Raw genomic sequence first — 57,671 nt, 5'->3', positions numbered from 1 at the left:
TGCTCATATGGTCGATGCCATCATCTCCCAGTGCCGCCTTGGACACAATAAATCTGCGATTGACAAATGCTTTGTCCGCGCTTTTCCCGGAGATTTTGTCACTTTCTGTCAGCTTATCACGCTTATAAATAAAGCCATGATCGGCAGTAACGATAAAATGATAGGTGTTGCCGCTAACGGAGATTCTATGAATCAGATCCATAATTTCCTGAACGGCTTCCTCACACGCATTAAACACCTCATCCTCGGTATTTGCCTTGTCTCCACGCGCGTCGATCTGATTATGGTATACATAGATGATCTGACGTTTTGTCAGCACATCTCGCAGCTCTGCCACTTTCAGATTTTTGATATCATCGAACTGTACACAGACACTATCCGGGTTATAGCTTTGCAGCACCTGCTGCCGACCTGCCAGATTATCGCAAAGGATACCATCTGCCAGTACCTGAAAATCATCCGTCATTTCCAGTGTCTTATGTGGCAAAAGTGCTGCCATACCGAGCCTCGTATAAGACGGAAGAACACTCAACTGTACAGAAAGTTTTGCCGTGCATTTCGGGTCATCCTGCATTCTGGCAAACAACTCCTGTCCGACCTCGTAACGCATGGCATCCGAAATGATGACCACGGTGCGTTCTTTGGTATATCGCAGATTGGCATTGTAAAAATCTCGCTGCAACGGAATTACCGAAAATGCGGCATCCTGCTGGATTCCAGCATTCCAGGCAGGGAGCAGGCAAGCCAGATATTCGTTCGTGTAGATATTTTCCACCAGTTCCCGAAGCGGCTCAAAGCTTTCCGTGCTCTCCAGCTGGTCGTAATAATAGTAGAATTTTCGATACTGCTGATCCATATTGTAATCCGCAGCAAGATATCGGTCGATGATTGGCTTTAAGCCATCTGTGGCATGGTAATCCGCTTCCTTCACCATGCTGTATGCACTGGAAAGCAGCTGATAGGTCTTCCCGGTCTTTCTGCCAAAGTGCATTTTAGCCCGCTTTTCACAGAGTTCCGGAATGGTAAATCCGTTTACGATTGCGCCGATATCTTCCGAAACAAGTCTGCCAACGAGCCACTTTACCAGCACCTGATCCACGGCAAGGAAAGTGTCGCACTCCACCAAATCGTCCACTCGCATTCCTGCAAATGCCGAAAAAACATTCAGCCCTTTGGCAACATGTGCCGACAAAGCGTCGTATTTATCCCGGTACAGGACGCTGTTCATCAGGCTATCGAGGAATGCGATGATATTGCCGGACTTGTAGGAAACAAAGCTCTTCCATGCTGCCGGAAGCTCTGCCTGCACATATCGCCCAGTATAAGTAACGAACAATGTTACCAAAAGCCGTTCCAAACTCGGTTTTGTATCGGTGTATCCGAAATGCTGCTCACAGAGCTGCCAGAATGCAGACAGCAGGTCGTATTTTTCAAACTCCTGCAAGAAAGCATTGTCCACCAGCTCGCCATCCGTCAACACGATGCGCACGACTTCCTCAAAAGAGCAGGTACGCGCCTTGCAGACTGCACTGAGCAGACCGACAAGGATATTTTCTTCATTGAAGTTTTCGATTTCCAAATCATAGAACCGCTGAGTGCGCTCTTTGTTGGCGAAAAACTTGATGTGCTTCTCAATAACCGGCTTGTACTTTTCCTCAATACCCAGGTCAACCGACAGCAAGGAGGCTCGGTCAGCAAAGAACCGTCTGGAATACAGCATTGTGTCTTCCAGATGGTTGTCCCTTACATCCGGTTTCGGAAACGGTGCATAGATCAGATAATTCGTGGTCTTATCCACACGCTCCAGAAAATACTTTGTATAGAACTGGTTATCCGGCTGGAGATAGTAGATCTTCGCATTCTGAAGCTCCACCGTCTCCATATCCTCGAAAAATTCTGCCTTGTCATCGTACCAGAAAACCAGTTTCCGGGTCTCCCCGGTAAATTCCGCATTCAGGCGGTCTATAATTTGTTTCAAGTTCAATTCTGCCATATCATTGTCCTTTTTCCTGTGATTGGTCTTTATCTCTTACAAGAGAACTCAGCAATAACTTCATCTTTTTCCGGTAGAACTTTGTTCTTTTGATGTACCGTGGAATCGTCATGTGATACGCCTGCATAAATTCCAGTATCCATGCCAGATCATAGGATTTCTCGGTTGACCAGTCACGATATTTTCTATGACAGACAAGCCAAACACCAATGATATTGTAATCCAACGCATCTTCATCGGTTTCATCTTGAATACAATGACCGCAGAGGAAGCGGTATGCCACCGGATCATGGGCATATGTGCGTTCAAAACGCTGCCATGCCACTGCGATATCGTCCTTTGTCCAGTGATTTTGCATTTTCCCACTCCCTCCGGTCATTTTTTCTTATTTCTTTTCTTTCACCATGATATTCTTGCTGTCTGCCAGCACCTCGTAGAACTTGCCGTCCTGCGCGGTCTGAAGCTTACGGTAATTGACCTTTACGCCGTCATCGAGGTCAAGCTCGATGCGAGAAAGTGCCAGATGGCTGATCTTCTCATCATACTCCCGGCATTCCTTCAGCTGCTTGGCGAGTTTATCCTTGCGTTTGGAGGCTGCTGCCACCTCACGGGCATTCTCGCTGTGATCCATCATATCCTGCATCCGGTTGATCTCGGATTCATATACGCGCTGCATCTTGTGCAGGTAGTCGATGCGCAGGTTTCCGATGGTATCCGGCGTGTAGCGGTGCAGGTAGACCAGTGCCTTAAAGCCGTTCTGCTTGCCGCTGTCAAACAGCCAGTAGATCGGACGCTTGCCGGAGCCAGTGACAGAGTAAGTCTGGCAGTGATCCTTGAAGAAATCGTTCAAGAAGTAGTTGCGGATAATCTCCCGGCTGGTGCTGCCCTTATTGCCGAGGGCTTTTGCGATATAATCAAGGTTTGCTTCCAGCGTATCAGCACCGTACACTGCTTTCAGCCATGCACACAGGCGCGATACAATATCATCGTCCAGATATTCTTCATCGGTGATGGGGATAACATTGTCAGCATCCGGAATATAGCTCTGGTATTTGCTGCTATCCCACTCGCCGCCTGCATAGGCCAATCCTTCCACATCCAGAGAGTAGCGGCCAAACATGCAGCCCACAGCGTAGCTGAGCAAACTCTTGATGTCCCGCTGCAAGTCAGCCTTACGCACCGTCACATCTTTATCTTCCACTTCCGGGGTCAGTTCATCCTGCAAACCGTAAATGTCAATAAAAATGCGGTTCAGTTCTTCCTCGTTGGCTTTCAGCTGGTTAAAACGGTCATCACATTCTGACTGCCACTGGGTAAAGGCCTCCGAAATCGTGGAAACGTTACGGAGTAAGGGATGTTTCTTAAAGTCCCAAGAAATCTCAAAAGAGTCCCACTCTGCGTTACTGCCATCAATGCAATGTTTAACACGCTCTACTATACTATCCAAAGAATCCGACTCTATCAGTGGCAACTTTCTAAGATATCCAGATTCAAATCCCATCGAAGGTGAGAGAATCTTTAACAGTGAAGCGGCTATTTTGGAGTTCATAAATCCAAGTAAATAGTATTTTGTCTTTTCATTATTGCAAAACAGTCCATATCCACTGTTAGAATACAAAAATCCTACCGGGCAAAATCTAAATGAGGTCTTCTCTGTTCCAATAACAGTCCAAGTCAATGCAGAACTGAATATATAATCCAGATTATAGTTATGTGAACGTATCCTACCTGTCTTTTCATCTTTGAAATTCTGAATTTCAAACCCATCATTTTCCCAGTTTACTACTGTATCATTATTGCCGTACCATTTTCTCTGTTCCCCTCCCTTAGCAAACGGGAACCATTTCTTTCGGCTCTCAACAGCTTCTTTTCTTGACGAGATATTAATTCCAAATTTGTTACGGTTCACCTCAAACCAAAGTCGAATGAATCTATCATTATTTGCGGTTGCCATACCAACGCGAGGTTCCGAAACATCACCAACTAAATGTGACTTTTTAAATGCCGACAAAACAACATCTGACGCCCAGTATGCAGTATAAGGTGTCCCTTGAATTTCTCTTAGTTGTTCATTTGTTTTATTAAAACGGTGTTCACCAGAAATAAACATAGCAGCTTTTGCTGCTTCATTTTTTCCGCCAACTAATTGAACAAAGGTGCTATTATAATTTGAGAAAAAGTCATTGCAGAACACAAAGCTGCTTGTCTGAACAACTTCCCCATTTATCTCATCAAATGCATGTGGTCCTAAATGTGCCAAATTTATCAGTTCTTTGTTTAATAGTTTATCGCGTAAATTCTCATAGCTTGCAAGAAACATCCATGCATGTTGTGTTATCATCGCTTGATAACCACTCACTCGCGTCATCAAACCACATCGTTCAATAAAGACAGCAAAGAGATCTACTTTACTATCAGGATAATTTGCTTTAACAAAGTCATTCACTTTAGGGCTTAAATTACTTATAGCTGCATACGGTGGATTCGTAATGGTCACCCAATATTTCCGTGCCATCGTCTCACCAATGTCAACAAGCCGATTCAGCTGCTCGGCAGTATCTTCCACGCCCACGCTATCCATGCTGATCTGACCTGCGGTATCTTCTGCTGCCACAAACCGACGCAGCAAATCCCAGTTATAGCTCTCCACATTCAGGATAGAGCCATACTCCTTGGCATCGGTCAGAGTGTCCAGCAAACCTTCCAGCTGCATCTTGGCGGCGTTCTTCTCAATATCGTCCATGCCCGCACCAAAATATTTCAGGTGCGCACGGTTGATGCTGTTGCTCTCCTGAATGGCATAGACATGGCAGGTGTTCTCACCGTTGAGGATACGACGGTTGTACTGCCGTGCTTTCATCATCACGGCAAAATACGCCAGCTGATAGGCACGGTCATCAATGTCCAAACCGTAGATGTTATGTTCCAGAATGCTCTTTGCAGCATCACGCTGGCTGTAACCAGCACTCTCGTAAATCTGCATCAGCACATCAAAGGCGTATACGAGGATATGGCCGGAACCCATGCAGGGGTCGATGAGCTTGATGTCTTCCGGGTTCAGAGCGGCGTACTCTTTACGAATTTCCGAGAGTTTTGCCTGCACCTCTGGCTCCTGCTGTGCCTCTTCCAGATAGTATTTCCAGTTTTCTTTCAGGTCGCAGTCCGGGTGTCCTTCCACCCACAGACGGCCAAGGCTGTTTTCCACCATGTAACGAACGATCCAGTCCGGGGTGAACAGCTGGGTTACGGCAGGGATTTCCTCTTTGGTAATCTTTCCGTTCTTGGCAAAGGCAGCGGCCTTCGGCTCAGTGTTGTAATACTGGTACAACCAGCCGATGATTTCCACCTGACCACCGCGCTCGATGTTGAAGTCATCCTCCGGAATATCGTGAATCAGATGATAGACCACGCCATCCTGGTCAATAACGGACAAGCTGAGCAGTAGCTCGGTGTAGTTCTTTGTCTTTTCAAACAGAGCAGGCAGAATCTCGTTCAGGGCATTGCACTGTTTCAGGAACAGGATGCGGAACGCTTCGTCCAGCTTGTTGTCCTGCTTCAGCTGGAAAATCTGAGCCTCTTCCTCCGCAGTAAAGGGCAGCTCTGCGTCAAACGGTGTCGTGACCAGATCTGGCTCCAACTTTCCGCTCTCGGAAGAAAGCACTCGAATATGGGAAGGCAGATAGTCGTTGACCTCCATGAAACGGATCGCAATCAGGCGATTGAACCATGTATAGGCAACCTCCTCGATCACATACTGATATGCGGTTTTGTAGTCGGTATCTTTTTCCTTCTGCTGGATGACCTCTATCAGCTTGTCACGCTGCCGCACGGCCTCGCCGGAAATCGAATACGGTTCTGCAGTGCCGATATCAAAGAACTGAGTGCCGCCGAAGCTCTGCGGCAACGGCTTTGCAATGCCCTCCTCCGTAATACCGATCAGGCGGGCATCATAGCTGACATCTGCAATCAGCTTATTCCGCGCCCAGATCGCAAAATTCTTTATGGCTGTCTTGTTCATGGAGCCAATCCTCCTGTCATTTATAGTTCAATGTTGACGATGGTATCTTCGTCCATCTCTTTCAGCAGGTTTTCGCGCAATGCAGCAAGGTATTTATCAACATCATCCTTACTCTCCAGCCGCCACGATGCAGTCTTGGCAACCGTCTTGATGGAAACATTCTTCGTGGTGCGCACCTTATATACCGGCTGCGGTTCTGCCACCTTTTCTGCCGGTTTCACGGTCTCGCCGCGCTTTTCCGCCTCTTCTTCCTGACGCTTACGCTCTGCCTCGGCCTTTGCCGCTGCCTCCTGCACAAGACGGATATCTTCTGCGTTCATCTCGTTGAGCAGGCGCAGCTTCAGTGCCTCCGCCTTATCTGCATAGCTGCGCAGAGTGGAAACATTGTTGCAGTGCTCCGCACCGTCCATGATCTCCTTAAACAGTTCCAGATAACGGTTAAACTTTGCATCCTTATAGGGCTTGGTGTTCAACACTTCAAAGACACGGTTCCGATCCTGATTGATGGAATCCTTGACCGGCTCTGCCTGCTCTTCCAGAATGCGCATATAGCAGTTCATAAACTTCTCGCGCAGCTCCGGCAGCTTTGGAATTTCCTTGTAGGGCTTCGCCATCCGGACGATGGTGCGCATCTTAGCCACCACGTCTTCCAGTTCTGCATCCACGATGTAGGTCTTGCTGTCCTCGTAGATATTCAGCATATCCAGCGCACGGGTGAAGATGGTCAGCTGCTCACTGCCAAAGAAATCACGGATAGGCTCATAGTCCTCGCCAAAATCCATCAGATCGTCCTGCTCGTCAAATACAGTCTTAAAGAATTCCAGCGGTGCCTGAATCTGCACCAGTGCGGAAAGCCGCTTCTTGCCCTTTTCCAGAAGTTCCTTTCCTGGATAGGCGTAATTCTCATATTTCGGTTCCAGCCGCTCAATCTCAGTGATTCGATTCTCGCAGTAATGCTGGAAGTTCTTCATGATGGTATCTTCGTCATCGGCAGGCGGTGCCACCTTGAACAGCTCTTTCATCACGGTGCGGACGGCCTTTTTCTGGTTTTCCGGCACACGGACGCGCACTTCCGTCAGCAGCTTATCCACGAACTGCTTCTTCGTGATGTAGCCGATGATTTCTTCCTCGGAACGGTTATTCAGATTGACGCTCTCACCATTGACCGTAAAGGACAGATCTCCACGCTTAAAGAGACGTGCCACCAGCCAATGGATGTCATCTTCCACAAAGCCATAGGGTGCTTTCATAAAGCGATCCTTGATGGTTTTCATAGAAGTTTTCATGTGCATCCGGGAGTTACCTGCCACAAATTGCAGCACATCATCCAGCGCGTGAACATTGGATTCTCCGGTATCTCCCAGTGCCAGCGACAACTGATTGCTGGTCTTGAACATCTTCCGGATGTCTGCTTCGCCCATCGCTGCGTCAATGTAAGACAGCTTGTGGTAAACCGTCTGCACCAATCTTCCGATAGCCTCGTTGATGCGGCTGGTCACTTCCTTGCCGGAAGTGTGCAGCACATCGCCATTGACATAAATGGTAGCCTCTTTCAGAGCTTCCGTCAGGTAAAGCTTGGCGTTACCGTTGCGTTCCCGCATCTCCACACGCTTTGCTTCCTTAATGGTCTCATACTTGGCAAGCTGCACAGAAGTATTCTTGCGCAGGAACCGCTCAATTTTCAAGTATGCCCGCATTTCCGTCAGGAACGCATCATCATTCGGCAGAACCACAAGGACTTCCTTGCCCTGGCCAGAGAGCAGGCGCAGCGTACCATCATCGGTGCCGCCCTCATACCACGGGGTCAACACACGGAGACCGATATCGTAATTCTGGTTTGCCTTATAGGGGCGGTCATCCACTGCCTGATTGAAGGAGAACGCATACCGTCCACCAAAGCTGGGGTACTGATACTTCTTGCTGGAGAAAATGTCCTCATAGATCATCTCCGCAATCTTCGTGATGACCTCCGGCATCTCCACATTTTCTTTTTCGATTTCGTTGTTGATTTCCTGTTCTTCATCGGTCAGGAATACATAAACGGAGCCATTTTTCTGGATCAGCATCTGGCGCATCAGCACTTTCAGTGCATCCTCCACCTGTGCCTTCAAAGAAATACGATCATCGTCAATGCTGGTAATCATCAGGCTGACGATGTTGTCCACGTTGGCTTCGATCTCCAGAACATATTTAATCAGGAAAAGGGTCTTCAACACATTGATCGCAAAGACATCTTTTTCCTTCTTTTCCGGGTTGATGTAGCTGTTATCATAAGCGCGGATGATCACGCTGCTGTGGCTGTGGTCGAGGAAGTTCTCCAATGCATCATAGAACCGATAGAACGGCACGATTGCCCCCATCTCATCGTCCATCAGCTGCATGGCAGACTCTTTGAACAGAGCCAGCATGGAACGTTCACCTTCGGACAGGTGCTTGCCGGATGCACCGTGGGTACGGATGCTGGTCAGCACGCTGGCAAGCAAATTAAACTGGTATGGAACAAAAGGATAAACCTCTGCAAAGTCTTCTGCGTTGGCGTACAGTTTTTTCTCCACGCCGTCGTTGAAGACAATCAGATTTTTGATGATGGTTGCTTTCTGGTCATAGAGCAGACGCAGGCTCTGTGCTGCTGTCTCGGTCTTATCCAGAATACGCTTTTTGATAACAGCGTCCACATTGGCAGAGGACAAAGAAAGACGTGTATCGAAACGTCCTTGAATCTTGGAGAAGTCGTTACCCTTCACCTTGGTAATGGAGTCGATATCCTGCTGGCTCGTTACGATTACCCAAGCCTTGCCCATGCATTCCTTGCCCAGTTCTTCCGTCACTGTCTGAAGGTTCAGCATCAGTTTGGAATCATCACCAATGTACTGGCCAATCTCATCTACAAGGAAAACCACATGGTGGTTGTTACCTTTTTTCTCAATATAGGACTTTACACGCTTGGCGAAATCCTCAATGCTGATCTGGTAGCCCTCGGTTGCTTTCTCACACCAGTTACGAGCAGCCGATTCGCTCATGAAATCCATGTCAGAAAGAACATCGACAACGGAATCCTGAATGAAATCGAAGTCCTGGCGAGAGCTTTCCCACGGATCTCCATACTCTTCTTCAAACTTTTCCTTAAACTCTTCAAAACGACCTTCCTCGGAAAGCCTGCGCTCCAGGTCAGCAAGGTGAGGCATGGAGCCGCAGAAGCCCTGCATTTCATTGAAGACCTTCAGGAATACGTTCACAATGGCATCTTTATTTTCTTTGCCATTCGAATCGCTTTTGGAATCAATGTTGAAAAGAATTACGTCCGATGGGGTGTTTGCTGCCAGCTGCATATCTGCCAGCACCATCTGATTGGTAATCTTCTGATCCTCAATGAAGTAGTCGATGGCATGTTTGTCTCCGACCTGTTTATTCTGAAGCAGATAGGACAGGATTTTCAGGAAATGAGATTTACCACTTCCAAAGAAGCCGGAAATCCAGACACCCATTTTCGGTGTGGTTCCCTGAATACCTTTTTTATATGCTGCAAAGAAATCCGCAAAATGACGCTGAAGCTCACGGGTCACAACATACTCTTCCAGCTCCTGCGCTACATTTGTTTCTTCACCCTGACCGACAATGATAACGCCCTGTATCTCACGGTCAATTTTCTTTCGGAACATGTCCTTGATCTGCATAACTGTTTCCTCCATCCATTACTTTACCAGTCGGAATGCCCGGTAATAGTTATCGTCTTTAATCTCATTGAACAGGATCAGCTCCTGTTCATTATAGGTTCCCGGAAAGAACATCACGACCGGGCAGCGCACAAACGCCTGGTGCAAGTTGTTAAGCACCTTGTGGGAGCGCAAAATCGGATAGCACTTGCCGATACCGGTCAGGAACACGACTGCATTCTCCGGCGTATGTTCTTTGATATATTGCACGATCAGGCTGTCATCGTCATTTACCTTCATGGAGTTGGTCACAGCCTTGACGATACGCTCGATCCCTCGCTTTTTTTCAAAGTCATAGCACTTTTCCATGAAGTTTTTCTTTTCCAAAAAGTCAATGATGATATCATACAGGTCAAAGACCACAAGCTCAAAATCATCATCACCCCGGTCGTTCTTATTTTTCAGATACTCTACACGCTCCCGAACTTCCAGTTCCTTTTCCGGTGGATAATCAAACACCCAATAGTTGACCTCATTTGCGCGGCCTGTTCCTTTTCGGAAAGACGGCTTATGGATTGCAAGCTCCATCTCATCCAGTCTTTGGCTTAAATCCATTTCATCTTACCCCCGTCAGTGTTTTTACCATGATGCCAAGGTCATGGTCATAAAGCCAATGCTCAAATGCAATATCAAGAATTGGCTTCAGTATTTTTCTTGTGCTGTTTGCCCGGTTGCTTTCTAAAAGCCCAGCTTCATAAAGCTGCGTTTTATAGCAGGAGCCGAGGCGGTGCAGCGTATAGTCTTGAAGAGAAGCCACTTTCTCACTCTGTTCCTGCTTATTTTTGAAGAATATCCGGATATCTGCATCCGTCAGCTCGTCGGAACCAAGAATCATTTTTTCCCGCACTACTTCATACACAAAATCAAAGAACAGCGTGTCATGCAAAAGAGCCGCAGTCAGCACAAATAATTTTTGTGTAGCAAGATCACTGCTCAGAAAGATTGGGTAAAAGCTTTCATCTAATGTCTTGATACGGGCTGTTACGGTAGAATAAATCTGCTGCGCTCGTAGTTTTGTCGGTGCGCCATAGATGTTTGTCTCTTCATTCAACTTTTTAATGTCTGCAAAGCTCTTACCCTCGCTCAAAAGCTGCACGGTTTTCCGAAATTCCATGAACCAGAACGAAAATTTTACGGCTCCAGCACTATACGGTTTTCTTTCCATCTTCGTTCTCTCCATTTCCGGATTTTGTTTTAATGTATCTGCCGCTTTTGATTCTGGCATCCTTCGGCTTTTCGGCGTTAATAGGAATGACCCACTGATGGCCTAAACGCTCGGCACCATCAATTCGCCCTTCTGTGCATAATGTCTGTACTCTCCTTGTGCAGATGCCCCATTTTTCAGAAGCCTGCTTAATCGTCATGAAATCCATACGGAACCTCTTTTTCGATGTCTAAAGTCACTCGCAGCAAGTTAAAATTTCTCATTTATATTCTACTCCAAGAAACGAACAAAATCAATCGAAAGTTCTTCCAAATTTTGAACGATTTTTTTAGAATCCACTCTTCTGCAAGCAGGGCTTTCGTGACACGAAAGCGATTTTCTGCTTGTTGGGGAAACTCCCCAATCCCCATAGAACGCTGCCTGCGGCATCGAGCTGCGCATCCGTTCCGGATGCTTCAACGCCAGTTCCTGCCAAAGAAAAAAGCCCGGTGCAGCATGAGCATTACACCCACACTGCACCGGACTTTCCATCATCGACTACTCTGTCTATTTTCTTCTTCCTGCCGCACTTCCTGCTCATGCATCTGCTCTTTTTTCTGCTCGTCCTCTTTTAGGATTTCCTGCACAATCTTCTGTGCCACAAGCCAATCCTGCATTTCAGATTTGGTCTTGCGGTACTCTGCATAGGAGCTTTTCTTTCGTTCCAAAAGCATTGCATACTCTGCGTTCAGCTCGCTGATGCGCGGGAGCTTTTTGTCAGAACCGTTCTCTTTCTTATAGGCATCAAACGCTTTTTTCGCTGCGCTGCGTAAGGCCAGCGTATCCCGATGGGCTTCATAGAATTCCCGATTGTAACCGGATGCTTTATACGCGGCAAAAACATCTTTTGTCTTAGCGTAATTGATTAGATGCTTCCGCAACACCGACACTTCCGACATCCGTGCCTCATCCGCCTTTACAGATTCCAGCAGCGCATCACATTTTTCAGAAATTCCATCTGCCTTTTCTTTCAGCTCTGCATAGTTCTTGATTCCATGCTCTTCCATGAACATCATAGCTTTTGCCATCTGCTTCAGATTAAAGACTTTCGCCCAACGCGCATATCCCGCGCCTTTGCCCGCCTGCATTTTGGCACGGACATCAATCAGGAACGACAGCTCTGCCTTCTGATGCACCTGTGCTGACCGTGCGTTTGTACGATTTTTCTCTGCAAATTTGCTTTTATGAACCGCATTTCCGGCAATCACTTCGCAGAGTTCTTCGACCGAATATCCTTTGCCAAGAGAGCGGAAACGAGCAAATCTGGCGTGGCCTTTTCCCCGCAGGGCAGGCTGTTTTCCATCTTTATACTCGTATCCGGCCTCCTGCAAAATTTCAATCAGTTCCCGAAAGTCTTTTGGATTTCTTGCCAATGCTGCATCAATGGCCTCGCATATTTCATCCCGCTGCGATTTTTTCTCCGGGTATTCCGTTCTCTTCTGCCGCTCTCCATAGGGCTTCCGGATAATGACCGACAACCGGTGTTCCAGACAGACGATATCACTGAGCCTTGCCAGTGCAAGACCGGATAAGCGAAAATCTCGGAATTTTCTGGTGCTGTCTAATGTAGTCGAATTAAAAATAATGTGGTTATGAATGTGTGCACGATCAACATGGGTAGCCACGATAAAGGCATGTTTTCCCTTAGTAAAGCGCATGGCCGTCTCATATCCAACCTTGTTCGCCTCCTCCGGCGTGATTTCTCCGGGCTTAAAAGATTGCCGAATCTGATATGCAATCACATCATGCGCCTGGGTTCTACCGGTGATATGCTCATACTGCCGTTTGGAAAGCAGAAATTCTTCATCACAGGTCTTTGCGTCACAGGCATACGCGCTGATATATTTTCCATCTTCCGTCTTTGCTGCATTCTCAGTATAATCAGTACGGTCAGCCAGACACTGCGCTACCGTCTTTCCTTTATTGATATGCAGCGCAATTAGTCTTGTAGCCGCCATTTTCATATTCCTCCATCTAAAAAGAGCTACCCGAAGGCAGCTCTTACCAATCTACTATTCTCATTTTAACATCCGTTCCCGGTCATAAGCTCCCTGCAAATAAACGGCCTGCTTGATGATTTCTTCCATATCGAAATAGACACACATAATGCTTTCGTACAGCTTCCACACATTAGATTCGCTGCCGCCCACCATTTCCATCAGCTGGTCTTCCATCTTCGATTGCTCAGACTGTTTTTCCTGATAAGCTGTCTCTTCCACAAAATGATTCTCTCCATCTGTTTCCTCGTACCGTAAATCATAATAATCTTTCATAAACTGAATATCCATCTAATCCCTCCTGAACTCAAATTGTCAAAACATCCTCTACACGCTCACACAGCTGTTCCATCAGTTCCATGATGCCGCCCGCACCAACCGCAGCTGCGAACAGCCCCATCTCAATCAGGGTCAGCAGGAAGACATCCGTCCAGCTCGCTCGAACCACAGAATAGATGCCGCAGCCAAGAACGAAAAGCATGACCGGCGAAAGCACCCACAGGGATAGCTGCATCAGCAGATTCCCGATAAAGCATAGAAATCGCAGCAGAAACGCAACCGGCAGCAACAGGATTTTCAGCATCAGCTTCAACAAAAAACATACGATCTTCATGGATTTCACCCCTTCGTTTTTCTTTTCATCTTCATTTTACTGTACACGCTTGCCAAACACCACGATGTCAACAGGGAAACTCAAAAAATATGTAATGACACAGACTGTTTCATCTGTGCCATGTGCAATAGAAATTCCGCACGTTTGCGCCGTCATCGAATACCAGAAAGCCTCTTTAAGATCAGCTTTTGTATCTCCCAGAGTTCATCCAGTCGCTTCTGCAAATCCCGGATATCCTCCGCATAGATGCTTCCAGATTCATTGGCGCGTTTTGCGTACTGGTTCAGGTTGTTGCTGCATCGGCGAAGAAGTGTGGATACCTGCGCCACATCCGACAAATCAAGATTTACGCAGTACCCGTCCATCGCCATTTTTCTCATATAGGCACCGGTATTCCGAATCCCCAATTCTTTCTGCTTTTCACGAATCCTCGCCAGCTCTTCCGGGTTTACCCGGACATTGATCCAGTGTTCCCGAACACTCATAGTGCCACCTCCTCATCATTTCGATGTGTCATCGGCGGAATGCACCCTGCACGGTCACGCAGCTCTGCCAGGACAGACGGCTTTTCCGTTGTTCTCTCACGGTCTGGATCATCATTTTCACGGTCATCCATATTCAGCAGTGCGTCCAGTTCTGCCAGTCTTGCACTCTTTTCCGCCAGTTCTGCCTCCTGGGGGAACGGCTTTCCAAGCTCGGCCTGCGCAGCTTCCTGCTGGCTCCTAAGATTGTCCAGCTGCTGTTCCGCCTTCCCCAGCCTTGCAGGAATCCCGGCAAGAGCATTATCCAGACGCTGGATATTGCCCGCAGCACTGGTGCCGATGGGCACCCGGTAGGTCATCTCGCCTTTCAGCAGCACCTGATACTCTTTCTGGAAGCTGTCATATGACAACTCCATCTTGAAACCGCGATAGCTGCCAAGCGGCACCGGCTCCAAACTCTGATTGGCTTTACAGACCACAAGAATTGCTTCACCGGCCTCGGCTTTTTCAGTAAATTGTGTGCCATTCACCTCCATACCGCAGAACTCCTCTTCCGGCAGCGGATGTGCCGCCACCGTCCGAATATCCGACTGAAAGCCCTTGATGAACCCTTGCGTTTTCTCAATCTCCGCAGGGAAATATTTCATCAATTTATCTTCCAATCGGTACTGCTGGCTCTGATGATCCGCCTTCAATACTTTCAGCCTTGCAACATCTACATCCAAGTCCATTTTCTCCTTGATTTGCGGGTCTCCGGCACAAAGTGCCTTGATCTCTGCATAGGAAAGAGCCTGCTCATCTACATCATCACAGGAACGTACCGGAGATTTGCTGGTCATGATCTGGCTGATAAATTTCTGCTTATTCTCCAGTGTCTGATAGAGGTAGGCATCAAAAGTTCCTTCCGTCACATACTGATAAACCTGCACTTCTTTGTTTCGGTTTCCCTGACGGATGATACGACCATTTCGCTGGGTCATATCCGCAGGCCGCCAGCCCACATCCAGATGATGCACGGCCACCAGCCTGTCCTGCACGTTCGTGCCTGCACCCATCTTCTGTGTCGAACCTAACAATACCCGTACCTGTCCGGTACGCACTTTGGCAAACAAATCTTTCTTCTTTGCCTCAGTATCGGCATCATGAATAAATGCGATTTCTTCTTCCGGCACACCGGACTGAATTAGTTTGGCGCGGATATCCTCATAGACATTGAAGGTTCCATCGTTCTTCGGCGTGCTGAGGTCGCAGAACAGCAACTGGGTCAGCTTATCCGACTGTCCTTCCTCATAAATCCGAAGCACATTCCGCACACAGGCGTTGAGCTTGCTATTTGGGTCATCCGGCAGGAGCGGATTCATCAATCGCTGATCCAGTCCCAGCTTTCTGCCATCCGATGTGATTTTCAGCATGTTATCGACCGACGGGTCTACCACACCGGAATGCACAGCCGCCGCCCGTTCCGAAAGCTCCGCCACCATCGCCTGCTGATGCTCCGAAGGCTGCACCACCACGGTTTCAAATTTTGCCTCCGGCACCGGCAGATGCAGCTGATCGGAAGTCTTGATATCTGCCACTTCCTTGAACATATTCATCAGCTCCGGCAGGTTGAAGAATTTTGCAAATCTTGTTCTTGCCCGGTATCCGGTTCCTTCCGGTGCCAGCTCAATGGCTGTGGTGGTCTCACCAAAGGTAGAAGCCCAGCTGTCGAAATGGGTCAGCCCTTTCTGCTGCAACGTGCCGTACTGGAGATACCGCATCATGGTGTAAAGCTCCGTCATGCTGTTGCTGACCGGGGTGCCGGTCGCAAAAATGATGCCGCGCCCGCCTGTCAGCTCGTCCATATATTGGCACTTCATAAACATATCCGAAGATTTCTGCGCTTCCGATGTGGACAATCCCGCAACATTGCGCATTTTTGTGTAGAGGAACAGGTTCTTGAACGCGTGTGCCTCGTCTACGAACAGCCGGTCTACGCCCAGCTGCTCAAAGGTAATCACATCGTCTTTTCGGTCGGTTGCCCGGAGTTTCTCCAATCTCGCCTCCAATCCTTTCCGGGTCTTTTCCATCTGTTTGATGGAGAAACGCTCGCCATCTTGGGATTTCATCTCAGCAATAGCATTTTCGATTTCATCAATCTGGGCAGTCAAAATCCGCTCCTGCCGTTCTGCGGACACCGGGATTTTCTCAAACTGAGAATGCCCGATGATAACTGCATCGTAATCGCCAGTGGCAATTCGTGCGCAGAACTTTTTTCTGCGGGCAGTCTCAAAGTCCTTTTTGCTTGCCACCAGCAGTTTTGCACTCGGATACAGGCGTAGGAACTCGTTTGCCCACTGAAGGGTCAAATGATTCGGAACGACAAACATGGATTTCTGGCACAGTCCCAGCCGCTTTGCCTCCATAGCAGAAGCTGCCATCTCGAAGGTCTTACCGGCACCTACCTCGTGGGCCAGCAGCGTATTGCCGCCGTACAGCACATGAGCAATGGCATTCTGCTGATGTTCACGCAGCCGGATCTCCGGATTCATACCGCCAAAGCGGATATGAGAACCATCGTACTCACGAGGACGGGTACTGTTGAACAGCTCGTTATACTTTTCCACAAGTTCCGCACGGCGATAAGGGTCTTTCCACACCCAGTTCTGGAACGCATCCTTAATGGCCTGCTGTTTCTGCTGGGCGAGGGTAGTCTCCTTTTTATTCAGAACCCGCTTCTGCTTGCCGTCTGCATCCTCCACGGTATCGTAGATACGGATGTCCCGCAGATTCAGCGTATCCTCCAGAATCCGGTAGGCGTTGGCTCTGCTGGTGCCGTAGGTCATATAGGCATGGACATCATTCCGGCTCGGTGTACTCTTACCGGTGATCTGCCACTCTGCCGTCATGGGCGAGAATTTCACCTCGATGTTCCGGCGCAGATAAAACGGCGGTTCAAAGGTCTCTTCCATAAACTGCTGGATATAATCCCGATTGACCCATGTGGCACCAAGGCGCACATCAATCTCTGAAGCGTCCAGGTCTTTCGGCTGCGCCTTTCTCAGATATTCCGTATTTACCGTAAAGGCAGGGTCAGAGGCCGCAGCCAGTTCTGCCACTCGGAGCTTTTCCCGGACATTGCCTGACAGATATTCATCAGCTGTTACCCAACCGTTTTCCTCACCGCCCTGCGTCATCGGGTCTTTGAAAATGACACCATGCAGTTCCTGCTGGATTTTTTCATATTCCCCCGGCGTTCCTAAAAGCTCCGACATATAGGGCAAATCCACTCCGCCGCGCTCTCCGATAGAGATTGCCAGAGCTTCAGCCGGAGTATCTACGCTGGTAACAGCCCGTTCCGGTCGAATCGTCCGTTTGGTGAACATATCCGCCTTGGATTCCAGCCTGCCGTTTTCGTCTACGTTTTCCAGAGAGCAAAGCAGATAATAAGACGAATCTTCCGAAAAAGCCTGTGCATTTGCACGGGAATTGATAAGTCCATACTGATCGGCGAATCGGTCATAGACCACATTCAGTTCCCGCTGTTTCTGGGCAATCGCGTCCTCCGGATAATCGTTCAGCTGATAGTCGATCAATTCCTGCACAATGGTACGAAGTTCCACCATACCCTTGATCCTGCCGGTGGCTGTCGCAGAAAGGTCAGCTTTCCGCATGATGCTGTTCTCACGGAAGTAAACATCCCCATCTACCACCGCATAGGAGAAGTTCTTTACATTTGGGTCTGCCGGAATGGTTTCGCCCTGCAAGGACAGCTCTTCCTCTGGTGCCAGCTCCTGCGCTTCATAATGACCACCGATGTGCTGCACAGCCTCATGCAGCTGGTCTCCCAGATCTGCATCCGGAATCGGAATGACCGTACATTCTTCCTTGCCGTACTGGGTACTCTCCGTTGTAATCTCACCCAGCACCATTTCCGGGTGGTCAACAAAGTAGCTATTGAGGGTAATACCCTCCGATGTCAGCCCCAGATGCACCCAATCCGGTTCGATATTAATGGGATGGTCTCTCTTTTGCAGGAAAATGATATCCGACACTACATCTGTACCGGCATTGGCACGGAATGCGTTGTTGGGAAGTCGAATGGCTCCCCGTAGTTCTGCCCGCTGTGCCAGATACTTTCGCGCGTCCGGATTCTTGGAATCCATCGTATAGCGGCTGGTAACAAAGGCCACGATACCACCGGGACGAACCTGATCCAATGCCTTGGCAAAGAAATAGTTGTGGATAGAAAAACCGAGCTTATCATAGGGCTTATCGCTGACACGGTAGTTGCCAAAGGGCACATTGCCCACGGCCAGATCATAGAAGTCGCGCCGGTCAGTGGTCTCAAAGCCTGCTACCTTGATTTCTGCCTGCGGATACAGCTTTTGCGCAATGCGCCCGGTGATGGAATCCAGTTCCACACCATACAGTCTGCTTCCCAGCATGGAATCCGGCAGCATACCGAAGAAGTTGCCGACACCCATCGACGGTTCCAGAATATTGCCTTTCTCAAATCCCATACCGTCCAATGCTTCATAGATTGCACGGATCACGGTAGGGCTGGTGTAATGTGCATTCAGAGTCGAAGCCCTGGCTGCGGCATATTCTTCTTCCGTAAGAGCTGCTTTCAGCTCCTTATATTCGCCTGCCCAGGCAGTTTTCTCTGCATCAAAGGCATCTGCCAGCCCGCCCCAGCCGACATAATTGGCCAGTGTTTCCTGTTCCTCCGGTGTCGCATCCCTGTTCTGGTTTTCCAAAGTTTTCAGCGTATAGATGGCATCCATGTTGGCACGGAATTTCTGTTTAGGACTGCCTTCACCGAGGTGAAAGCTGTTGATGCGGTAGTTCTCCGCATGTTTTGCTTCATGCCCTGCCCGGAACGCTTCTTCTTTTCCAGGATTCAGATCAACCACCAGATTGTGCAGGTGAACATTTTCCTCATGCCCCAAAAGTCTTGCCAGATTTTCCTTGCTTTCCGAGCGGAAGATCGGATACACGGAATCCGGGTCCCGAAGCTCCACATCGAAAAGCCCGACTTTTTCAATCGTAAATGCCTTTCCGTCCAGATACAGCGTATCGCCGACACGATAATCCGGCTGCACCGGAGCTGCCGGTTCTGGCTGCACAGTCGCAGGCTCTTTTTCAGCCTCCATGTTCCTGCCGCGAATCTCCTGCAACGCTTCTGACGCGCTCACATAATCGGCAAATGTCTGCACTTTTCCGTCCGAATATCCGTAATACTCTTCTTTGACATAATCCCAAATGGCAAACGCATCTTTAGAATCCGGGAAGTTCTCGCCGGTCATCGTGACTACAAATCGTTCATCCGGCGCATAGCCAAACTCTTTGTCAAGTTCTCTGGCGTGTTCCTGCATTTCCAGAACCAGAGGATCTGTCTCTGCATGAGCCGGTTCGTGTGCTTCTTCGGATTCCACATCCGGGAATGGAATGTCCTGCTGCAAATCCTGTTTGCTCTGCTCAACATAGAGCCAGTCTTTGGCTTCCCGTTCCTGAACTTTTTTAATCAACTGCTGCCGATAGGTCTCTGCCTCCCATTCGCTGGTAAACTCTTCGCTGACACCATCCGGTTCCACATGAATGCCATCCTGAATATCATCCCAAACCGCATAGCCATCGTCAGTTTCCATCACGGTAAAACGCTGGGGTGCCGCCAGTTCACTCCGGGCATAGACATCCGCAGCCGTATTCAGCATCTTGTCCACATGCTCATTTCCGGTATCGTAGCGTTCCGGTGGCGTTGGCGGAAATACATGGGCGGCTGTCGGCATAGGAAGCGGCGCGCCGTATTCCTGCTCCAGCTTCCGATACTCCTCCATTTCCAGCGCAGTCAGGTACTGACCATTTTCCACAAGCCGGTCTAACCGCTTATCCACTGCCGACCATGTGAGGCGCACTTCCCGGTCATGGTCATAATTGCGAAGCAGAATGCCTTTCCCGTCATAATCGGCAAAACCGCGACTGTCATCCATAAAGGTATAGCTGTGACCACCGAGACCGTATTCTGCTTTCAGGAATGCAGCTCGTTCTTTCGCTTCCCCTTGCTGCTGATACAGCGCATAAATACGGATTTTACCGCCCTCAAAATTAGAGCCTGCCCGCAGCATCCGGTCGATTTCATCCTCAGAAATGACAAAAGCGGAGGGCTTTTCGCTCTCCGCTTCTCTGGCTGCATTTTCTGCCACCGCATCAATTTTCTGAATCTGCTCTGCCTCGGACTGAAACAGGCTCATAAAGTTTAGCTGTTGATAAGTTCCGTCAGAATGACTTCCTCTGCCTGCGCTTTCAGCATGTTCATGTGCTGCACCCAGGCCATCTGGTTTAATTTCTTGTCCGGTGCCGGATTCGCTTTCAGAAGCTCCGCCATCATCTGCTCCATCCGTGCGGTCGCGGTCTCCTGGATCTCCCACAGGTGCGGGTACAGTTTCTCGGTCAGGATCAGGTGATTGTACAGCAGCGTGTTGTTCTCCTGCAGGAACGCTCTGCGCATCCTCCCGTACTTGCCCAGCGGCTTCTGTTCCTGCACCGACAACTGGATGTCCGGAATCAGGTAATCGCCGTTCTTCGTGTAATTCAGCTCCATCATAGTTTTGGCTCCTTTCTGCCTGCTTGTCTCTTTCATAGGTTCGGATCGTGCGTTCAATTTCCCGGAAGATCTGGCTGGACATTTCGCTGACCGCAGTTCCCAGCACATTGGCGGCAGCCTGCGTATTAAAATCAAAGATGTCCAGAAAATCCTCGTGTTCAAAATAGTCATCTGCATTGCCTACCGTCCGGGTAAAGACGGAATATGCGATGCTGACAGCGGCGGCTCTCTTAAAGGAAGCTCCGATGTTGAGTTCATCATACCCTTCCAGATAGGAATCTGCAACGATGTCACTAATCTGCCTGCGGTTTTCCTCCCAGTAATCCCTTGCAAGGCGTTCTGCTGCTTCCATGATGTGATTTTCCAGAGAGCCGGCACCGGCAGGAACATCAAATGCTGCATCCAGTGCCTGAATAATCGGTTGCTCATGCTCTGCATTCATTTTCCAGAGCTGTACCGGACGGGAATTCTTCCGTTCTCCGGTATCTGCCACATCAAATACATACCGAAGTCTCGGCTGCTCACCGCGCATGTCCAAAAGAGCAATGCCCTTGGAGCCGCGCTTCACATAGCGATTCATCCTGTCATTCCAGAGATCGTACTCTGCACAGGCTGTTGCTTCCGGTCTCTGCTTATAGATCATCAGCTGCTCCGCAAAGGGATACTTATAAAGCCGTGCGGATGTGGTCAAAAACGCTGTCCACTGCTCTTTGCTGCCAGTGATCTGCGCCGCTGCTTCCTGCGCCATCTGCATATAATAAGCCGTTTTCGTCATCATCTGTATTCTTCCTCCTCTCCCTTATTCGTCCGGATATAAATCCAGTGCCTCATATTCTGCATCCGTCATCTCTGCCAGTTTTGCAAGCAGCGAGGCCGTCCACCTGCGCAGGTTCCTGTCTCTGCCCGTCAGACTTTTCTGCATCGTCTGAAGCTCTGCAATCAGCCCTGTCCGTGTGCCAGGGCTGTAAAGCATCATGAGCATCCATTCGTCATCCGTAAAACGCATTTATAACTCCTTTTCTTCACAGCACCTGCGAGGCGGCGCAGGCGGCACAGCCTCCTGCTTTTCCTTCAGCTGATCCAGAACTGATGCTTTTTCCACCGGTTCTTCCTTCTTTCCGTTATTGATCACGCCGTCAATCATGCCGTAATCGTCTTCCATTGCCATTTCTGCGGCTTTCAGGTAATTCTCCGGTTTCAAAAATCCGGGCAGTTCCTGGAAGCCGATGGAATCCACATAGTGACAGCTTACAACACCATTCTGCCGTAAAGCCACGATGTCAGACACAGAAAGACTATGCCCAGTAAAATCATCAGGGCGGGAAACATTGAATTTCGCATACAGTTCCTCCAACATCGTATTCTGATCCTTGTAGGGAAGAAGCGGAGCCGTATACACCACCTCATAATGGTCAATATCCGGTTCCTGCCCCATCCGTTCCAGTTCGCGCATAGACGAAAAGCGTTCATATACCGTATCCTCGCTGCGGCGAAGCTGCAAAATCGCATACTGGTCGGTAGCGCTGTCGAGAAATGCCATCATTCTTTCGTCCGGTGCCTGCGTTCCATGCACTTCATCCCATTTTTCAATTCTTGCCATCGTTCATTTCTCCCTTCTCCATAAACGGCAGGCCGTTTTCCTTTGCTTCCTGTCGCTGCTGTTCCCGCCGCTTTTCACTATAAGGCGGTCGGATACCGACGCAGCGTTTCGGAATCGTATAAGTGACCGACCCATGCTCCCGGTGCTCCAAAATAAACTGCTCCGGATACTGTTTTCGCAGTTCCCGAAGCTTCTTAATCAGGCGGCTGTCATGGGTGTAAATACTGGCGGTATCCAGTTCATTGTCAAAATTGACGACGGTTTCCTGCTCCGCCTTCGTAAGCTTGTATTTCATCGCTCTGCCTCCTTCGCCTTGGCAGCTTTCACCGGCGTATCCGTTTTGGACGATAAATCCGAGAGTTTACCCAGCACAGATTCCCGTCTGCTGTTTTCTGCATTCTCTGCACGATCACAAAGTTCATCATAGTCAATCTCCGTCATGGTACGGCCACCGAACCCATAATCCGAGAGAATCTGGTCTCTGGCTGCATTCATGCTGATTTCCGGGTTGTCGATCTGGCCGCCGTCAATTTCCATGAAGTCCTTATGATATAAGGTATAGTCGTAACCGTCCTCACAGGTCTGAATGGCAAGAAAGCCCTTGCTTCCCAAATCCCATGCACTGCGTTCTTCCGTAATCAGCGGCTCCGGGCGGCATGTACCACCGCCGCGTTCCAGCATTTCTGCCAGCTGACAGATGTGCAAAACATCATACCCAAGGCGCAGATGATATTCGTCCATATATTCGCAGCGAGCTGAGAACTTCCGGTTCGGATACTCGATCTCCACTGCACTGCCATCCGGAATTCTGAACCGATCCTCGTAGTTGCTGGTGATAAACCGGATATTTTTTGCATTCTCCAGCTCAGGATCAGCCTTTTTCATCTGCCAGAGAACCTTTCTGCCGCCGCGTACCTGCTCCAGCATCTCCGGAGCTACCGGCGCAACGGCAAGACCGTCAAGCTGGGGAATCTTCTGGATTGCCGCCATCCTCGCGCTTTCTTCCAGCGTAGAAAACGGCTGTTTATCCAACACATCCCAGCCAATGTGTCCCTCGGCAATCTGCACCTTGCTGTCCATATCAAAGCAATGGAATTCCACGCCGTCCTGCTTTTCCTGCAAGGAAAGCAGAGCGACATTATCCACCAGATAAGCTGCATTCATCATTTTCATGCTCATTTTTTACCTCCAAACTCCAGCTTAAACACTGCTGCGCCGTCCTCGCCGGTCTCTACATGAACGGTTGTGTCATAGTAACGTCCAGACTTCCTGGAATAGCAATGGGTAAGCCGTGCTTTTCCCTGATTTACTAGTTGCTTTGCCAGTTCCTCCGTCATCTGCTTTCCCAGTGTCTGAAAGAACCTGTTTTCCTTCCAGAGCGCAAATTTACAGCCCTTATCACTGCAAAACCATCCCTTTGCCGTTTCACAGACATCACTGCCGCAGGCCGGACAGGAACCAATGACTTTCCGTTCCGGCTGCATCAGCACATCAGCACCTTTTACAGCCTCGTAGGTTTTAACAAGTCCGCTGACCATGCTGCTGATTTCACCCATAAAGGCATCGCTGTCATACTCGCCGTGTTCTATTTTCAGCAGTTTTTCCTCCCAGTCTGCCGTCATGGATGGGGACTGAATCTGTTCCGGCACCACCGTCACCAGTGCATTTCCCTTGTCCGTAGAGCAAAGGTATTTCGTTTTCTTATCGCCCCTGCGCTCGATAAAGCCTTTCTGTACCAGTTTTTCGATGATGGCAGCGCGGGTGGCTGGTGTGCCGATGCCTTTTCGCTCTACACCAGCCGGAAATTCATCCGAGCTGGCACTCTCCATCGCTGAAAGCAGAAGATCTTCAGTAAATCTCTTAGGCGGGCTGGTCTTGCCCTCTTTCAGATCGACACCGACAAGTTCCAGTGTCATGCCTTCCGAAAGCTCCGGAAGATCACCTTCCTCCGCATTCTTCTCAGCATCTTCAACCGACTTTCCTGCATATCGTCTCCAGCCCATATCCGTGACTGTTTTGCCTTTTGTACGGAACTTCTGACCGGCGCATTCTGCTTCCACTATGGTTTCTGCATAGCGGCAAGGTGTTCCGACTGCACAAATCAGCCGCACCGCCAGCATGGTAAGAATCGCCTGTTCTCCACTTGGAAGAGAGGAAATGTCATAACCCGCCGCTGTTTTTGTGGGGATTATGGCATGGTGATCGGTGACTTTCTTGGAATTGATGACCTGTGCTGCATTCACCGGTGCCGGTGCATCCGGCTGAATCTGAAAGCTCTGCTGAATCACGGAAACAAGTTCCGGCACAAGCGGTGCCATATCATCCGTCAGATACCGGCTGTCAGTACGGGGATAGGTTACAAGTTTCTTCTCGTACAGAGCCTGCGTGTAATCCAAGGTCTGCTGGGCAGTGAATCCCAGCTGCCGGTTTGCTTCTCTCTGAAGCGATGTCAGATCAAACAGAGCCGGGGTCTTCTCTGATTTTTCTTTTTGTTCTACCTTGGTAACGATGGCATTCCCCGCCTGGCAGCACTCTGCTACCAACTTCTCTGCTTCTGCTTTTTCTTTCATCCGCTCACCGCCCGCTTGAAAATCTCGGAATTTCAATTCTGCCGAGTAGAACGGCTCAGGTTTGAACGCCCGGATTGCTGCATCCCGCATGACCACCATCGCAAGGGTTGGTGTCATCACACGCCCCACATTCAGGGTCTGCCCATACAGACATGAAAAAAGCCGGGTGGCGTTGATTCCGACAATCCAGTCGGCACGCTCCCGGCATAAAGCCGCCTCATATAAGGCATCATATTCTGTTCCCGGTCTGAGCTCCTGAAAGCCTTCCCGGATAGCACTGTCCTCCATCGAGGAAATCCAAAGTCGTTCCACCGGCTTTTTGCAGCCGCACTGATGGTAAACCAATCGGAAAATCAGTTCTCCCTCACGGCCTGCATCGGTTGCACAGATCAGACTCTCTACATCCTTCCGCAGCATGAGCTTTTTCAGGATTCCAAACTGCTTTTTCGTACTGGTAGACACCTGATACTGCCAATGTTCCGGCAAAATCGGAAGGTCATCATACCTCCACTTGGCATACTTCTCATCATAGGCTTCCGGCTGGGAAAGTTCCACCAGATGCCCCACACACCAGCTGACAATGTAGCCATTGCCCTCCATATAACCATCCCCGCGCTGATTTGCTCCGATCACTTTCGAGAGGCTCATGGCTACCGAGGGCTTTTCCGCTAATACAAGCTTCATTCGATACTGCTCCTTTCGCAAAAAATTAGCAGCCAGGCACCGAAGCGCATGGCTGCTATGTAAGGAACGGTATTCTGTTTTAGGTCTACAAACTGGAATTGTTATCTATCTTTTTTTTGATACAGAACGCAATTAACAACAATACAAATTACCCACACAACAGCACTTGCAATATCAAGTACCGGGATAAGTGGACTGATTCTTTCTATTCCATAATTGAAATCAATCAAAATACGGATTATTGAAATGATTAAAGCTATTATAAACGCAATAATTGCGCACAATCTAACTTTCCTGCTCATAGGCACCTCCACAACTTACGCTTTGTATCACTGTTCTCTCTATTTTATCAGATATCACCTACAGTTTCCATAGCTTCATTGCTCAAAACACTCCATTCACAAACCATTTAGCTATGTAAAAGGGACGGCTTCTCAGCCGCCCCTCAGGTCAACACAGTCTTAATTAGACAGGTTCATCATCCGATTCCGCTTCGTAATCCTCGTTTACATCCACTTCTTCGTCCTCGTCACCGTCATCCTCCGGCAGCTGGAGCGCGTCTTCATCCTCATCGTGATAATCCGCATCAGGGTCCGGTTGATTTTTCTTAGATGCAGGCTTTACGCCCTTCATCTTGATATAGAGATAACCGCCGACACCGGCTGCACCAATCACAAACAGAAGCAGCATAATCATCGGAAGCGGAGACGCTTTCTTCTGCTCGCTCTCTGTTTTCTGCTCTTCCGGTGCAGGCTCCGTCTCCTGCGGCTTTTCGGTTTCCGCAGGTTCCGTGACTTCCGGTTCCTTCTCCTGATGCTTGGCAGCTTCCTCTTCATCCATCAGAGCAAGCAGATCGGCCTCATCCACCATATTCAGGAAATGCACATTCTGGTTGCCGTCTTTATCGCGGTCGATAATCAGATAGAAGGTGTTGCCCGCCTTTGTCACCAGCGTGATGAACTGCTGGCTGGATTTATCTTCTTCCTCACCGATATCATCCACCAGCGTCATATTACCTTCCGGAGTCAAAGCTGCACTGGATTCCTTCTCATCCTCGGATGACATTCCGCCCTGCATCAGATCCAGAAACAGCTTCAGAGCATCTTCACTGAACATGCTGCTGTCTTTTGCGGAATCCGTGACATTCAGGTACTTTCCATGTGCATACCCGGTTTTGCCGTTGAAGTTCACCTTATACCAGTCACCGCATTTTTCGACAATCTCCACCGTATCGCCGGAATGCAGATATCCGATAATCTCCTGATCCATGCCGGGACCGGAACGGAAATGCAGGCTGGTGATACCCGGCACCACCGTACCCATCTGCTTTTGGGACTTTTCGCTGCCGATGTTGTATTCCTTGCCGCCCACCGTAACGATCAGGTTCCCATTCGCATCCGTAGAGACCTCATAGCCATCCGGCAGCACCTGCATGTCCGGGTCGATTTCGATGCTGTCGGTATTGTCCGTTTTCCCTGCATTTGCGCTTTCTGCTGCATCCGCTTCCTGCGCAGCGGTACTGACAGATGTGTTCTTCTGCACATCATCGCCCGTATAGGCAAACGCAGTAGTCGTAAAGGTTCCTGCCGCCATCACGCTGGCAAGCAGCATTGCCATCATCTTTTTCATTCCATATCCTCCGTTTCTTTCTCATCCAGTTTCAGGTTCTCCGGGTTGGGAACCGCAGCCTGCGCCATCTGAATGATGACTGCCAGCTGTTCCGGGGTCAGGCTCTGGGCATGTACCATTTCACAGATTTCGCTGTTTTCCTGTTCGTGGTACTTTCTGTCCCATTCCTTTCTGCGCTCCTCCCACTCATCGCGTTTTCTGCGGGCTTTCTCCCGCTCCGCAGCAATCTTTTCCAGTTTCAAGCTCATATCGTTTCCTTTCCGGGCGAATAAACGCCCTGTTTTTATCGAATTCTTCCCATGCAGTAATAGTGCTGCCGCCAGTAGCTCGTCTCAATGGAAGCATAGGAAATTGGGTTGCCGCAGTGGATCATCATCCCGTTGCCGACATAAATGCCCACATGGGACGCTCCGCTGGTGTTGTAGGTTTTCTGGAAGAAGATCAGGTCTCCGGGCTTTGCTTCACTCTTCGGGATAATGTCACATTTCCCAATCAGACCGTTGGCCGTCTGCCTGCCTACATTCCAGCCATTTCCGCAGTGGTTGATGACCCAGCTGACAAAGCCGGAACAGTCAAAACTGGTACTCGGCGAGCTGCCGCCCCAGACATAGGGATAACCGAGATATTTCTCTGCTTCGGTAATCATCTTCCGGAATTTTTCATCCGTCAGAGCTTCGCCCGGAATGTCGTAATCCTGATATTCTCCGCTGGAACCTGCACCATCCGGCGTTGCAAAGGCAATGCCTGCAAACAGGTCATCCCGATTGCCTCGGCACTCCAATGTGACTTCGTAGCGTTGCAGCTGGTCATCTGTAAGGCCGGAATTTCTGGCAACATAGTCCACACCCCGATTGAGCAGCGTTACATTGAGGATTTTATACTCATACTGTACCGTTACCTGATAGGTGTAGGTGTGTCCGGTTCCGGTGAGCGGATTGTAGCGATAGCCCACACGGGTTTCTTTCCTCGTCCGGATTTCCACCTTTTCCTCCAGCTTCAGCTCATACTGCGCTTCAAAAATACTCTGGAGCCGCGCCTGCACCTGGCTTCTCGTGTAGTTTTCAAATTCTACGGTTAGCAGAGAAGCAAGCTCATAGGGATTGTGACCAATCTCTGCCAGATTGTAGCGATACTCGTCATAGCCCGGATGGTCGGTTTCAATGCGGTCGATTTGTTTGCGAAGTTTATCTTCCAGCTTGGTATAATCCGTCTCCACGCCTTTCAAATCTTCATCTTCCGCTGTGTAGGAAGTCCCCAGCACCACATTGCCGCCGCCATTGATCAAAACAGAGCAGGACGATACCGACCCGGCAATCACCAAAACAAGCAGTCCCACGGCCGCGATACCGATGATGATATACGAGTGGCTCTGCACAAACTGAAACGCCTTTTCCGTCATGCTGGCAGTACCCTGCGCAGCTTTGGCTGTGCCAGCTGCTGTGTTCTCCGCAGCGGCCGCACCTGCCTTCGCAGCGGCATACTCTTTTTTGATGGCCTGCTTCTGCCGCCATCTGGAAAAGAAATTGGAGGCAGCCTGCGGATCAGACTTCATACGTTCCGTAAAGATGGAATCTACGGCATCTTTATCTGCCTTTTTCTCCAACCGCTCCAGCTTTTTGTACTTCCGCAGCTTTCGACCATATTGGAACCGGGAACCAGCGCGGGCTGCTCCTTCCGCTGAACCTTCGGTAAAATGCGCTGCCTCCACGCCGGAATTATTATCCTGGTCGGCATTGCGCACACTCTGATGCGCTTTGGCTGAAAGTGCATCTGCCGCAAGATTCCCCGGCTTCTTTGGCTTTTCGCCTTTTTTCCTGGGAGCCGCTGCATTCCTCTTTGCCTTTACATCCTGCTCCGATTTCAGCTTCTTACTGCGCATCTTGACAAGATCGGCCTCGTGACGAATCTGCCTGCGGTGTTCCGCTTTTTTCTTGCTGCTGTCTCCCGTACTGCTATCGGCAGTTTTGTTTCTGGAATCGCGAAGGGTGTTCTCCGCACCCTCGCGCTCCTGCCTCAGCTTGTCTCCGAGATTCGGATTTTTCTTGCCAGCCATCGCTTACGCCTCCTTCGCTTCCTGCACTTCGGTTAATTTTGTCGTCATAATCCGGTACAGTTCCAGATCGGTCGGGAAACGATCAACGAACGGCAAAATCACATTTCCGTAGAACAGCAGTCCTTCACCTTCGCCGGAGTGGGTCACATAGGACAGCTGGTGCGGGCTGATATTCAGCTGATCCGCCAGAATCTGACGGTCACCGGCTGCCTGATTCAGCATATAAATGAAGTCGCTGTTTTCAAAAATGTTCGTCACTTCGCGGGAAGAAAGCAGGTCTTTCACATTCTGGGTGATGCCGGTGGGAATACCGCCCCATTTACGAAATCGCTTCCAGATTTCCACGCTGTAGGCCGCTGTCTGCTCTTCTTTCAAAAGTAGATGGAACTCGTCCATATAGTAGCGGGTGGCTTTACCGGCATTACGGTTGGCGGTCACTCGCCCCCAGACCTGATCCTGCACCACCAGCATCCCGATCTTTTTCAGCTGCTTGCCCAGCTCCTTGATGTCATAGCAGACCAGCCGGTTATTGATATCTACATTGGTGCGGTGGTTAAACAGGTTCAGCGAACCGGTCACATAGATTTCCAGTGCCGTTGCCACATGGTGTGCTTCCTTTTCATCCTGCCGGAGCAGTGCCTCGTACAAGTCCTGCAACACCGGCATGTTCTCCGGCACCGGATTCTCAAAATAGGTCTGGTAAATCTGATGAACGCAGCGGTCGATGACCGTCTTTTCTACCGGCTGCAAGCCTTCCTTGCCGCCCACGATCAGCTCGCACAGAGACAGGATGAAATCTGCTTTCAGGGCAATCGGATTATCCTCTTCTGAATAATTCGCATTGATGTCCATCGGATTGATATACTGCGTGCTGGAAGGGCTGATTTTAATGACCTGCCCCTCAAATTTCTGCACCAGTGCCGTATACTCGGCTTCCGGATCGCACACGATTACATCGTCATCCGTCACCAGGAACGCATTGGCGATTTCTCTCTTGGCAGAAAAGGATTTACCGGAACCGGGGGTACCCAGAATCAGCCCGTTGGGATTCTTGAGCTTTTTCCGGTCAACCATAATCAGGTTGTTGGACAAAGCATTCAGCCCATAGTACAGAGCTTCTTTCCCGGTCTGAAACAGTTCCTGGGTAGTAAACGGCACGAAAATTGCCGTGCTGCTGGTAGTCATGCTGCGCTGAATCTCAATCAGGTTCTGTGCCAGCGGCAGGCAGCTCATCAGCCCCTGCTCCTGCTGAAAGTCCAGACGGCGCAGGTTGCAGTTGTACTTCTGTGCGATGCTGGAAGCCTGAAACACATTGGTTTCCAGCTCCTGCTCCGTCTCGCCGGTGTTCATCACCAGAAAGGTCAGCAGGAACATACGCTCATTCTGGCTCTGCAACTCCTTCAGCAGTGCCTTTGCGTCCTTGCCGTAAGTTGCCAAATCTGACGGAATGATGTCCATATCGTAACCGGAACGGACAGCTTTCTTCTGTTCCTCAATCTTGGAACGATCCAGCTCCGTAATGGTGTGCTTAATGGACTTGATTGCTTTGTTCTGGTCTACCGACTGAATGTGCATGGTCACAATCTGGCTGGATTCCATATCCAGAAAATCTTTCAGCAGCTGGTCCGACAGGTCGGAAGCCGTAATCTGGAGATAGGACATGGAGCCATACATCCCGCCCATCTGAAAAATGCGGTTCTTCGGAAAGGCAAACCCGGTCGGTGCAATAAAGTCCTTTACCGACAGTCCGCTCTCCGGCAACCACTTCCAATCGAAATTGAATCGGTCATGGTCACCCATGTGGAACATATCGTGCATCAGATGAAGCCGTTCCTTGCCGTTCAGCAATTTTGCCCGGACACCCAAGCGTTTGAAGTTGTTCATCAGGTCGATCTCGATGTGGATAAGCCTCGGCTTTGCCTGTTTCATGGATTCCGCCTCAATGCCAAACGTCAGATACTTCGTCTTGGTCAGGCCGTTGTTACCTTGGGCAAGCTGGCGGCGCAGCATGGTGCTGTACTCCGTGCGCACCGGATTGAAATGATCCTTCTGGTACGGGATGCGCACCATCTTCTCAAAATTCGAGGCATCCGTAGCCATATTCATAAAAGAAAGCTCAAAGCGGATGCTGGAATCAAAGAAGTTCAGGAAGCTGCACCATTCCTCAAAGATAGCCGTCTGATCTTCCTGCTGCGCCAGCTGGTAATTGATGTCCTGAAACTGAATGGTTTTGGTGTAGTAATTGTCCGTCACACGGCAAATACCGTCCGGGAACATCCGCTGAAAAGGAATGCTCTCCTGTGCCGAATGCGGAACCGTGCGGTCACCCCTTGCACGATCAATCACCGTCTGCACCTGTTTTTGCTCTGCGGCTGACAGATGAGACGGCATTCGGATGTCATCCTGCTTTTTATTCTTCGCTGTCAGCTTTTCGAGAATTTTGAACAATGCGATTTACCTCCATTTCCACGTCTGCCTGCTGAACCAGCAGTGCATAGTAATTTTTCGTTTTGTAAGGCCGCGTTTTCGGCCTCTTGAACTTCGCCTCATAGAAATGCTTTGCCACCACTTCCAGCGGCTGACCGTCTTTCTCGTACATGGCAAGAAAGAAGAGCGGCAGCATCACTGCCATCATGCCAAGTGCAGCAAGGCTCAGATTTCCGCTGGATTTGAGCAAAAAGAAAACCGGAACGCCAATCAGCGCACCGGCTCCGAAGCAGAGAATCTGCCGTTTGGTCAGGTTCATAAAGACCTTGGTCTTGACCTTTGAAAGGTCTCGCGGCACAGAAATATAAGATGCCATGAATCATTCCTCCTCTCTTAGTGCGCTGCAAACACGGATTTCGCGAGGCTTCCCGTCTTAAACAGCGTAAATGCCAGCAAAACCGTATAGCCCAAAACGCCCCAAATGCTGCTGATGATGTTATCCGAAAAGGACAGGTTCTGAATCAGAACTGCATAGATGCCTACACAGATCATGATAAGAAAGCCCTGGAATCCCAGTGCAAACAGGGAGCGCAGATAATTTTGACCGGTATGGCTCTGCTCATGGTTTCCAAAGGTTGCGAACGGAATCGGCGCAAGGCTCACCATGAGATATATTTCCACCATTCGGCCATACACGATGACAAAGATGATAGCTGACAACGCCAGCATCGTGACCTGAACCACAAAGGTCTGCAAATACAGTCCCAGCAGCGGTCCTAAGTCCATGCCTTCCAGCGTGGCCTGCATTGCTGTCAGGGTCGCATCGCTGACGGACGTACTGCCGGAAATCAGCCCGCCGCTTCGGGAGATCACTTGCTGCGCCACATCAAAGACAGCCATCGTGATATTGAATGTGTTCGAGATCAGGGTCACTGCCAGAAAGGTCTTAAAGACCCATTTGAAAAATGTCCATGTCTCGAAATTTGCCAGATTGTTATGCTCAATGAGCATCTGGATCAGCTCATAACAGGCGATGAAAGTCAGCACCATTCCGGCAATGGGCAGGATCACGGATTCCGAGATGTTGCGGATCATAGAAAAAACAGCAGGTGAAAAGTTCGCCGGTGTGGTTCCCACATCGCCTGCGATCTGTCCAACCTGCTGGTTGACCGAATCGAACATCCCTGAAAGATTTCCCATGATACCGCTGATGATCATGCTCTTGAGCCAATCTGTGATCTGTTCAAGGATACTCTGCATGAGCCGCCTCCTTCCTTACGCAAACACGCCGAACAGCTTCGCCATCCGGGACAGAAGCATGAACAGCTGAGAGAAAAGAGACAGTGCCGATGCAGTTGTAGTAAGAAACGCCATAGATTTGTCCTCCTGTAACTTGTCCGGCCTATCCGCCGGTGCGATTCTAAACTGCGGTTCTGCGCCATACTTCCAACATGTGCACCTGCCAGAGAGCGCAGAAAATAGCCAGCTGCGGAGATTGCCTGCACCTGACTATGTAACAGGCAGCTTTCGCCGCCCGGCCGGAATCTTCGCTCCGACAGCTTTTGCTTAACCGAACAGACCGGAAAGCAGCGGCACCAGAGTCGTACCGATCAGTGCCACGCCGCCGCCAGCCATCAGCTGTTTTATCCCCAATTAGGTGTAAAACTCTGCTCGATGGCGGGCGGCGGCGTACAAAAAATCTATATGGTGTTTTTAAGAGAACCGTCCCGGCGGGACAGGTCAGGCAGTGACCTGTTCCACCTCCGGGATGGGTTTGAGATTAAAATGAATTTCGATAGAAATGTGTCTTGTTTTATCTTCGTCAATGTGCTCATGCACGACGATTTCTTTGATTAAGCGGTTAAGGGTGGCTGCGTCCAGCTCTGTGATGTTGGCATATTCCTGAATGGCTTCCACCCATTGTTTTGCATCATTGGCAAGCTGGGCTTCATCGGACAGCCGCTTCCTGCCCTCGGACACTTTTGCTTTAAGCTCCGTCTGCTCGGTCTGTGTCTTTTCCAGCATGGTGTTGAAATTCTGCTCACTGATACGCCCTGCAATCATATCCTCATAAAGCCGCATGACCATTTTATCCAGAACCTCAATCCGTTCCTCGTCCCTTGTAAGGGAGCGTTCCATTGCTTCCCGCTGTTCCCGCTGCTCGGCTTCGCAGGTATTGGTCAGGCGGTCGGCAACCGCTTTCCCGTCCATCAGGGCAGCTCTGGCACATTCCCGGATTTTCCGCAGCACATGGCTGTAAAGGGTGTCATAGTCAATCCGGTGCTGGGTGCAGTGGTTCTTTCCAAAGGCATTGTAGGTCTTGCAGGAATAAATCTGCTGGGGATGTTTTGCGTTTGTGTAGCGTATCGTCAGCGACTTCCCACACTCGCCGCATTTTATCAGTCCGGCAAACAGGCTGATTTCATTGGTCTGCCCCGGACGCTGGCGGGATTTCAGCTTGTTCTGCACAATGTCAAAGCTCATGCGGTCAATCAGCGGTTCATGCTGTCCCTCCACTACAATCCAGTCCTCCGGCTTCTTTTCCCCAATCGTGCCGATTTTGAAACGGTAGTCTTTTTTCTGGGAAGCAATCGCCCCGGTGTAGACGGGATTCATCAAGAGGTCTTTGATAACGGAGAAGTCCCACATATACCGTCCGTTTTCCGGGTCTTTCTTTTCCCATTTGGTGCGGGTATTGCGAAGCCCCCGTTCCCGGTTCCACCATGTGGGGCAGGGGATTTTTTCTTCCTCCAGCCGTCTGCGGATATAGTTCGGACCATGACCGTTTAGGGCATATCCGAAAATCAGCCGCACAATCGGGGCGGTTTCCTCGTCAATGAGCAGATGGTTTTTGTCCTCCGGGTCTTTCCGATACCCAAACGGGGCAAGACACCCGGTAAACTGTCCTTTCTGCGCTTTCAGAAGATAAGAGGAATGGACTTTCTTGGAAATATCCTTGCTGTACATCTCGTTCAGGATATTCTTGAACGGGGCAATATCGTTGTTATCCCGCAGGGTGTCGATACCGTCATTCATGGCGATATAGCGGACACCGTTTCTTGGGAAAAAGTCCTCAATCAAATGCCCGGTTTGCAGATAGTTCCGCCCCAGTCGGCTGAGGTCTTTCGTGATGACAAGGTTGATTTGCCTGCGCTCAATGGCTCTCAACATTCTCTGTAAATCAGGACGCTCCATATTAAGACCTGTGAAGCCATCGTCCTGATAGACTGCCACAACCTCCCATCCCTGCTTTTCGCAGTATTTTTCCAGCATATCACGCTGGTTGGAAATGGAATTGCTCTCGCCTTGCAGCTCGTCCTCATGGGACAGTCTTGGGTAAAGGGCGGTAATGAGTTGCTGGGTGGTCTGTCTTAACATAAATTCCTCCGTTTCCGACAGCCAGCCCCACTATTCCGTACCTTGATTGTACCACATGGGGCGGCTGTCTGTATAGCGGCAAAAGCGTCAAATCTGCTTCTTTACGGTCGGTAAAAATGACGGTTTTTCAATCAGGCTTATCACAGGTCAAATATCCGGCGGCGGCTTCTGCTTCCAGCACTTTCATCATCTTGTCAGCGGCGGTGTCGGTCGCCCCCTCCTTGAAAAAGCCAGACACCACAAGGATTGTGTTGCCTATCCTCGTTTCGGTCACGCAGTCCGGGCGGCGGGCAGGGCGTTTGTTTCTCTGGGTGTCGGTCATAGGCAAATCTCCTTTCCGGCAAGCAGCCGTTTCAGCTGTTCCATTTTTCCCTGTGCGGCGGCTTTCCTCAAATTCTCCCCGGTAAAGCAGAGAGGGGAACACATTTCAAGCAGGCGGTCATAAATCCGGGCGTGGGCGGTGTCCTCCGGGTGCTGCAATTCCTCCAGCGTGAGGTTGGTCGTCACAATCAGCGGCTTCCTGCTCCGGTAGCGGCTGTCAATCACATTGTAGACCTGTTCCAGACCGTATTCTGTGCCACGCTCCATTCCAAAATCGTCAATGATGAGCAGGGGGAAGCTGCAAAGGCGGGAAATATATTCGTTCCTGCCCGCAAAGCTGGCGGCAAGGTCGTTTAATATTGCTGCAAAGTTTGTCATGCACACCGGGACTTCCTGCTCCATGAGGGCGTTTGCAATACACCCGGCAAAATAGCTTTTCCCAGTGCCTACCCTGCCCCACAAGAGCAGCCCGTAGTTCCCGTCCTTTATCTGTTCCCAGCGTGCCACATATCCGGCGGCGTTCTTCATCTGCGGGCAGCTGCCGTTATCGTTGGCAAATGTCCAGTCCTGCATGGTCTTGTCTGTAAAGCCCTGCCGTTTCAGCCGTTCCACCGTTTCAAGGTGGCTGCGCCGCTTCTCGGCGGCTTCCCGTTCCTTACGGGCTGCCCGCTGGCAGTCGCACTCTGACGGGTGGCGGTCACGCCCGAAAAAGGTCTTGCCCTCCGGGAAATAGGCTTCTTTGGGTTTCCGGCATTTGCCGCAGTATAAAAGCCCGTCCTCCCCGGTGTAATCCTCCGGCTCGGCTGTGGTGTCGGTCATAGGCAGTATGGTGTTGTGGATTGTATCGGTCATAGGCTTTCTCCCTCCTTGAATGAATAGTCCGGTATGCCTTTCTTTGGCTTCTCTTTGGCAGCGTCCTCCTGCGCCCACTTGTAAATGGTGGCTGCATGGCTCTGGTACTGCTTCCCGGTGGAAGCGATGTGGCAGGAAAGGCGGTCAAGGTAATACTCCCACTTGCCGGGGAAGTCCTGTTCCAGCTCCAAAAGTTCTGTGTCAGAAAGAAATACATTTTTATATCTGCCATAAGCGGCGGGGGGCTGCCCCTCACTCGCTCCTTTTGTTTGGCTCTCTATTAGGTTGTTTATATTAGTTTGGTTAGGGGACGGTTTTCCGACCGTCATAAGGTCAGTTTTCCGGCTGTCAGTTGGTCGGTTTCCCGCCCTTATGAGGGGCGGTTTTCCGTCCGTCAGTTGGTCGGAAAACTGTACCACTGGGATAGGCGGCACTTTCACATACAGACGGTTGGCGGCAGAAAAGCCCGTCCGTCTGCGTTCCAGCAGCCCGGCAGCGTCCAGTTCGTTCAGTGCGCCCTTTATGGTGGTGCAGCCTTTATCCAGCATTTCCGCTATCTCTGCTATGGGGTAGACAATGTATGTCCGTCCCTCGCTGTCCTGCCAGCCGTTCTTCTGCGAAAGGGTGGAACGGTCTAACAGCAGCGCATATAACTCTCTTGCGGTGTGGGATAGGTCTGTTTCCAGCAGGAAACGGGGGTAAGGCAGGTAAGCGGGCAGCTCCGTTCCTGCGGTCATATAATCAGCGATAGGGTTCACCTCCTTGTGGTGTCTGTCTGTGGGTTCTGTTACGCTTTTAGGGGGCGTTTTTAAGGGAAAAGGATAAATGTATCACGCACCCTTTGACACCCTCCAAAAAAGCCTTGATTTATGCGGGTTTGAAATGCCCTAAAGCGTGACATTTCTCCCTTTGTTTCCGCTTCCGTTTGGCGGCGTTTATCCGCTTCATGCGTCCGGCGCAGTCCGGGCAGTATTTCCCCCGGTTGGATTTTGGGAAGAAGAACGCCCCGCAGACAGCGCAGCGTTTCCGGCTTCCCCGGCGCAAGAGGGCGGCTTCCAGTGCTTCATCAAGGGGCAGGACAGCGGCGGTAAACCAGCGGCAGAGCAGCGAATAGCTGATACTCTGTACACACACGCAAGGCTCGCCGTCCTCCAACAGCAGGCAGTTCCCGCTGTCATAGTTGCAGCACTCATGCACAAGGCGGCGGGCTGCCCGGTACTGGCGGTAGTCCATGCGGGGGATATTACCGTTCATGGCTCTGCTCCTTTCTGCGCTGCGGCTCGCTCCGGCGTAAAATCTGGTCGATATTGCCCTTGACAGTCTGCAAGCGGCGGTACTCCTCCCGTTTTGCCCGGTAATCGTTGTAGCCGCTGTTTTTCTCTTTGATAAGGCTTTCAATCTCTGCTTGCAGGGATTTATAGCTCGGCAGCTTGGAAATGCCGTTCTCCCTGAAATAGCGGGCGGCTGCGTCTGCTATGATAAAGTCACTTTCATGCTTCTGACGGTAGGCTGCTTTTGCTTTGGCGTTTTTCTGCTGTTTCAGCCCGTCCCGGACAGGGCGGGTCTTGGAATAGGCAAGCACCTGCCGTTGCAGCTCCTTTTTCCCGTTCAGCGTCTTTTCCACCTGCTTCAACCACGCAAGGCTTTCCTGCATGGCGGCATAGGCGGCAGAACAGGCTTCGTCCAGTTCCTCCGGGGAGGAAAAGCCGTACTGCTGATAGGCGGTAACGGTAGCTGCCATTTGCTTTAGGTTGTGCTTTGCCGCCCAGCGGTCATAGCCCACGCCCTTGCCCTCGGCTCGCTTGGCTTCCCGGTCAACCATGCGCTGCAAGGTGTTGTCTGCCGGGGTGGTTTTTGCAGCTTTTTCCCCTTGTAACGGCTTTTTAACTGCGGCAGGGTATTCGGGTATGGCTTTGGTCTGTTCGGCAGCTCTGTGGGCGTTCTGCGTGAGCAGGGCAAGGACAGCAGCCTTGTCAAAATCGTCCCCCAGCTTTCGGGCTGTGATAGGCTTTGTCCTGTCCGGCGTGAGGTAGGAAAGCCGCCCCCGGCTCTCCTTGACGGTCACACCCTCCCGCAGCAAAAGGGAAGAAAACTCGTCAAAGCTGCCAGCTTGGGAAAGTGCCTGCCGTATCGTCTGGCGCAGCTTCGCCTTGTCCGTTTCAAACTTGGTGGGCTTGGTCGGCTGTCCGGCGGCTTCTCTGGCGGCGTTCTCTTTGTCAAGGGCAAGCTGCCCTTTCTTTGCCGCCCAGTATTCCCGTTCGGTTATCCGTTCCTTGCTGCCGTTCAAGAGGTCGATTTGGTAAAGCCCCTCCCGGTGGCACATTTCCATGACTTCGCTCTTGAAATATTCCATAGCGGCGTTGGTGCAGCGGTGCTTGCAGCCCTCCAGCGTGTCGGCTGGTCTGTCCATGTAGGGCAGAAGCGGGACTTCGTAAATCCGCAGGGAGTTGATGACGATATGCACATGGATATTCCCGCTGTGGTTATGCCCGTCCGGGTGGGTGCAGATTAGGGCTTGGTGTCCGGGGAAATGCTCCTTGCAGAACTGCTCGCCCAGCTCCTGCGCCCGGTCTACGGTCAAGCCGTTGTCTGTCCCGTCCCGTGGGTCAAAGCTGATGATATAGTGGTGGCTTTTCACATCTTCCCGTTTTTGGTTTTTCTCATAGCGGAGATTGGCTCGCATACAGGCAACAGCGAAATCCTCGCCCCCGCAGTTGAGGGAAGAAATGCGGTAATCCTCCCTCGGTATCAGCCGCCCGTTTTCATCAAGGGTGGCTTTCATGGTAAACTCGTCATGCTCAAATGTGAGATAGGCTTCCGCTGCGCCATAGTCGGCGTTTTTAGAGCTGATATGTTTGAATGTTGCCAACAGCGTCACCCACTTTCTGCAAGACTTCAAACTTTAGGGCAGCAAGGTCGGAAACCGCCGCCCGTACCTCCCCGGCAAGCTGCGGATAGGGACTGTGCCACTCGTTCAGCGTCCGGGCTATCTGGTTTAAGTTGCCGCCGATCCTCCCGTATTCGGCGGTCAGCTTCCCGACAGCGGCAAGCAGCTCGTCATTGATGGGGGAAACGGTTATGATGGGGCGTATGGCTGCCCCGGTTATGGCTTGCCGGATAAACTCGGCTTGGCTCATGTGGTAAGCAGAAAGCCGCTGGGCAAACTCGGCGTATTCTTCCTCGGTCATGCGTGTTTTGACTACCCGGCTGCGGTGCGGCGTGTTGTATCGTTTCATAGGTGGTTGACCTCCTTTCTGTGCGTGGTGTCCTCTCACTAATAGGAGAAAAACAGGGTGTGAAGCGGAACTGTTTTTGAAAAATCCGAAAAATATTTTGAGGGGTTTTTCAGCGGCGCAAGCCGCATAAGCAGGGTTTGGGGAAGGCACTCCCCAACAAGATTCCCGCAGGGGCAAAATGAGCGATAAGCGAATTTTGGCACCTCGGTAGAATCTTGCTCTAAGAAACTGCCGGCCTGCCGTTCACTTGCTACTGCCACTTTTTCAGAAAATCTATAACCAGCTTTTTTTATAAAAGGCTGCGGGCTGGCGTTTTTCCCTTACTCCCTACAAACCACAAAAGAGCAGAATGGACGGACTTTCCGGCAAGAACTTTTCCGGCGGCTCGGTCTTTCCCGACAATAAGGCGTTTCGGAAGCTGCGTTTTGCCCGCTGTCTGAAAAAAATGGCAGCCTTTTTTGGTTTCACTGTCTAATACGGAACTTTTGGAAATTTGCCAAAAATGGACGCAAAAAAAGCAGCAAATCTTTTTCGGATTTACTGCTTCATGTGCCGCTGCGGTGCGGCGGGATGGATATTCAGTTGAAATAAAAGAGGATGGTGGTACTTTAGTCTATCGACTCTTTACTAACTATTAGGTAATCTTGAAAGATTTTCCTTGAATTTATCTAAAGAATGTTCATTGTTTCCCGCAAAAATAAGTGGAATTGTATATTCATATGATATGCCATTTTCATAGTCCGATAATTGTATTTTTATAGTATCATCCCTCTCATCTTTAGGTGCTATATATATGAATGAATTTTTATTTATATCAGATATTTTCCCTTTTTCAGAAGAAACAGTATAACCCCAGTCTGTTAAATTTGTCTTTATTGTAACTTCTGTTTCTGTTTCTTTTCTAGTCTGCAATGCTGTTTTATCGATTTGGATATCAAAAGGAGTCGAACCTAACAATTCACTGTTTATATTTACAAGTTCTTCTCCATTTGTTTTAGAAATATTAGATTCATCTTCATAATTTTGTTGAGATTCATCTTTTGGTGTTTCTCTGTTACATCCTAATAAAAAGCATAAAATAATTAGTACTAATACAGAAAGTTGTTTTTTTTGCATTTATTTCTCCTTTCATATTATCGAAGAAAGCACTGAGAGTACTTTCAAGAAATTTTGAAATATTCTCAATGCTTTCTATTTTTTGATTATAAACTTGCCGGTAATGATACTATGTTAATTTATCTCTTTCGCGTAACCTTTGTTGCAATATACACATGCACCATTCACCCATTTGTGAGACATTTCAATCGTCTCAACTTCATAAATGCTTACTTCTCCACAAATTAAACATTGTTTGTAATTATATACATGACGTGTCGCACATTTATCCCAGTCATTTCATCTTCATATCCATAGTACTGGGGAGAACCCCAACTATGAGTATGAGCGGCAAATACAGTCATTGGAGCAGCTACAATTCCAGCTACTACTGAAAGTGCTAAAATAGATTTTCTTAAATTCATAAGTTCCTCCCTTTCCTTAAAAATACATAGCTCTTTGTTACATTGTCATTTTAACATAATAATTGGTAAAATGCAATAATTTATTTTCTATTTACGAGAAAATACTGTGCATATTATCTTATTTAGGAATAGTTAAGGCGGCTACCTAAATCTTTTTATTACTTTACCGCACATGAGCATTGGCACCGGGGTTGTCGTTGCCGTAGCCCTCCAGCAGGTTGATGGCTCCCCAGATGCCGAGACCGGCACCCAGTGCGATGACAAGAGTCTGAAGAACGGTTACTGCGCTGTTGAAAAATGCCATAAATGTGTACCTCCTTGTACGATGCGCCCTTGCGGGCTAATGAATAGTGATTTTCCATCTGCATGTGCACCTGCAAATGGGCAAACATATAGCCAGGTCTCCAATCCCAATCAGAAACCTGGCTATGTAAAGAGGCGGAAGCTCGCCGCCCCTTATCTTATTCTGTTACCAGCAGCGTACCCATGACATCTTCGTCACCGGAACAAACTTATTTGGCATGATCTGCATCAACTACTTCGTACTTATCACCGGGCTTGAGCTTCAGCCGATGATCGAGAAACGTCTCGATGCTGAACGTGTTTTTCTTATCAGCACCGGCAGTGAGCTTGTAGTTCGGATGCTGGGTCAGATCGTATTTATCTGACTTGAACGGTCTGACACCGCGCAGCTGCAAAATGCACTTTCCGCCATCCAGCACAGCCAGTTCATCCACCGAAGCCAGGTCATGCCCAACCTTTTGGTAATTGGTGCCGTAAGATGGGCTGTTGCCTCTGGTATCGGAAGTGTTGTACAGATCAATCGTTTCTTTTCCCAATGCCTGATTCAGCTCTTTCAGCGTAGTCGGCTCCGAACCGCCAAGGAAAATACGAGAATCCATATTGCCGATGATGGTATCGGCATTGTCCTTGTAGATTGCCTTCAACTGGCTCTGTGCCTGAAGTACCAGACATGCCGAGATTTCTCTTGATCGGATGGTGGCTACCAGCTTTTCCAGATTTGGAATCTGACCAATGTTCGCACACTCATCAATCAGGCAGCGCACATGCACCGGCAATCTGCCGCCGTAAATATCATCCGCTTTCTCGCACAGCAGGTTAAACAGCTGTGTATAGATCATCGAAATCAGGAAATTAAAAGTCGGGTCTGTATCGCTCATAATGAGGAACAGAGCCGTTTTCTTATCTCCCACCGTATCCAGCGACAGCTCATCGTACATGGTGATATCGCGGACTTCCTCAATATCGAAGGGAGCCAGACGTGCACCGCAGCTCACCAGAATCGACTTTAAGGTCTTGCCAGAGACGAAAAGTCAAGGACTTTTTCATCAAATTCAAAAAGAAGTCACATTTTGCGGACTTCCTCACGGAGCAGACGCTTGATTTTGTCCTCCATCGTCTCTTTTGCGGTCTGGCTGAAATGGACACGGACGATATAGGTTGTCTTGCCGATCTGCTTTCTGACAGTCGGGCAAGTGGCGGTGTTGGTTGCGGTATTGTTCATTCAAAATCCTCCTGTAAATGAAAAATGCCCGGTGACTGTTCATCATCGAGCGGTGTCGGTATGAGGGAACAAGGCAAGGCGGCAACATTAAGGTATCTATAAAAACCTTGCCGTCTTTGCCATGCTTGCCGTGTTCCTGTTGTCAGTCTCGGAGATAGCAGACCCATGCTGTGCCGTCTTTCTCGGTCACAAGTCTGTCCCCGATACGGCTCTTTGCCGTCCTCATGGTGCGTGAGGAAATCCCACGCTCATTGACTGCCTTTTCCAGTTCTGCGCTCGGCATACGCTTTCCGTCCGCAAGCAGTTCCAGAATGAGCATTTGCGCCTGTGCGGTCTTGCTCTCGGTCTTGGCGGTGTCCGTCCCGGCAAGAAGCTCGTCAGCGGTAATGTCATAAGCTCCTATCCACGCAAACCCTTTCTCGTCTCCCAGAGAAAAGGCAATGGACTGTCCGGGCGGCGCAAGGGAGCTTTTCTCATGGATCAGCACCCTCGTTGTGGGGCTGTCCTTCAGCTTGCCGATAAAGAGCAGACTGCGGACTGCCGCCGTAATGTCGATAGACCCTAATCCCCGGTAGGTGCTTTGCGTTCCTGCGGCTTTGTTGAGGTGTCCGATCAGCACGATAGCGCACCCGGTAGCCTGTGCAATGTCTCCCAGACTGCGGAATATCGGGCGCACCTCGTTTGCTCTGTTCATGTCCACATCTGCACCCAGAAAAGCCTGTACCGGGTCAATGATAACCAGCCTTGCGCTGTTTTCCCGGATTGCCCTTGCTATGCGTTCATCGGCAAGGGTCAGCGGTGTGTCTCTATCGTCAATGACAAGCACTCGTTCAAGGTCTGCGTCTGCTTCTATCAGTCGGGGCTTGACGGTATCACCCAGACCGTCCTCGGCGGTCTGATAGATGATATTGAAAGGCTCAAGTGTCTCCATACCGGGCAAAGGCTTTCGATTGGTGCAAGCCGCCGCAAGGCGCATGGCAAAGTAGGTCTTGCCCTCGCCGGGATTGCCCTGGATAATTGTCAGCTTTCCAAAGGGGATATACGGAAACCATAGCCAATCCACGCTCGTCAGCTCCACATCTGCCATGCGGAGCATGGGGACAGGCTGGGCGGTGGGCAGCTCTCGCAGCGTGATTGTCTCGGCTATGAATTTGCGGCTGGGAATGTCCCCTTGCTGACGGAGAACATCGTTCCAGTCTTTCCTTACCGGGACAAGGCGAATGACGGCGATCTCGCCGGGAATGTCCTGTGCCAGCCGGGTGCAGGCTTCACTTCCTGCGGTGTCGCTGTCAAGGCAGAGGAACACTTTTCGGATGTCCTTGCGTTCAGAAAGAAAACGGTCAAGGGCTTTGCCTGAAACGCCGCCCAGGGCAAGGTAGCTCCTTGTCTGCCAGTCCTGCGGATAAAGGCAGATAAAGGACAAAAGGTCAATCGGTGCTTCAAAGACAAAGAGCTGGTTGCCGTTTCCCTCATAGTGGAACGGATAGGATTTGTCAGACCCGGCAATGTCCTGTCTGAATGGGTCTGCCGTTCCTCGCACATGGGCGTATCTCGGCGTACCGCTTCGGTCTCTGCCGACAAACACAACATTGTGCCGCTTTGCGTCCTCGTAAATATCCCCGGAAAGAAGAAAAGCCTCAACAAGCGTTTTGTTGAGACCTCGGCTTTCTGTGAGATATTGGATTGCTCTGTCGGCTGTCCTGTTGTGCAAGGGCAAGTGAAACGCTGTGGGCGGTGCTGTGCTGGCTTCGCTCTGTCCCTCGGCGCTTTCGCCGGTTAAGAGCTGGACTGCTTCGGGAAAGGACTTGCCGTAAAACTCCATGACAAAATCAATAGGATAGCCGCCCTTGCTCTGGCTGTGGCGAAACCATTTGTTTCCCCGGACGGTCAGGCTGTCATGTTCTTTCCAGCGGTATTCCCGTCCGCTTTTGATAAGTGTCTCTCCCTGTGTGCGGAGAAAATCTTCCAGACTGACGGCGTTTGCCCGGTCGATCTGTGCTTGGGTGTACTGCATGGGCGTCCTCCTTACTTCTTGAAAACAGCGCATCGTCTGCAAATGCCATGCTCACGCTCGTCCAGCGTGTAGGGGCAGTTCGCACATTCCTCGCCGTACTGTCTCATGATAACAGGCAGATAGCCCAGCTCCTGCAACATATCAATCTGGCGGTCGGTGAGGGTGGCTTCAAAGGCAAGGCATTTCCGGGTGTGTTCGTCCAGCTCGATCAGGTCGGAAAGCGGTCTGCCATCGGTCAAAGCTTCTCCGCTCAAAATGCGTTTTGCCGTTCTGCGGATGGGGTTGTACTCGTTCTTCCAGTCGTATTTTTTCATCGTGTCATATCCTCCTTTTTCTGTCGTGTTTGGGGTCGATTTTGGAGCTTTTGTTCCTCTGTACGCTCGTTAAATCGGGCGGCAGTATCTACACATGACTTGACCTTCCAAAGGCGGTGTAAATCGTCTCTGACGGTCTTAAACTCGCCATAGGTGGTGTTGTGCGCCTGTTCCAGCTCGTCATACTCGTCGGACAGCTTTTTCATATCCACCTTGCCGTCTGGGAACTCCCCGGTCAGCTTTCGTCTGGCGGCGTAGAACTGTATCAGTTCCGCTTCATGCTCTGCCTTGTACTTGGCTCTGGGCTTCTCAAGCTTGATTTTCTGCAAGCCGTCATAGACAGGCTTCAAGTTCTGGAAAGCGGCGGAGCTGTCATAGAGCCGCTTAATCGCTTTCATTCGTGCCGTCTGCTCATCCAGCGTTTTCTTCAAGCTCTCTGTGGCAGCACTGTGTTCGCTGACACGGCTTTCCAAATCTTCAAGGGAGTAAATGCCATTCCTCCGAAGATAATTGAAAGTCTCGTTCATCTCCTTTAGATTGCTGATTTTACCTTTCTGGGAATACGCCCCGGCTCTGCGCTGGGTGTAATAGGCGTTCAGCAGAGAAACAAGGTCGGGTGCCTGCGGCTTGGCAAGCTCCACCTTTGCTTCGGCAATCCAATCAAACAGGAGAGCGATTTTCTTCTTAATGTCCCGGATAACGGCATTGGTGGCTTTGATCCAGCGGTTGAACTCGCCTTTCTCGGTGCGTATGCCCTTCTTCTCCATTGCCCGGACGGTTGCGCCCTCATGGACGGTGGGAAGAAGCTCCACGCCCTGACGCTCATAGCTTCGGTGGTCGATACTAACGTCAAGCCCCTTTTCAGCAAACTTGGCGTTGCATAGCTCCGCCCATGTCTGCCGCCAGTATTCCAGCGTTTCGGGACTGCCCCAGTCGGTAGTGGGAACGGCGTTAAACACAAAGTTTCCATCTGCGTCCCGGATACGGTTGCCGTCCTCGTCCAGCTCGTAAACTCGGTGCTGCTTACAGCCCCATTTGCCGTTCTGCTCGATGGGACGGATGGGGCAAAGCACATGAAAATGGGGATTGGGTATGCCGCCGTCCTCTCTGTCTGGCTGGTGTACAGCGAAGTCAACCACCATGCCACGGCTCACAAACTGCTCCAATAAAAATTGCCTTGCAAGAGCGATGTTTTCCTCAAGGGAAAATTCATTCTGCAAAGCAATGTCAAAGCTGTATGCAAGCTGTGCCGTCTTTCCACGCTCGGCTTTTTCCACGGCGTTCCATAGGGTCTGACGGTCTGCGTATTCTTTCGGTGCATGGGACGGCAGGAGAATGTCGGAGCATATCACGCCGCCCTTGCGGGTGTAGTCGCTGTATTCGCCATAATACTCGCTATACAATCGCTCCCCGGCACGGTAGGCGGCAGAAGCAATAGCGGACTGTCCTGCGCTTCGCTTAGTCTGCGTGACGCTCAGATGAAATAGTGCCATCGGCTTTCTGCTCCTTTCCTCTGCTCGCTTGGTTGATGTGGGTAATCGCCATGTGACGGACGGCTCGCTGGACTTCGGGCAGAGAAAAGATGTACTCCATCAGCTCCGTCATTTCGGTGCGTGTGAGATCTTTGAACTCCGGGGCAAGGCTCTCAATCGTGCCGCCCAGATTGCAAAGACGGTGGGTGCGCTTTTGTCTCTCGCCTTTCTCCAGATACTTCTTTCTGTTCTCCAGACGCTCCAGCTTGTGCTGTTCCTGTGCAAGCTGTGTCTCGACCTGTTCCTTTTCGGCTCGGAGCTGTTCAAGGTTTTTCGGTTTTGCCATTTTTCGTGACCTCCTTTTTTGAAAATGGGGATAAAAAAAGACCGTCAACTTTTCGCAGATTGCGACCAGTCAACGGTCAGTTTTTCGGTATTCAGTTGTTGTGTTCAGTTCGGTAAATTGAAGTTGGTCAAAGTTGTTGGCGAAGATATTCCACAACATTTCCATTCGTATCATAGAAACAGATGTTTCCTACATTGAGGGGCAGGACAATGGCGAAAGGCTTGCCACTATCAATATCAATCACCTGAATGTCGTTGCCATCATCTACTTCAAGTCGAACAATATTTTGGGTATTCATTGAGATAAATGCCCTTTCGTTATTTCCCTCAACAACAAACTCTGCAATGTAATCATCAACCTCAACTATATCTCCACCACCACGGAAGAAATATCCAAAAGACAAGCCAGGGCGATTTACATAGACAGAAAAAGTGTGGTCTGTCTTGTCCTGTGGGTAAGAAATAAATGCAGCCATTGTGTCGGAAATGCTTCCATCAACAATCCAATCATCCAAAATTTTTTGAGATTGGCGAATGTCTGCTTCTAAACTGTTTGCGGTTTTACCAATGTCATTGTTTGCATAAAGGAAACCGAAAACCAACACACAAGCCAAAATAACACCCAAGAGGATTATGGGTAATTTCTTTTTCATAGAATCACACTCCTTTATCAAATTAAGATTCTTGATTTTCAAACTTGCTGGCGGCGAACGGTTTGTCAAAACCGTTTGCGGACGGCAAGTCCACAGGGGATAGCCGCTTTAGCGGCGCAAGGGGGTGTAGCCACCTTGACGGAACGAAGTGACGCAACATTCTCGGTCATGCAGTTTTCTTCTGCTGACGGAGAATGAAGCTCCGCAGGGCGCACTACTCTCGACAGAGAGTATAGAAGTGCGCCCTTTAGTTCCTAAAGGGGTTTGCTCCGGCTTAATTTCTCGACAAACTGCAATTAGTCATTTCAGTAAGTATTTTCCGAGTCCTATCTGAATCAAATATAGGACAAGGATATGTGCTGGATAAAAAACATAGAAGAAGTATTTTAGCTTCAGTTTACCACGCTTTCCGTTGTATAGCAGAATAAGCAAGCAGGCAAGAAGCGTACATAAAGGCGGTTGATTCCCCGTTGTCCCCATGTAAGCCAAAAGGAACAGCAACACTTGATAGATTCGGTGATTACGGCAAATATAAAATGCTGATATGAATAAGATCCCCTGCATACCGTAGTCACAATGGATTCCTTCCGCAATGCCGGAAAAAAGCACTACACTGAGAACTTGCAGGACTGCTGATTTTATTCTATCCACCGGTAGGTCTGATTTACACGAAAATCTTTCAAGGCATACCAATGTCAATAAGCCTAAAAACAAGGTGAAAAATACATTTTGATACTTCAAGTAAAACGGAAATGTATCTTCCATTCGTGAATACGCACTAAAGAAACCTATGTCAAATGGAACTTCCGAAATAAGGGCAAATGCAAGCATCAACCCAATATAGCGTTTTTTACTTCTTGTGTGTTGGAATCCTTCTGCCAGCAAAAAACAGAATAGCGGAAAAGCAATCGTCCCAATGCTTTGCAAATCAAACCGTATGAAATAATCTATCTCTCGGAATCTCTCCCACGACATTTGCCCGTTATCTGCCATAGCCCCCCAGTAGTTTGATAGCAGCCATTGCAGCACAATTTTACATAGATGGTCAATAAGCATTGTCAGTACAGCAATAACCTTTAGCGAATTTCCTGAGAGAAATTGAATGCGATTTATTTTCCTATCAAGGCTCATAAAGCAACCTCCTACCAACTTCCAATTCTACGATTTTTCGCATTCAAATTATACCATAAAACTCGTGAACAATTCTATCGCAACTTTGGAATATATGAGAAAAGTCCGAACAGTTTTCTGCCCGGACTTCCTCACTCAATCATAAATCAATTCTGCTTTCACAATCTCCTCTGCCTGTGCCTTGCAAGCGTTCATCTGCCGCACCCATTCCATTTGATTATCGGCTTTCAGTTGCTCAGTCACACCGTTTTGCTCTGCCAGTGACCGCACGATCAGCTCCATGCGGTTTCGTGCCGCTTCGTCAATCTCGGCACAATGTTCAAAGAGCTTGTCGGATAGCACCAGTTCATTGAACAGTATCGGGCGGTGCATTTCCAGATACGCCTTGCGAAGTCTGCCGTAGTGTCCGATGGGCTTGGTCTTGCGGATAACGATGTTCGGGATAAGATAATCGCCGTTCTGTGTGTAAGTGATATTCATGCTGATTGTACTCCTTTCATTGGCTCTCTCTGCGGTAAGCTGCTGACAGGGACGAACACGCCCTTTGCAATGTCCTCTGCACGAATGGCGGCTTTCTTGGCTTCGATTTCTGCCTTTTTCCGCTCCTTGATTTTATCCTCGTATCGCTTCTGCGCTCCGCTGGCTTTACGCTTCAAGTAGTTCTGATGAAGTCTGTCCTTGCGTTCCTCTCGCTTGCGGATTTCTTCTAATTCCTCCGGGGTCAGCTCCACTTCTCCAAACGCCGGGGGAACGAAACGCCCAACAAAATTGAAGTAAATCTCAACCTCCTGTGTGGTCTGTATACTTCCTTTGCGGTCACGCTCATGCACAAGAATTTTCTCGATAAACTCGTTGAGCATGGCAATGGTCAGCTTGTCGAAGTTCTCATACTTACCAATCAGAGCGATAAAACGGTCAGCGTCCTTTTCGTGCTTCTCATAGCTCTTGACAGCCTTTTCCAGAACAGAGATTTCAGCGGTAAGCTCGGACTGTTCCTTTTCGTATTGAGCGTCCAGAGTGGCGTATCTGCTGTCGGACAGCTTGCCTAAAATGTTGTCCTCATAGATTTTGCAGAGCAGGACTTCCAGCTCGGAAACTCTCTGCTTTGCTGTGGCAAGGCGTGTCCGCTGTTTCCTGACCTCTGCCGTCTGCTGGCTGGACTGTGCTTCCTGCACCACACGGACAAACTCGGCTCTGTCATGCTTGGCATATTCGGCAATAGCTTTGAGCATTTCGGAAACAAGGGACAGTACCACATCTTCATTGATACGGTGCTGTGTCGTGCAGAGCTTTCCAACTGGGACTTTGCTGTATTGGGAACAGGTATATTGAGAAATACGCTTGCCGTTGTTGGTACGGTGGACATACATCTTGCCGCCGCAATCGGCACAATAAAGCAAGCCTGTGAGGGGAGCTGCTTCGCCCCAGCCGTCCGGGTAGCGTCTGACATTCCCACGGATTTTCTGCACAAGGTCAAAGGTCTGCTGGTCAATAATGGCTTCGTGCGTATTCTCAAAAATCGTCCATTCGTCCTCCGGGACATAATGGCTTTTCTTGTCCTTGAAGTGCTTTCGGGTCTTGAAATTGATGGTGTGTCCCAGATATTCACGCTTTTCAAGAAGGTTGCAGATGGTGGAAGAACCCCAGCCGTACACATCTTTGAAAGTCTTATTCTTGTTCACGCCCTCGCCGTGCTGGGCAAGGTAAGCGGACGGAATGAGAATTTTTTCTTCTTTCAGCTTGCTGGCGATCTGATACGGACCGTAGCCCTCAATCGTCATGGCAAAGATACGCTTGACCACCTCTGCGGCTTCGGGGTCAACCAACCATTGGTCTCTGGCTTCGTTCCAGAGATAGCCGTAAATGACTGTGCCTGTGAGGTGCTTGCCGGACTTGCCTTTGGACTGGAAAGTGGAACGGATTTTACGGCTGGTGTCTCTGGCGTAATACTCGTTCATAATGTTGCGGAAAGGGGTAAAATCATCGTCCCCTCTGGCACTGTCCACGCCGTCATTGATGGCGATAAGGCGAACGCCACGCTGACGCAGGATTTCCATAATCTGACCGACTTTCAGATAGTCACGACCCATGCGACTCATGTCCTTGATGCACAGATACTCCACATTCCCGGCTTCAACCTCTTTCATCATTGCCAAAAATCCGGGACGGTCAAAGCAAGTACCACTAATGCCATCGTCCGTGAAATGGACAATGTTCGTAAAGCCCTGCCGTGCGGCGAACTCCTCCAACATAGCCTTTTGATTGGAAATGGAATTGCTCTCACGCTGTTGGTCATCATCTTTGCCAAAGTCATCACGGCTCAGTCGTTCGTACAGAGCTGTGATTTTCTCGTTTTTTCTCATAACTTGCGCTCCTTTCTTCGGTTTTAGGTTGTGTGTTCTAAGAGACTTCCCAACCGCTTGATTAAGAAGTCTTTTAGAGCATACAACACCGGCGGCCAGCTTATATTTCTTATACTGGCGCACCGCAAAGTGATTTGGCTTCTCGGCTTCCAGTGCATCAAACATCAGGTCTACGGGGTTTTTGAACTCCTCGTCATCCTCACGGACTTCCATGGCATTGATGAACTCAATGAGGGTGGAGAAGTTCTGCTCCTCCACCGGAGCCTCATAATGGATATAGCCAATAAGCGCGCAGTACAACAAGGTTTCTGCTTTTACCCAGAAATCGTCTCCGGCCTTGCCTTCGCCTTTGGTATTGGCGATCAGCGTTGTTACCAGCTTCAAGATGTCCTTTTCGCTATGGATATAGGCGAAAGGGTTATAGTGCATGGACTTCTTGAAGTTGATTGTATTTAGGACCTTGATTCGGTACGGCTCATAAATGACCTTGCCGTGCTTATCCTTCATGGGCTTTCCGTCCTTCCCCAGCTTGGGCGCACCCCTTTGGAGCATTTTTCCGCACTCCACCAGAATTGTTCCCTTCGGGTCCGTCACAACATAGGAGCTGTGCATCTGCATCAGGTTGGGTTTCAGCCAGAATCGGGTCTTACCGGAACCGGAGCCGCCAATCACCATTACATTTTTGTTTCTGGCAGTCTTGGGGTCCTTGGGGCGGCTGTTCATGGTCAGGCTCTCCGTTTTCGTCAGAATCACATTGTTCTGAAATACAGGATCAACGTAAGGTGCAATATCCTCACGGGTTCCCCATGAAGCGTTTTGTCAAGTGCTTTTTTGAGTTATTGACGCAAATTATCGTGAAAGTGCGAAAGTGCAAAGTGCAAAGGGTCTGCGTTTTGCACTTTCAGCTTGCGGGTTCGGGTGGCTGCTTCTTCTTGATGAAGTTGTACCATTGACCGCCGACACGCCTTGCGCCTAAAATGCCGCCCATGTTGCGCTTGGCGTTCTGTACCGTCCTTTCGGATATTCCGGCTTCGGCTGCGGCTTTTACAATGTCCTCACTGGCAAGCTCTTTCCCGTCTGCAAGCAGGTCAAGTATCAGCCGTTCCGCCTGTTCGGTCTTGGTGGCGGTGTTGCCGCCCGCGCCGGACAGCAGCTCGTCGGCGGTGATGTCGTATTCGCCTATCCACGAAAAGCCCGTTTCCGGGTCAAGGCAAAAGGCAACGGGCTTGCCCTCCGGCGCAAGGGAAGATTTGTCATGGACGATAACGCGCACATTCGGTTCTCGCTTCACGCGCCCGATCAGCAGGACGCTCCTTGCTGCGGCGCGGAAGTCGATAGAACCTAAGCCCCGGTATGCGCTCTGCCCTCCGGCAGCTTTGTTGAGATGTCCGATAAGGATAACGGCGCACCCGGTACGCTCGGCAACATCGGCAAGGCGGCGGAACATGGGGCGCACTTCGTTTGCCCGGTTCATGTCGGTTTTTTCACCCATGTACGCCTGTATGGGGTCAAGGATAATCAGCCGTGCCCCGTTCTGCATGATTGCCTTTTCTATGCGCTCATCGGAGAGGGTAAGCTCCCGCTTGGCTTCATCAATCACAAGCACGCGGTCAAGGTCGGCTTCTGCTTCTATCAAGCGTGGCTTGACGGTATCGCCCAGCCCGTCCTCGGCGGTCTGGTAAATCACTTGGAATGGCGGCAAGGATTTCATTCCCGGCAGCGTTCCCCCGGTGGTGCAGGCGGCGGCAAGGCGTAGGGCAAAAGTGGTCTTGCCCTCGCCGGGATTGCCTTGCACAATGGTTACTTTCCCAAAGGGAATATACGGCTCCCATAGCCATTCAACGGTTTGCGTGTCAACCTCGCTCATGCGGATAATCTCAACGGTTTCTTCCTGCGGCGGCTCTTTCAAGCCGTAAATCGCTTCCCGGATATACTTCCCGTCCGCGATTTCTGCCCGGTGCTGCAATACCTCGTTCCAGTCCTTGTAAAGCGGCACAAGGCGGTGGACGGTCAAGCCCTCCGGCACAAGCTCCGCAAGGCGGCTGCAAGCATCGTTTCCGGCGTTGTCGTTGTCAAGGCAGAGGTAAACGGTTTTGATGTTCGGACGGTCAGAAAGGAAACGCAACAGGGCTTTTTCGCCCACGCCGCCCAACGCCAGATAGCTTTGCTTCTGCCAGTTCTTTTTGAACAGACAGAGGAAAGATAACAGGTCTATCGGGGCTTCAAAGACAAACAATCTTTCGCCCTCGCCCCGATAGCAGAAGTTAAAGGCTTTGCCGCTGCCTTTCACATCAAGCCGGAAGTTCCCGGCTGTGCCGCGTTGGTGGGCGTATCTTGGTATGCCGTTTTCATCACGCCCAACAAATACGGCGTTATGGTGGGCGGCTTCCTCGTAAATATCTCCGGTGGAAAAGAAAAAGCCCGACACATCTTCATCAATGCGGCGGGCTGCTGTGAGGTAGTTCCTCGCTATGCGGTTGTCGGTGCTGCGGGGCGGTAGCCGGAAGTCATAGAGGGACGCAGGGCTTGGTCTGTCCGGCAGCGGGGCGGCTCCTTTTTCGCCTGTCAGCAGTTCAACGGCTTCGGTGAAGCTCTTGCCGAAAAACTCCATGACAAAATCAATGGGTGCGCCGCCCTTACTCCGGCTGTGTCTGTACCATTTGTTTCCCCGGACGGTCAGGCTGTCGTGCCGCTTCCAGCGGTACTCCTGTCCGGCGCGAGTAAGCTGCTCGCCCTGTGATTGCAGGAAAGAAACAAGGTCAGCTTGGTTGGCGCGGTCTATCTGTTCTTGGGTGTAATACATAAAAGTTCAACTCCTTTCAGCGGTCTATATCATGCCGCTTGGCGCGGTTCTGTGTCTGTTCCGGCTGGTCGGCGCGGAGTGCAATATCCACGCATTTGCGGATTTTTTGAAGCTCGGCAACCTCGGCGCGGGTATCTTTCAGTTTGGTATAATCGCTGTCCCTCTGCGTTTTGAGGTCAGCATATTCCTGTTCCCATTCCGCAATAGGCAAGGTCTTTGTTCCTTTCGGCAGATTTGCATGGAGATAGCGGTTTGCCGCGTCCCATAGGGTAAGCTCGGCGCGGCGGGCTTCCGCAAACTTCTCCTGTTTTCCTTTCCAGCGGATTTGCCGATACTCGTCCTGTATGGGCTTGTAGGTTTGATAATTTCTGCCGTACTCCATGAGCTTTTGCAGTTCTTTCATGCGCTGCTCGGCGGTTTTCATTCCCTCCCGGATTGAATAGGCTTTATCACTGACAGAGGAAAGAGAAGCGTCCAGCTCGTCAAGATTAGAGATACCATGCTCGGAAAGATAGTTGACCGCTGCCGCTATGGTTTTCAGTTCGTCGGCTGCGTGTTGGTGCTGCCAACGCTGCGAATACTTCCGGCTCTTTTCTCTCTGAACGCTCAAATACTTCATCAACAGATTTGCGAGGTTGGGAGATTGCGGCGGCTGTTCTGGGGCGGTTTCCCACGCTTTGAACAGGTCGGCAATCCACTCTTTGAGCTTTCCAATCTGCGCCCGGATTTCCCGGATAAGGCGGTTTGCCTTTTGGATATTTCGGTTCAGTTCGCCTTTCTCGGTGGCGATACCTTTCTTCTCCATTTGGCAAGCAGCCACGCCCATGTGGACGGTGGGTATCTCGTCTATGCCGCGCTCGGCGTTGCTGCGGTGGTCGATACGCTCCGGGCTTCCGTTCCTCTCCAAAAAGTCGTTGGTAAAGTCAGCCCATGCCTTGCGCCACAAGAGGGTGTTGCCCTTGTCGTTCCAGCCGGTCAGGTCAACTTTGTGCGTCTTGTATCTGCCGCTTGGCAAGCGGATACGCTCACCGTTCTCGTCAAGGTCATATTCCTTTTTGGACTTCGCTGTCCATGTGCCGCACTCGTCAAGGGGGCGCATGGTAAGCATGATATGACAATGGGGGTTGCCGCTGTCGGTGTCATGGATAGCAAAATCCACGCACATTCCTTTGGAAACAAATTGAGAGGAACAGTATTCCCGGACAAGCCGTATCTGTTCCTCTCTGGATAATTCTATGGGGAGCGCCGCGTCAATCTCTCTGGCAAGCTGGGCGTTTCCGGCTTTCTCGTAAAGCTCCACGCTGTTCCACAAGGTTGAACGGTCAGAGAAAGAGGGCGGGGCATGGGGCGGCAGCATGATTTCTGTATGGACAACGCCGCCTTTGCGGGTGTAGTCATGGGTCATTCCGTCCCATTCGTTTGTCAGCTTTTCACCGCTTCGGTAGGCGGCTGCGGCAACGGCTGATTTGCCTTTTCCTCGGCTCACAATGCCGATGTTCCAATGGTAAATGGCTATGGGTATCACCTCCCGGATAGGATAATAAAACCCGCAAAAATGGTACAGACGCCAACAGCGGGTGTACTGTTTTTGTGGGTGTGCAGGGATAGCCGCGAAGCGGCGCAAGGGGTGCAGCCCCTTGTTGCGGCAAAGCCGCCATATCGGAGCGCGGGGAAATCTCCCTGTGCGGAGACAAGCCCTCGGCAGAGCGCACACGCCCGTAAGGGTGTATAAGTGCGCCCTTTGTTCCAAAGGGCTTTATCCGGCGTTCCCGTCCTCGGCTCGTTTTTTCAGATATGCCCGCGCTTCCTCGCCCGTTAAGGCAAGCCGGAGCAGGTCGGCGGCTTCCTCGTCGGTCATGATCTTGGCTTCCGGCACAATGCTCTCAAAGACTGCGCCCCGGACGATAAGACGGTGGCTGCGTGTCCGGCGTTCCTCGCGGGACAGTTTTTGCCGCAACATCTTTTCCCGGTTCTCATACTGCCGGATTTTCTTCTTGCTGTCCTCAATCTCGGCGGTCAGTTCTTCGCGGGTTTTCTCTCTCGGTTTCGTCATAGGTGGTCGCTCCTTTCTGCCTGTCGGCATAGAAAAAGGACAGTCGATTTCTCGGCTGCCCTTTTGGGTGGGTATTAAGTTTTATTGTGCGCTGTTTTATCTTACCCTTATTGTTTTGACACTTTACTTAAACGGGATATTTCATCATCATTATTCAATAATCGTGTTGATAGCAGACTGTACCGCTTTATATCTCCCCTCATTTGAGTGTGCCGCTAAACAGGTAATTAAATATGCTTTTCCATCTTTTTCATACAGAACAACAATGTTATAGGAAGATGCCATTGTTCCTGTTTTCATTCCTTTAACATTTGCATTATAGTACGGTGAATTTTCATCTAAAAATTCATTTGTATTTTTCCATGTAAATTCACCTTGCGGAGTTTGAATTGAAAATTCGCTTTTTCCAATACATTCTTTAACAAAATCGTAGTTAAGGAGCTTCAACGCTACGCGGTTAATATCATCTAAATGAGAGTCAGCTTGCATAGACGCGCCACTTGGGTCATTATATAAATTTGTTTTGGAATAGCCTGCTTCGATTAAATACTCACTAAGTTCTGTCATGAAATAATCTATATATTCCGTTGCTGTATAACCTTCGCCTAATTCGTTTTTAGCGATATGATATGCCAACGCATAGGCTGCGTCATTTCCGGAAGGAACAAGCATAGCCTCCATGATTTGTTTAACTGTGTATTCCCCAGCATACAGATTTGCTAAAGATGAACCCGCCGGAACAAGTTCTAATACCTCTTGATTTACTTCAACAATATCTTCCAAATCTACTTTTCCCAAAGCATAATCAATGGCAAATAGTTTTGCCAAACTTGCGACAGTGGGCAACTGGCTATCGCCCTCATAAAATAAATATTCCTCCTGTTCAATATCATAAACAGAAAATGAAAGAGCGTCCTGCGGAATGTTAAGCTCATTCGTACTTAGTTGAAAATCAATTTTTTTATAGATGTCCTTTAAGAAATCAAAACGATAAATCCCTGTTTTGTGTAGCCCAATTACTGCAACAAATGCTATAAACAACACTGTTACAAAAGCTATTATCTTTTTACATTTTCTATGCTTCTTCATATTTTTTCTCCCACGAATTTATATCTGCCATTCTGTGCCTTTGAGAAAAGTATAGCACAAGAATATGAACAAATCCACATTATTTCAACAAGTTTGTAGTGCTGTTTTCTCTGGCATATCGCCGCGCTGCTTCCCGCCGTTCCTCGCTGTATGGGGCGGTCAGACGGAAAGAGAACCGCCCCTTGCGGATTTCAAACTCCATGCAGCCCGTTTCGGGGTCTGCGTCGGTCTGGCAGCACTGGTCGGGGTACTGTCCGGCGTAGGCGGCAAGCCGCTTCTTTAAGTCGGTGTTGTGGGTGCGGATATGGATAAGGGGGTCTTTCTCGTCAAACCATATATCGGTGGTCTTTTCCTGCTTCGTAAGCCCTGTTCTCATAAACTCTCCTTTCTGCGCCCCCTGTTACGCAATAGGGGCATTTTTCGGGTGTTTTTCCCGGCTCTTGATTTGGGGAAAATGAGGATTTTCAAATAGAAACCGCCCGGACAGGGAATGGTTCGTCAGGGCTGCTGTTATCGCAAGATTTCTGTTTTTTCCGGCTCTTGACCGTCAGATGCGGATAAACGCGTACTGTCGGCAAGCACCAGTTTGAGCAGCTTGTCGCGGAATGTTTCTGTGCTGCTTTGATTGAAAAACAACTCCGCAACAATGGTCTGCCCGTTCCTCTGGGTCGTGATGATACTGTCGGGGGTCTGTTCTGCCATAGGCGGCTCCTTTCTTTGGGCGCAAAAGAGGGATTTCCCGTAGTTCGGAAAATCCCTCTTGGTTGACGGTTATTCTGTTTTACTGTGTGGGCTGTGCGGCGGCTGCCTGCGCCTTTCTCCTTGCCCGGTATTCCCGCGCTTTCATGCGGTCATACTCCCGCTGCTTTTCAAGGTTTCGCGCCCGGTACTCCCTTGAATACTGCCGGTGGTATGCGCGGCTCTTTTCCTTTTGGGCTTCTTCGATTTCCTCCCGCATTTGCCGGATTTCCTGCTCGGTCGGCTCTGCAAGCTGTGTCACTTCATTCTCAAACTTGCCGATATAATTGAAATA

General features: G+C 49.9%; 50 protein-coding genes and 4 pseudogenes (2 of these 54 cut by a window edge). All 54 read right to left on the bottom strand.

Translation table 11 applies throughout. The annotated features are described in order from the left end of the window. Nucleotides 1–1,993, bottom strand: the 5' portion of a protein-coding gene (pglZ, locus tag ACI3EW_RS03395) for a BREX-1 system phosphatase PglZ type A (protein WP_257322285.1). 530 nt of this gene lie to the left of the window's left edge; only the first 1,993 of its 2,523 coding nucleotides appear in the window; its start codon is at nt 1,991–1,993; its stop codon lies off the left edge, out of view. 1 nt (nt 1,994) lies between these two features. Then, a complete protein-coding gene (locus ACI3EW_RS03390; protein WP_257322284.1) occupies nt 1,995–2,351 on the bottom strand; it encodes a hypothetical protein in 357 nt (118 codons plus the stop codon). Between the two features lie 27 nt (nt 2,352–2,378). Next, entirely contained in the window at nt 2,379–6,011 is a 3,633-nt protein-coding gene (gene pglX, locus ACI3EW_RS03385; protein WP_485663273.1) for a BREX-1 system adenine-specific DNA-methyltransferase PglX, read from the bottom strand. A gap of 20 nt (nt 6,012–6,031) precedes the next feature. Next, nucleotides 6,032–9,685 carry a BREX system P-loop protein BrxC gene (gene brxC, locus ACI3EW_RS03380; protein ID WP_257322282.1) on the bottom strand — a complete coding sequence of 1,218 codons (3,654 nt, stop codon included), beginning with the start codon at nt 9,683–9,685 and terminating at the stop codon, nt 6,032–6,034. Between the two features lie 18 nt (nt 9,686–9,703). Then, on the bottom strand, nt 9,704–10,279 hold the full coding sequence (locus ACI3EW_RS03375; RefSeq protein WP_005929853.1) for a DUF1788 domain-containing protein: 576 nt from the start codon (nt 10,277–10,279) through the stop codon (nt 9,704–9,706). 1 nt (nt 10,280) lies between these two features. Beyond that, nucleotides 10,281–10,889, bottom strand: coding sequence for a DUF1819 family protein (locus ACI3EW_RS03370; protein ID WP_097772845.1), 609 nt, complete (start codon nt 10,887–10,889; stop codon nt 10,281–10,283). Beyond that, entirely contained in the window at nt 10,870–11,097 is a 228-nt protein-coding gene (locus ACI3EW_RS03365) for a helix-turn-helix domain-containing protein (protein ID WP_002576387.1), read from the bottom strand. Before ACI3EW_RS03365 ends, ACI3EW_RS03370 begins: the two co-directional genes overlap by 20 nt. A gap of 322 nt (nt 11,098–11,419) precedes the next feature. Further along, nucleotides 11,420–12,892, bottom strand: a complete 1,473-nt coding sequence (locus ACI3EW_RS03360; protein WP_405582540.1) for a relaxase/mobilization nuclease domain-containing protein — start codon at nt 12,890–12,892, stop codon at nt 11,420–11,422. A gap of 54 nt (nt 12,893–12,946) precedes the next feature. Then, a complete protein-coding gene (locus ACI3EW_RS03355) occupies nt 12,947–13,216 on the bottom strand; it encodes a hypothetical protein (protein WP_008396502.1) in 270 nt (89 codons plus the stop codon). A 16-nt stretch (nt 13,217–13,232) separates the two neighbouring features. Further along, nucleotides 13,233–13,538: a hypothetical protein gene (locus tag ACI3EW_RS03350; protein ID WP_173744949.1), complete on the bottom strand. Its 306-nt coding sequence runs from the start codon at nt 13,536–13,538 to the stop codon at nt 13,233–13,235. Nucleotides 13,539–13,690: 152 nt separating this feature from the next. Beyond that, nucleotides 13,691–14,023 carry a plasmid mobilization protein gene (locus ACI3EW_RS03345; RefSeq protein ID WP_485663272.1) on the bottom strand — a complete coding sequence of 111 codons (333 nt, stop codon included), beginning with the start codon at nt 14,021–14,023 and terminating at the stop codon, nt 13,691–13,693. Continuing rightward, nucleotides 14,020–16,551, bottom strand: a complete 2,532-nt coding sequence (locus tag ACI3EW_RS03340; protein WP_485663356.1) for an SNF2-related protein — start codon at nt 16,549–16,551, stop codon at nt 14,020–14,022. The genes ACI3EW_RS03345 and ACI3EW_RS03340 overlap by 4 nt, the downstream gene beginning before the upstream one ends. A 3,707-nt stretch (nt 16,552–20,258) precedes the next feature. After that, a complete protein-coding gene (locus tag ACI3EW_RS03335) occupies nt 20,259–20,603 on the bottom strand; it encodes a TnpV protein (protein WP_242963147.1) in 345 nt (114 codons plus the stop codon). An 802-nt stretch (nt 20,604–21,405) separates the two neighbouring features. Then, the gene (locus ACI3EW_RS03330) at nt 21,406–21,612 is read right to left on the bottom strand and encodes a transposon-transfer assisting family protein (RefSeq protein WP_097783070.1); all 207 of its coding nucleotides are present in this window, start codon (nt 21,610–21,612) and stop codon (nt 21,406–21,408) included. Beyond that, nucleotides 21,613–22,206 carry a YodL domain-containing protein gene (locus ACI3EW_RS03325; RefSeq protein ID WP_253095020.1) on the bottom strand — a complete coding sequence of 198 codons (594 nt, stop codon included), beginning with the start codon at nt 22,204–22,206 and terminating at the stop codon, nt 21,613–21,615. Further along, nucleotides 22,193–22,501 (bottom strand): immunoglobulin, encoded by a 309-nt coding sequence (locus tag ACI3EW_RS03320; RefSeq protein ID WP_097783068.1) that lies wholly within the window; start codon nt 22,499–22,501, stop codon nt 22,193–22,195. The genes ACI3EW_RS03325 and ACI3EW_RS03320 overlap by 14 nt, the downstream gene beginning before the upstream one ends. Beyond that, complete coding sequence (locus tag ACI3EW_RS03315; RefSeq protein WP_485663271.1) at nt 22,498–23,385, bottom strand: LPD16 domain-containing protein; 888 nt, start codon at nt 23,383–23,385, stop codon at nt 22,498–22,500. The genes ACI3EW_RS03320 and ACI3EW_RS03315 overlap by 4 nt, the downstream gene beginning before the upstream one ends. Continuing rightward, complete coding sequence (locus ACI3EW_RS03310) at nt 23,382–25,460, bottom strand: DNA topoisomerase 3 (RefSeq protein WP_485663270.1); 2,079 nt, start codon at nt 25,458–25,460, stop codon at nt 23,382–23,384. The genes ACI3EW_RS03315 and ACI3EW_RS03310 overlap by 4 nt, the downstream gene beginning before the upstream one ends. A 101-nt stretch (nt 25,461–25,561) precedes the next feature. After that, nucleotides 25,562–25,762, bottom strand: a complete 201-nt coding sequence (locus ACI3EW_RS03305) for a hypothetical protein (RefSeq protein ID WP_485663269.1) — start codon at nt 25,760–25,762, stop codon at nt 25,562–25,564. Nucleotides 25,763–25,925: 163 nt separating this feature from the next. Then, nucleotides 25,926–27,089: a CD1107 family mobile element protein gene (locus ACI3EW_RS03300; protein ID WP_257331997.1), complete on the bottom strand. Its 1,164-nt coding sequence runs from the start codon at nt 27,087–27,089 to the stop codon at nt 25,926–25,928. Beyond that, nucleotides 27,086–27,337, bottom strand: a complete 252-nt coding sequence (locus ACI3EW_RS03295) for a DUF4315 family protein (protein WP_013274293.1) — start codon at nt 27,335–27,337, stop codon at nt 27,086–27,088. Before ACI3EW_RS03295 ends, ACI3EW_RS03300 begins: the two co-directional genes overlap by 4 nt. A gap of 35 nt (nt 27,338–27,372) precedes the next feature. Continuing rightward, entirely contained in the window at nt 27,373–29,142 is a 1,770-nt protein-coding gene (locus tag ACI3EW_RS03290; RefSeq protein WP_257322275.1) for a CD1108 family mobile element protein, read from the bottom strand. 3 nt (nt 29,143–29,145) lie between these two features. After that, nucleotides 29,146–31,533 (bottom strand): VirB4-like conjugal transfer ATPase, CD1110 family, encoded by a 2,388-nt coding sequence (locus ACI3EW_RS03285; protein WP_117963970.1) that lies wholly within the window; start codon nt 31,531–31,533, stop codon nt 29,146–29,148. A gap of 19 nt (nt 31,534–31,552) precedes the next feature. After that, complete coding sequence (locus ACI3EW_RS03280) at nt 31,553–31,945, bottom strand: PrgI family protein (protein ID WP_002576402.1); 393 nt, start codon at nt 31,943–31,945, stop codon at nt 31,553–31,555. Nucleotides 31,946–31,962: 17 nt separating this feature from the next. After that, nucleotides 31,963–32,829, bottom strand: coding sequence for a VirB6/TrbL-like conjugal transfer protein, CD1112 family (locus ACI3EW_RS03275; RefSeq protein WP_005929916.1), 867 nt, complete (start codon nt 32,827–32,829; stop codon nt 31,963–31,965). A gap of 306 nt (nt 32,830–33,135) precedes the next feature. Further along, nucleotides 33,136–33,219 (bottom strand): annotated as a pseudogene (locus ACI3EW_RS03270) (Maff2 family mobile element protein); the annotation flags it as partial. Between the two features lie 90 nt (nt 33,220–33,309). Continuing rightward, nucleotides 33,310–34,947 carry a recombinase family protein gene (locus ACI3EW_RS03265; protein ID WP_485663268.1) on the bottom strand — a complete coding sequence of 546 codons (1,638 nt, stop codon included), beginning with the start codon at nt 34,945–34,947 and terminating at the stop codon, nt 33,310–33,312. A gap of 127 nt (nt 34,948–35,074) precedes the next feature. Beyond that, complete coding sequence (locus ACI3EW_RS03260; protein WP_002594231.1) at nt 35,075–35,269, bottom strand: transposon-encoded TnpW family protein; 195 nt, start codon at nt 35,267–35,269, stop codon at nt 35,075–35,077. Next, nucleotides 35,266–36,120 carry an ATP-binding protein gene (locus ACI3EW_RS03255; protein ID WP_002594232.1) on the bottom strand — a complete coding sequence of 285 codons (855 nt, stop codon included), beginning with the start codon at nt 36,118–36,120 and terminating at the stop codon, nt 35,266–35,268. The genes ACI3EW_RS03260 and ACI3EW_RS03255 overlap by 4 nt, the downstream gene beginning before the upstream one ends. Next, nucleotides 36,117–36,857, bottom strand: coding sequence for a replication initiator protein A (locus ACI3EW_RS03250; RefSeq protein ID WP_002594233.1), 741 nt, complete (start codon nt 36,855–36,857; stop codon nt 36,117–36,119). Before ACI3EW_RS03250 ends, ACI3EW_RS03255 begins: the two co-directional genes overlap by 4 nt. A gap of 130 nt (nt 36,858–36,987) precedes the next feature. After that, entirely contained in the window at nt 36,988–37,374 is a 387-nt protein-coding gene (locus tag ACI3EW_RS03245) for a cysteine-rich VLP domain-containing protein (RefSeq protein ID WP_002594234.1), read from the bottom strand. Further along, nucleotides 37,364–38,989, bottom strand: a complete 1,626-nt coding sequence (locus ACI3EW_RS03240; RefSeq protein ID WP_142410547.1) for a relaxase/mobilization nuclease domain-containing protein — start codon at nt 38,987–38,989, stop codon at nt 37,364–37,366. The genes ACI3EW_RS03245 and ACI3EW_RS03240 overlap by 11 nt, the downstream gene beginning before the upstream one ends. After that, nucleotides 38,961–39,356 carry a plasmid mobilization protein gene (locus ACI3EW_RS03235; protein ID WP_002594236.1) on the bottom strand — a complete coding sequence of 132 codons (396 nt, stop codon included), beginning with the start codon at nt 39,354–39,356 and terminating at the stop codon, nt 38,961–38,963. Before ACI3EW_RS03235 ends, ACI3EW_RS03240 begins: the two co-directional genes overlap by 29 nt. Before the next feature lie 627 nt (nt 39,357–39,983). Beyond that, a complete protein-coding gene (locus ACI3EW_RS03230) occupies nt 39,984–40,472 on the bottom strand; it encodes a hypothetical protein (RefSeq protein ID WP_002569239.1) in 489 nt (162 codons plus the stop codon). 224 nt (nt 40,473–40,696) lie between these two features. Then, nucleotides 40,697–40,876: a hypothetical protein gene (locus tag ACI3EW_RS03225; RefSeq protein WP_243004561.1), complete on the bottom strand. Its 180-nt coding sequence runs from the start codon at nt 40,874–40,876 to the stop codon at nt 40,697–40,699. Between the two features lie 175 nt (nt 40,877–41,051). After that, nucleotides 41,052–41,180, bottom strand: a pseudogene (locus tag ACI3EW_RS03220) (Maff2 family mobile element protein); the annotation flags it as partial. Between the two features lie 208 nt (nt 41,181–41,388). Further along, nucleotides 41,389–42,201, bottom strand: a pseudogene (locus ACI3EW_RS03215) (VirD4-like conjugal transfer protein, CD1115 family); the annotation flags it as partial. A 41-nt stretch (nt 42,202–42,242) separates the two neighbouring features. Next, nucleotides 42,243–42,401 (bottom strand): transposon-encoded TnpW family protein, encoded by a 159-nt coding sequence (locus ACI3EW_RS03210; RefSeq protein ID WP_006428300.1) that lies wholly within the window; start codon nt 42,399–42,401, stop codon nt 42,243–42,245. A 142-nt stretch (nt 42,402–42,543) separates the two neighbouring features. Continuing rightward, on the bottom strand, nt 42,544–44,415 hold the full coding sequence (locus tag ACI3EW_RS03205; protein ID WP_117861105.1) for an AAA family ATPase: 1,872 nt from the start codon (nt 44,413–44,415) through the stop codon (nt 42,544–42,546). An 11-nt stretch (nt 44,416–44,426) separates the two neighbouring features. Then, nucleotides 44,427–44,729, bottom strand: coding sequence for a hypothetical protein (locus tag ACI3EW_RS03200; protein ID WP_485663267.1), 303 nt, complete (start codon nt 44,727–44,729; stop codon nt 44,427–44,429). Then, nucleotides 44,726–46,222: a MobQ family relaxase gene (gene mobQ / locus ACI3EW_RS03195; RefSeq protein ID WP_060457860.1), complete on the bottom strand. Its 1,497-nt coding sequence runs from the start codon at nt 46,220–46,222 to the stop codon at nt 44,726–44,728. Before mobQ (ACI3EW_RS03195) ends, ACI3EW_RS03200 begins: the two co-directional genes overlap by 4 nt. Beyond that, complete coding sequence (locus ACI3EW_RS03190) at nt 46,188–46,547, bottom strand: DUF3847 domain-containing protein (protein WP_055191773.1); 360 nt, start codon at nt 46,545–46,547, stop codon at nt 46,188–46,190. The genes mobQ (ACI3EW_RS03195) and ACI3EW_RS03190 overlap by 35 nt, the downstream gene beginning before the upstream one ends. A 127-nt stretch (nt 46,548–46,674) precedes the next feature. Then, nucleotides 46,675–47,199 carry a hypothetical protein gene (locus tag ACI3EW_RS03185; RefSeq protein ID WP_485663266.1) on the bottom strand — a complete coding sequence of 175 codons (525 nt, stop codon included), beginning with the start codon at nt 47,197–47,199 and terminating at the stop codon, nt 46,675–46,677. A gap of 300 nt (nt 47,200–47,499) precedes the next feature. Next, the gene (locus tag ACI3EW_RS03180; RefSeq protein ID WP_025483373.1) at nt 47,500–48,330 is read right to left on the bottom strand and encodes a TraX family protein; all 831 of its coding nucleotides are present in this window, start codon (nt 48,328–48,330) and stop codon (nt 47,500–47,502) included. Nucleotides 48,331–48,465: 135 nt separating this feature from the next. Beyond that, nucleotides 48,466–48,810, bottom strand: a complete 345-nt coding sequence (locus ACI3EW_RS03175; protein ID WP_033119194.1) for a TnpV protein — start codon at nt 48,808–48,810, stop codon at nt 48,466–48,468. Beyond that, nucleotides 48,807–50,693 (bottom strand): recombinase family protein, encoded by a 1,887-nt coding sequence (locus tag ACI3EW_RS03170; protein WP_330378750.1) that lies wholly within the window; start codon nt 50,691–50,693, stop codon nt 48,807–48,809. Before ACI3EW_RS03170 ends, ACI3EW_RS03175 begins: the two co-directional genes overlap by 4 nt. A gap of 60 nt (nt 50,694–50,753) precedes the next feature. Next, nucleotides 50,754–51,509: pseudogene (locus tag ACI3EW_RS03165) on the bottom strand (type IV secretory system conjugative DNA transfer family protein); the annotation flags it as partial. 85 nt (nt 51,510–51,594) lie between these two features. Continuing rightward, nucleotides 51,595–53,496 (bottom strand): AAA family ATPase, encoded by a 1,902-nt coding sequence (locus ACI3EW_RS03160; protein WP_405581014.1) that lies wholly within the window; start codon nt 53,494–53,496, stop codon nt 51,595–51,597. A 16-nt stretch (nt 53,497–53,512) separates the two neighbouring features. After that, nucleotides 53,513–55,021 (bottom strand): MobQ family relaxase, encoded by a 1,509-nt coding sequence (gene mobQ / locus ACI3EW_RS03155; RefSeq protein WP_405581017.1) that lies wholly within the window; start codon nt 55,019–55,021, stop codon nt 53,513–53,515. 231 nt (nt 55,022–55,252) lie between these two features. After that, nucleotides 55,253–55,549 (bottom strand): DUF3847 domain-containing protein, encoded by a 297-nt coding sequence (locus ACI3EW_RS03150; protein WP_405581020.1) that lies wholly within the window; start codon nt 55,547–55,549, stop codon nt 55,253–55,255. Nucleotides 55,550–55,699: 150 nt separating this feature from the next. Next, nucleotides 55,700–56,638: a serine hydrolase gene (locus tag ACI3EW_RS03145; protein ID WP_040219241.1), complete on the bottom strand. Its 939-nt coding sequence runs from the start codon at nt 56,636–56,638 to the stop codon at nt 55,700–55,702. Between the two features lie 79 nt (nt 56,639–56,717). Further along, the gene (locus ACI3EW_RS03140) at nt 56,718–57,014 is read right to left on the bottom strand and encodes a hypothetical protein (RefSeq protein WP_405581023.1); all 297 of its coding nucleotides are present in this window, start codon (nt 57,012–57,014) and stop codon (nt 56,718–56,720) included. 134 nt (nt 57,015–57,148) lie between these two features. Then, nucleotides 57,149–57,340 carry a transposon-encoded TnpW family protein gene (locus ACI3EW_RS03135; protein ID WP_405581026.1) on the bottom strand — a complete coding sequence of 64 codons (192 nt, stop codon included), beginning with the start codon at nt 57,338–57,340 and terminating at the stop codon, nt 57,149–57,151. A 79-nt stretch (nt 57,341–57,419) separates the two neighbouring features. Further along, a protein-coding gene (locus tag ACI3EW_RS03130) for a DUF4368 domain-containing protein (protein ID WP_483880006.1) crosses the window boundary here: on the bottom strand, nt 57,420–57,671 show its end. It continues 1,623 nt past the right edge of the window; 252 of the gene's 1,875 nt are visible here — the last part of the coding sequence; its start codon lies beyond the right edge, outside the window — the gene reads right to left on this strand; its stop codon occupies nt 57,420–57,422.

The organism is Pilosibacter rotomagensis, from assembly GCF_045062245.2.
GTDB lineage: Bacteria > Bacillota > Clostridia > Lachnospirales > Lachnospiraceae > Pilosibacter.
This window is presented reverse-complemented; position numbering and strand designations above follow the sequence as displayed.

Bases quoted from the DNA above. Each gene is read 5' to 3' on its own strand.
- ACI3EW_RS03390 (WP_257322284.1), bottom strand. From the start codon at position 2,351: ATGCAAAATCACTGGACAAAGGACGATATCGCAGTGGCATGGCAGCGT.
- pglX (WP_485663273.1), bottom strand. From the start codon at position 6,011: ATGAACAAGACAGCCATAAAGAATTTTGCGATCTGGGCGCGGAATAAG.
- brxC (WP_257322282.1), bottom strand. From the start codon at position 9,685: ATGCAGATCAAGGACATGTTCCGAAAGAAAATTGACCGTGAGATACAG.
- ACI3EW_RS03375 (WP_005929853.1), bottom strand. From the start codon at position 10,279: ATGGATTTAAGCCAAAGACTGGATGAGATGGAGCTTGCAATCCATAAG.
- ACI3EW_RS03370 (WP_097772845.1), bottom strand. From the start codon at position 10,889: ATGGAAAGAAAACCGTATAGTGCTGGAGCCGTAAAATTTTCGTTCTGG.
- ACI3EW_RS03365 (WP_002576387.1), bottom strand. From the start codon at position 11,097: ATGGATTTCATGACGATTAAGCAGGCTTCTGAAAAATGGGGCATCTGC.
- ACI3EW_RS03360 (WP_405582540.1), bottom strand. From the start codon at position 12,892: ATGAAAATGGCGGCTACAAGACTAATTGCGCTGCATATCAATAAAGGA.
- ACI3EW_RS03355 (WP_008396502.1), bottom strand. From the start codon at position 13,216: ATGGATATTCAGTTTATGAAAGATTATTATGATTTACGGTACGAGGAA.
- ACI3EW_RS03350 (WP_173744949.1), bottom strand. From the start codon at position 13,538: ATGAAGATCGTATGTTTTTTGTTGAAGCTGATGCTGAAAATCCTGTTG.
- ACI3EW_RS03345 (WP_485663272.1), bottom strand. From the start codon at position 14,023: ATGAGTGTTCGGGAACACTGGATCAATGTCCGGGTAAACCCGGAAGAG.
- ACI3EW_RS03340 (WP_485663356.1), bottom strand. From the start codon at position 16,551: ATGAATCCGGAGATCCGGCTGCGTGAACATCAGCAGAATGCCATTGCT.
- ACI3EW_RS03335 (WP_242963147.1), bottom strand. From the start codon at position 20,603: ATGGAGCTGAATTACACGAAGAACGGCGATTACCTGATTCCGGACATC.
- ACI3EW_RS03330 (WP_097783070.1), bottom strand. From the start codon at position 21,612: ATGCGTTTTACGGATGACGAATGGATGCTCATGATGCTTTACAGCCCT.
- ACI3EW_RS03325 (WP_253095020.1), bottom strand. From the start codon at position 22,206: ATGGCAAGAATTGAAAAATGGGATGAAGTGCATGGAACGCAGGCACCG.
- ACI3EW_RS03320 (WP_097783068.1), bottom strand. From the start codon at position 22,501: ATGAAATACAAGCTTACGAAGGCGGAGCAGGAAACCGTCGTCAATTTT.
- ACI3EW_RS03315 (WP_485663271.1), bottom strand. From the start codon at position 23,385: ATGAGCATGAAAATGATGAATGCAGCTTATCTGGTGGATAATGTCGCT.
- ACI3EW_RS03310 (WP_485663270.1), bottom strand. From the start codon at position 25,460: ATGAAGCTTGTATTAGCGGAAAAGCCCTCGGTAGCCATGAGCCTCTCG.
- ACI3EW_RS03305 (WP_485663269.1), bottom strand. From the start codon at position 25,762: ATGAGCAGGAAAGTTAGATTGTGCGCAATTATTGCGTTTATAATAGCT.
- ACI3EW_RS03300 (WP_257331997.1), bottom strand. From the start codon at position 27,089: ATGAAAAAGATGATGGCAATGCTGCTTGCCAGCGTGATGGCGGCAGGA.
- ACI3EW_RS03295 (WP_013274293.1), bottom strand. From the start codon at position 27,337: ATGAGCTTGAAACTGGAAAAGATTGCTGCGGAGCGGGAGAAAGCCCGC.
- ACI3EW_RS03290 (WP_257322275.1), bottom strand. From the start codon at position 29,142: ATGGCTGGCAAGAAAAATCCGAATCTCGGAGACAAGCTGAGGCAGGAG.
- ACI3EW_RS03285 (WP_117963970.1), bottom strand. From the start codon at position 31,533: ATGCCGTCTCATCTGTCAGCCGCAGAGCAAAAACAGGTGCAGACGGTG.
- ACI3EW_RS03280 (WP_002576402.1), bottom strand. From the start codon at position 31,945: ATGGCATCTTATATTTCTGTGCCGCGAGACCTTTCAAAGGTCAAGACC.
- ACI3EW_RS03275 (WP_005929916.1), bottom strand. From the start codon at position 32,829: ATGCAGAGTATCCTTGAACAGATCACAGATTGGCTCAAGAGCATGATC.
- ACI3EW_RS03265 (WP_485663268.1), bottom strand. From the start codon at position 34,947: ATGTTAAGACAGACCACCCAGCAACTCATTACCGCCCTTTACCCAAGA.
- ACI3EW_RS03260 (WP_002594231.1), bottom strand. From the start codon at position 35,269: ATGACCGACACCCAGAGAAACAAACGCCCTGCCCGCCGCCCGGACTGC.
- ACI3EW_RS03255 (WP_002594232.1), bottom strand. From the start codon at position 36,120: ATGACCGATACAATCCACAACACCATACTGCCTATGACCGACACCACA.
- ACI3EW_RS03250 (WP_002594233.1), bottom strand. From the start codon at position 36,857: ATGACCGCAGGAACGGAGCTGCCCGCTTACCTGCCTTACCCCCGTTTC.
- ACI3EW_RS03245 (WP_002594234.1), bottom strand. From the start codon at position 37,374: ATGAACGGTAATATCCCCCGCATGGACTACCGCCAGTACCGGGCAGCC.
- ACI3EW_RS03235 (WP_002594236.1), bottom strand. From the start codon at position 39,356: ATGAAACGATACAACACGCCGCACCGCAGCCGGGTAGTCAAAACACGC.
- ACI3EW_RS03230 (WP_002569239.1), bottom strand. From the start codon at position 40,472: ATGCAAAAAAAACAACTTTCTGTATTAGTACTAATTATTTTATGCTTT.
- ACI3EW_RS03225 (WP_243004561.1), bottom strand. From the start codon at position 40,876: ATGAATTTAAGAAAATCTATTTTAGCACTTTCAGTAGTAGCTGGAATT.
- ACI3EW_RS03210 (WP_006428300.1), bottom strand. From the start codon at position 42,401: ATGAACAATACCGCAACCAACACCGCCACTTGCCCGACTGTCAGAAAG.
- ACI3EW_RS03205 (WP_117861105.1), bottom strand. From the start codon at position 44,415: ATGCAGTACACCCAAGCACAGATCGACCGGGCAAACGCCGTCAGTCTG.
- ACI3EW_RS03200 (WP_485663267.1), bottom strand. From the start codon at position 44,729: ATGAAAAAATACGACTGGAAGAACGAGTACAACCCCATCCGCAGAACG.
- mobQ (WP_060457860.1), bottom strand. From the start codon at position 46,222: ATGGCACTATTTCATCTGAGCGTCACGCAGACTAAGCGAAGCGCAGGA.
- ACI3EW_RS03190 (WP_055191773.1), bottom strand. From the start codon at position 46,547: ATGGCAAAACCGAAAAACCTTGAACAGCTCCGAGCCGAAAAGGAACAG.
- ACI3EW_RS03185 (WP_485663266.1), bottom strand. From the start codon at position 47,199: ATGAAAAAGAAATTACCCATAATCCTCTTGGGTGTTATTTTGGCTTGT.
- ACI3EW_RS03180 (WP_025483373.1), bottom strand. From the start codon at position 48,330: ATGAGCCTTGATAGGAAAATAAATCGCATTCAATTTCTCTCAGGAAAT.
- ACI3EW_RS03175 (WP_033119194.1), bottom strand. From the start codon at position 48,810: ATGAATATCACTTACACACAGAACGGCGATTATCTTATCCCGAACATC.
- ACI3EW_RS03170 (WP_330378750.1), bottom strand. From the start codon at position 50,693: ATGAGAAAAAACGAGAAAATCACAGCTCTGTACGAACGACTGAGCCGT.
- ACI3EW_RS03160 (WP_405581014.1), bottom strand. From the start codon at position 53,496: ATGTATTACACCCAAGAACAGATAGACCGCGCCAACCAAGCTGACCTT.
- ACI3EW_RS03150 (WP_405581020.1), bottom strand. From the start codon at position 55,549: ATGACGAAACCGAGAGAGAAAACCCGCGAAGAACTGACCGCCGAGATT.
- ACI3EW_RS03145 (WP_040219241.1), bottom strand. From the start codon at position 56,638: ATGAAGAAGCATAGAAAATGTAAAAAGATAATAGCTTTTGTAACAGTG.
- ACI3EW_RS03140 (WP_405581023.1), bottom strand. From the start codon at position 57,014: ATGAGAACAGGGCTTACGAAGCAGGAAAAGACCACCGATATATGGTTT.
- ACI3EW_RS03135 (WP_405581026.1), bottom strand. From the start codon at position 57,340: ATGGCAGAACAGACCCCCGACAGTATCATCACGACCCAGAGGAACGGG.